This window comes from Siccirubricoccus deserti, from assembly GCF_014283215.1.
GTDB classification, from domain to species: domain Bacteria; phylum Pseudomonadota; class Alphaproteobacteria; order Acetobacterales; family Acetobacteraceae; genus Siccirubricoccus; species Siccirubricoccus deserti.
Map to the genome: position 1 here is coordinate 1 of NZ_JACOMF010000009.1, position 56,886 is coordinate 56,886.

Sequence of the window (56,886 nt, forward strand, 5' to 3'; positions counted from 1 at the left end):
ATCGGTTGGATCAGCCGCAACCGCCGCCTCGCCCGCGACTTCGAGCGACACTGCCGCATCGCCGCCGCCTTCGTCCGCATGGCAATGATCCGCATCATGCTCCGCCGGCTGGCCAGAAAGCCCTCAGCGTGAATCGAAACTTCCCGGATGGGCTCTCAGACTCGGGGTCTGGTGCCTTTCATACTCCGGCACTTTCAGGAGCATTGGGACACCTCAGACGGTGTCTCATTGAGGCCAGGTGCCGTCCCCTTTCGCTCGAGGAATTCTGCCAGGACCTTCTCCGCCCAGCCGGACGCAGTCCTATCCGGCACGATGGCGAGGAATTTAGCGCCCCGGATGAGACCGGCGCCGGCGCAAACAAGGGACTGGCGTTTGTCGGGCCGCTCCTCGACTGTCTTGTGACCAGGTGGCACTTCAAGCCCCGTCATTATCACAATCCAGTGTACGCGGCATCTTTAGGGCGTGCCAGCAGAAAATAGTGGTGACAATGACAGGCACAGGCATTGTGCGCAAACTTTTGCAATCGTATCCATTTATATACGGATATTATAGAGCGAACAAAACTTTAGGCTCTTGGCAGGGCCAGCTTCCACCGAGTGCTCGGGTCGAAGTTTTCTCGAAACATCGCCCTGGCGCTTGGAGCGGTCCCTTCCGGGCTTGATCCGCTTGGCTCGGGTATACCGGCATACCAGCAGCATCTCGGGCGCTCATGGCCTGTATTTCGGCGCTGAGCCCAGCCTCCTGTGAGCTTCCTGCGAAACGGGCCTGATCGTGGCGCTTGGCATGCAGGAAGCGTTGATCCTGCCGGACGCTCACGTATTTCCTGATTGTCCCGGCGTCAGCGCCGGGCCCCGCCCCGTCCTGGCGCCCGCTTCCTGCTGTTGCGGATGTAGAGGGCCTTCGACGGCCCGTCACCGTGGCGCCGTTCCTCCATTTCGAACAACGGCAGCGTCGCCACCAGCTCGCTCAGCTTGCCGTAGCCGTAGGAGCGGGAGTCGAACTCGGGCGCCTGGTTGGCGATATTGCGGCCGACCGCACCGAGCGGCGCCCAGCCCGTATCGTCCGAAGCCGCCTCGACCGCGCCGCGGATCAGGTTGACAAGCCGCGTGTCCGCCGTCAGCGCCTTCGCGCCCTCCCGTCCAGCCGCCTCGCGGGCCGGCGCTTCCGGTCCGAGAAGCTCGATATAGACGAAACGGTCGCAGGCAGCGACAAAGGGCCGCGGCGTTTTCCGTTCGCCGAACCCGATGACCAGCAACCCGTCCTCCCGGATTCGCCGCGCCAGCCCCGTGAAGTCGCTATCGCTCGAGACGATGCAGAAGCCATCGAGCCGGCGGGAGTGCAGCAGGTCCATCGCGTCGATGATCATGGCGCTGTCGGTCGCGTTCTTGCCGACCGTGTAGCGGAACTGCTGCACCGGCTGGATGGAGTGGTCCAGCAGCACCGCCTTCCACCCCGCGAGGTTTGGCGTCGTCCAGTCGCCATAGGCTCGCCTGACCCCGGCCGCGCCATACTTCGCAACCTCGGCGAGCAGCCCTTCGGTCACCGAGGGCCGTGCATTGTCGGCATCGATCAGCACGGCAAGCCGGGAAGATCCGGAGGTATCATTGGCCATGCTGCGGTTCCTTCCATTGCCGGCGCGCCCAGGCACCCGTTCCTGATTCGGAACCACGGACCTAGCCTGTCCAGGCGCAGTGTGTACCTCGTACCCCAGCAAGAGCCATTCTAGGGGTGCAGCGCCGACACTGTTATGCCAACCGCCGCCCGGGCACCGAGCCACGGCGCAGCGACAGCAGCTTCTGCGACCGCGTTGAGGAGGCATAACGAGCCTGTGCCCACCCACTCGGCGTCCTGCCTTTCGGGGCCGAAAGGCGCTGCGGAGCCCTGAACTGGACGGAGGGCCGCGCGCTGTCAGGATGGTAGGGCGGCGACATGCTACCGGCTGCCGATCTCTGGCGGCTGAGAGGGCGAAGAAGTGCCATGGTTGCACGGATTTCGATCACCCTGTCGAGGCGCAACCAGGATGCCGCCTTCTTCGACATGGATGGCGTGCTGACCGACACCGCGCGCCTGCACAACCGCGCCTGGAAGCGCCTGTTCGACGCCTTCCTGCAGCGGCGCGCGGTAGCGAGGGGCGAGCCCTTCATTCCCTTCGACGCGCATGCCGACTACCTCACCCATGTGGACGGCCGGCGCAGGGAGGATGGCGTGCGGCAATTCCTCGCCTCGCGCGGCATCCACCTGCCGGAAGGCGCGGCGAATGACCCGGAGGAGGTGGAGACCATCGCCGCCCTCTCCCGCCGCAAGAACGGCTACTTCGCGGAGGAACTGCGGGCCGGGGTGGAGCCCGCCCCCGGGGCCGAGGCGCTGCTGCGGGCGCTGCTGCGCCAGGGTATCCGGACCGCCGTCGTCTCCTCGAGCCGGAACTGCGCGGCGATTATCGAGGCGGCTGGCCTCGCCGGCTTGCTGGAGGTGCGGGTGGACGGGGTGGATGCGGCGGCGCTGGACCTGCCGGGCAAGCCCGCTCCTGACCTGTTCCTGGAAGCCGCGCGGCGCCTCGGCGTGGCGCCATCCCGCGGAGCGCTGTTCGAGGACGCCCTCGCCGGCGTCGAGGCCGGGCGGCGCGGCGGATTTGGCCTCGTGGTCGGTGTGGATCGCGGCGGCCAGGCGGAGGCGCTGCTTCGCCATGGCGCGAAGCTGGTGGTCCACGACCTGTCGGAGGTCACGGTGGCGCCGGGCTGCGGCTGATGGCGCTCAGGTCTGAACGCCGATCCGCCGTAGCCTGTTGTCTGCTGGGCCGGCGCACGCCCCTCCACGACCTGCGCTAGCTTCGCGCCGGCGGCGCGGCAGGCGCGAAATCCGGTATCGGCTCCGGCACGGGGGGCGGAGTCGGGCGGCTGGCGGTGGGTGCGGTGGTGGTGAGCCGAACCTCCACCACCCCATCATGGAGCACGGTCAGCTCGTCGCCCTCGACCAGGTGATAGGTGGTGACGTCGTGGCCGACCTCGACGCGCAGCCGCCGGCCGCGAATCGCCAGCGGGAAGCGCAATGCGCTCCATTCCTCCGGCAGGCGCGGCCGGAAGGAGAGGCGGCCGCCATGGTCGCGCATCCCCGCGAAGCCGCAGACCAGTGCCAGCCAGGTGCCGCCGATCGAGGCGATATGCGCGCCATGCCGCATGTTGCCGCCGATGTCGGAGAGATCCATCGTCGCAGCGAATTGGAAATACTCGCGCGCCTTGCGGGCATAGCCGATCTCGTTTGCCACGATGCTCTGGATGCAGACGGAGAGCGAGCTGTCATGCGTCGTGATCGGATCGTAGTAGTCGAAGTTGCGCTTCCTCTCCTCGGGAGAGAACTGGTCGCCGAGCAGGAACATCGCCAGCACCGTATCCGCCTGCTTGATCACCTGCCGCCGGTAGAGGTTCAGCGGGTGGTAGTGCAGCAGCAGGGGGTATCTGTCCTCAGGCGTATTGGCGAAATCCCATGCCTCCTTGTCGAGGAAGCTGTCGTCCTGCGGATGGATGCGCAGCCGCTCGTCCCAAGGCAGGTACATGCGCGCCGCCGCCGCGCGCCATTCCGCCGTCTCCTCCACGCCAAGTCCCGTGCGATCGGCGAGAGCGGTGAAGGCATCCGGATGGTCGCACCGCATGGCGTCCAGCGTGTCGGCGGCGTAGTACAGGTTCTCGCGCGCCATCAGGTTGGTGAAGTAGTTGTTGTCCACCACGGCCGTGTACTCGTCCGGTCCGGTCACGCCGTTGATGCAGAAGCGCCCCTCATGGCGCGGCGAGAAGAAGCCGAGGTCCCACCAGAATCGCGCCGTCTCGACCAGGATCTCCGCGCCGAAGCGGTGCAGGAAGTCCTCGTCGCCCGTGGCCTCCACATACTTCCGCAGCGCATGGGCGATGTCGGCGTTGATGTGGTACTGCGCGGTGCCGGCCGCGTAATAGGCCGAGGCCTCGTCGCCGTTTATGGTCCGCCACGGGAAGGTGGCGCCACGGTGACCGAGTTCCTTGGCCCGCGCCCGGGCGCGGTCCAGCATGTCATAGCGGAATTTCAGGAGATTCCTGGCGATCCGCGGCTGGGTGTAGATCAGGAAGGGCAGGACATAGATCTCGGTGTCCCAGAAATAGTGCCCTTCATAGCTCTTGCCGGTGAGGCCGCGCGCGCCGACGCCATGCCCTTCGGCGCGCTCGGTCGCCTGCAGAAGCTGGAACAGGTTCCAGCGGATCACCTGCTGCAGCCGCGGCTCGGCGCCTTCCACCTCGACATCGGCATGCGCCCAGAAGCGGCCGACGCGGGCCTCCTGCTGCTTCAGGATTGAAGGGAAGCCGCTCTGCACGGCGCGGTCGAGTGTCCAGGCGACCTGCGATCGCACCTCGGCCGGGTCGCTGCGATCGGCATAATGGTAGGCGAGGTACTTCCAGAGGCGGATCGGCATGCCGCGCCTGCCCTGAACCTTGAACGCCACGGCGGCGAAGTCGTCGGTGCAGGTGCCCTCCTGGGTGAAAGGGCAGGTGGTCTCCAGGACATGATCCATGCCGCAGCCCAGCACCAGCGCCGACCTGGCGGTGGAGTAGCTGAGGATCGCACGCAACGCCTTATGGCGTGTTCCGACCGGCTGCAGCACCCGGTCGCCGAAGCCGGCCGCGAGCCGGGGGTCGAAGCCGTCGCCGGGCAGCGGTGCGCGGTGCAGCATCTCCGAGGAGATGACGATCTCGGCATCGGCATCCTCCGGCACCAGCTCGTACTGGATCGCCGCGAGGTGACGGTGCTCGAAGGAGACCAGGCGGAGCGTGCGCAGCCGCATGCGCCGACCGGTGGGCGTCGCCCAGGCGATGTCGCGGACCAGGGCACCTATCCTGAAATCCACCGCCCGGCGGAAGGAGAGCACCTCGGCCTCTGCCGGGATGAAGGGTTCGCCGTCGATGAAGAGCTTGATTACAGTGCCATCCGGACAATTCAGGATGCTCTGGCCGACGCGCGGAAAGCCGTAGGCGTGCTCGCCATAATTGAGCGGACGCAGCTCGTAGAAGCCATTGAGGAAGACGCCCGGCTCCTGCAGCGGCCGCCCCTCATCCGGCGTGCCACGGATGCCCAGATAGCCATTGGACAGCGCGAACATCGTCTCGGCCTGACCGGCGAAGTCACGGCTGAGCGCCGGGTCGAAGTGGACGCCGCCAAGCGCCCATGGCTCTGGCGGAAAGATGTCCGGTGGTGGCAGTCGGCGCTCACGCAGCATGGTCTCTCCATTCATCCCCGCCCGGAGTCCACAGATGTGGGATCCCTTGGGTACAGGAGAGGGGGCGGAGCGCCGATTCGCCTCCATGCCTCGCTGGCAGCGTGCAACAGCAGGCTGGGCGGCTACCCAGGAGCGGCGGCAAGGTCAATCACCCTGTCCCGTGCCGATTCGCCCTACGAGCGAGCAGATCAGCCTGACGATGCACCAGCCGGTCCCTCCACAGCGATGGATTTCGGTGCGGCGCTGTGGTCTGCCCTGCTCCGGCGAGCAACCGAATTCGGCCTACTGCAATTCGAGAATCACCGGCGCCACCATATCGGGGATGATACCATCTCCACTCACAGGGATGCGCGCGCCGATTCCCGACCATCGATCGCATCAACGGGCCGGCTGCGGTTCTCCCCACGCCAAATGGAAGAACATCGAAGCGCATCCACGCTCCAAAGGCGATTGAATTCGGAATGTGACCTGCAGTGCGCACGAAACCGCTTGAGGCCGGGTTCCATCACCGCCTGCTACGCTTTAGCAGCGGTAGGAATGAGACGACGCATCCTGCTTCTCGGCGCCACCGCCCCGGCTTTGCTCACGGCAACCATGCGTTCGGCCGACGCGGCCCCTGGCAGGCGGACCGGGCGCCGCCAGATCGGCCCGGCGCCCAGGCGCCTGCAACTGCGGCACGCTGCGACGGGTGCGCGGTTCTCAGGCCCCTACCATGACGGGACGCTGGCCGACCCGGCTGCCATGGCCGAGCTCTCGATTGTCCTGGCCGATACCCGGACCGGCGCAGTGCACCCATTCGATCCGCGAGCGATCGACATACTCTGGGAGGTGGCCCGTCAGGCCAGGATCGGTGGCGGCGATCTGGTCGTGCTGTCCGGCTACCGCACACCCGAGACCAATGCGGCCGTCGACGGCGCAGGCGACAGCCAGCATCTGCGCGCGGGTGCGCTCGATGTGCAGGTCGCGTCGGCACAGCTGACCGGCTTCGCGGAAGCTGCCCTGGCGCTTGGGCGCGGTGGCGTGGGCGTGTACCAGCGCCGCGGCTTCGTCCATGTCGACAGCGGCCCGGTACGGCGATGGGGCGATGTGGCGCCAGGCCCAGCCGGGCCTGGCAGAGCGCCAGCGGACGACCGGATCGCCCGAATGGCCGAAGCCTGGGCCGCCCTGCGCGGGCGCTGAGCGTCCGATTACCGTCATCAGCATCACGGCCCGATCACGTCCGAGGGTAATGCTTGCGGTCAAGCAGGCGGCTTGAGCGTTCATGAGACTGCCCGCCGCAGTCCGGTAGCGGAACCGGCGGTGATCCCGGGCATTCTGGAGGGCCGTCGCCACATCCACCGCGATGGACAGCGTGACCGCGAGTTCAGTTGGCGGTCACTCTGCAACTCGATCATTGCCGGGGTAGAGCGGATCGCAAGGGACGTGAACACCTCGACGCCTGGATCCGCTCTGCAAACAGCAGACGACAGCGGAGGTCGCGCGGACCATGGCGCATTCCGCAGCCCCGCCAAGTGGATCCAGCGGTCGAGGTTTCGAGCCAACGCCGCCCCCCTGGTGCGGCAGCTGGGCGCCGCGCACTCCCCGTCCCCTCCACAACCCTCTCTGGAGCGAGACCTGCAAGCTGTCGCGCTGCCCTGCCTTCGTCGACAAGGCTCGTGACCTGGTCGGGCTTTACCTCAAGCCTTCGGGCGTCATCAGAACAGTGGCCTGCCGGTGACGCACGGCCCTGGCGCCATGTCCCCCTCAGGCCGCTTCATACTCTTCAGGACTTCGCCATGGCGCACATGCCGTCGGCGATGGGGCGAAAGGAGCGGTCCGCCGGAGTCACAGCCAGTATCTTATACACATCGCCCGGGCCGCGGCTTTCGGCCGGCGACTTCACCTCAAACAGGTAGGTGGGATGCAGCTTGCGCCCGTCCCGGCGGATCGTGCCCTGGCCGAAGCAGTCGTCGTCCGTCGGCATCTCCACCATGGCCGCGACCGCATCTTTACCCGAGGCCTTTGCGCGCGCCGGACCCATCGCCTTGGCCACCTTGAGGTAATGGACCAACGCCGAGTAGTCGCCAGCATGATTATGGCAGGGAAAGGTGTTGGCAGGCAGCTGCGGACGCAGGCGGTCCATGAAGGCACGCGTACGGTCGTTCAGGTCCCAGTAGAAGGTTTCCGTCTGCGTCATGCCCTGCGCTGTCTGGAGACCGAGCGACATGACGCTGTTGATGTAGCCGGTAAGCCCGACAAAGCGAATGCCGGACCGCATGAGCCCGAACTCCTGCGCCTGCTTCACGGCGTTCACGAAGTCGGTGCCGGCGCCAAGGAAGGCAACGACTTTCGCACGGCTTGCCTGAGCCTGCAGCAGGAAGGCGGAGAAGTCCGTTGTCTCCGGGAAGGGATAGGTGACCGCGCCGAGAACCCGGCCGCCGCCGGCTTCCACCGAGTGGGTCGTGTCGGCCTGCAGCGTGTGCCCGAAAGCATAGTTCGGCGTGATGAAGAACCAGGTGTTGTAGCCCTGTTTAACAAGCGGCTCGCCGGTGGCGTGAGACAAGCAATAGGTGTCATAGGCCCAATGGATCGCATTCGAGCTGCAATGCTCGGAGGTCAGGGCCGAAGTCGCGGCCGAGGTGTTCAGGTGCACCTTGTCCTTCTGCTCGACCACGGTTTTCATGGCGATCGCCAGTGCAGAGTTGCTGACGCCGAGCACCACGTCCACGCCGTCGCGGTCGAACCATTGGCGCGCGACGGCGAGACCGACATCGGATTTGTTCTGGTGGTCCGCCACAAGCAGGTCAACGCCGATCCCGGGATTGGCGTCCTGGAATTCCCGCACCGCCTGCCGGGCGCAGGCAACGCTGGTCGGGCCCGAGATGTCGCGGTAGGCGCCGGACATGTCGTGCAGGATGCCGATGCGAATGGTCTCCTCGGTCCGCCTTTGCTGCGCGAGAGCCGGGGCCCCGATTGCGGCTGCGGCGAGCATTCCGGTGCCGAGCACGGCACGGCGATGCATGATCATCTGTTTCCTCCACTTTCCGCCGGCAGCCTTGTACCGGTGCTGACGCCGGAAGCATCGCTCGAACTTTCGCTTCGGGGCAAGGGGCTCACCATCCACCCTGGGTCCTGCCGCTTGGCCCGGCGATGCTGCGGCATGTGCTGCCGGATCTACGATGCTGGACCGCCAGCCAGGATCCGGCGTGCCCGCTTCGCCCCATCATTGCACTGGCAGCCGAACATCGATCGATCGGTCAGTCGTGCAGCCGGGCAATCAGCCGCAGCGGATGCACTTCGCGTCGGTGTCATCATTTAGCGGACGGGCCAGCGGCACGCCGTGCAGGAAGCCCACGCCGCATCCGCGGTCGGCCCGGCTCAGAAGGCGGCGTAGCTGCCCACCAGGTCGAGAGCCGATGCCGCCGGCCCGAAGGCCGCTACGTCGACCCTTTCCGGCAAAGGGGCTGCGGCTTCCACGAAGCCCAGCACATCCAGCCCCGCTGCTCCGGCATCATGCACGAGGGCACGCACCTGCCGCACCTCGGGCAGGCCCTCATAGGCGGCACATATGCCGGCGACCACCGCATCCACCCCTCCTCGTGCCAGGCCACGAAATCGCAACACCAGGACCCGGCCCGAGCGGGTGGTGACGGCATCGCCGGGATAAACCTGCTCCCCGGTGAAGCGCTGGACACGGGCCCGCGCCGTGACGCGCTTGGTCCAGGGGCTGGAGTTGTCATGCGCCACGCGGAGATAGGCGGGCGAGTCCATCACCGAAGCATGTTCCAGGTCGTACATCGCGAGGTAACGGGGTGTTCCACCGCTCGCGTGCATGAAACGCAGCCCGGTGAGGATGCCCGGCACCGCCAGACGCTCCGGGATATGCTCGGTGTCGTACCAGGCGTTGAACTCCTCCTCGAAGGCCGGCGGCGGGTGCATGAAGACGAGGAGGAAGCCCTTTCTGGCCATGGATGGAATGCTCCTTGCTCAGCGGGGACAAAGGTCTGAGCGTGCGCGCCTGGGCGCTGCATGGTGCCGCCGCCGGTGGTACGGCGGGTGCGGCGCGCCTGGCATGCTCCTCCCGGTCAATTGGCGCGCAGGTTGACCGCCTGGATCACGCCAAGCCAGAGCGCGCGATCGGCGGCAAGACGTTGCGTGATGGCCGCACGATCCTCGAAGCGGGGGGTAAGCCCGCCTTCGGACATACGACGGACGACGGCAGGGTCCGCCATGGCGCGGCGCACGGCCGCCTCCAGGCGGTTCACCAACTCAGGTGCCATGGCCTTCTGGCCGCAGAGCGCGAACCAGCCGACCACATTGAAGCCCGGAATCAGCCGCGACAGCGGCGGCACATCCGGGAACAGCGGAAAAGGCTCCTCGTCCGAGATCGCCAGCAGCCGCAGCGCTCCTTCCTGCACATGGCGCGCCACGTCGGCCATATTGGTGATCATGAAGTCGGTGCGCCCGCCCAGGATGTCGACAATGGCCGGGCTCGCACCGCGATAGGGGACGTGAACCATGTCCACGCCTGTCTTCTGCTTCAGCAATTCCCCCTGCAGGTGCTGGGCGGAGCCCACGCCGGCCGAGGCGAAGCTTACTTGCCCAGGCTTCGCGCGTGCGGCGGCCAGCACGTCCTGCACGCTGCGGTAGGGCCCGTTCGCGGCAACGACAAAGCCGTAGGAGGAGAGCGCGACATTGGCGATCGGCAGCAATTCCACGCCGGGATCGATGGGCAGGTTCGCGCCGACGAGTTGCGGTGTGATGGACATCGTGCTCATCGGACAGATGAAGGTCGTGGATCCGTCCGGCGTGCTCCGCGCCGTCTCCTGCGCGGCAACGATGCCGTTCACGCCGGTGCGGTTCTCCACGACGGCGCGCACGCCGAGAATGGGCCCCAAGGCATCCGCCAGCAGGCGCGTCGCCATATCCGAGGATCCGCCGGCGGAGGCGCCACTCAGGATCCGCACCGTGCGTTCCTGTGCCATGGCGGGAAGCGCTACAGCCGCGGCGAGCAGCGCGGCGGCGATGGTCAGGCGGCGTCGTTTCATGGATGGTTTCCCTGTTTCACCCGGATGTTGCCGGCGCGGACGGTCTAGCGCCAGATAAGGCAGTCGGCCTGCATGGTGCGGCCGAAGGTGACGGCATCCTCAAAGCGGGGGCGCAGCCCATTGCCAAGCGCGCGCTTCCGCACGACGGAGTCGCGCAGCGCCTGGCCGATCGCGCCAAGCATGCACGGCAAAGCCCGGTCGGCGGCGATGTCGGTCCCGGTGGCGATGTTGAGTACCTGCATCCCCGGCGCGAACCGGGCCGCGCGCAGCATGGGGCGGAAGGAATTGCCGGATCAGCTTGCCGACCCGGTCGTATCCGGCCGCGACGGACCCGCAGAACTGGAGTTCGGCCATGGGACATGCCCCTCCCAAGCACAGCACGGCGACCGAGGCAGACCCTCGGCGGTCCGACGCCCTTTCGAAACTAGACGGATGGCCGCGGGCCAGGCCACGTCTTTTCGAGAGTAGCGTCTGGACCGCACCGGACGGCACCTTCCAGATTCCGGCCAAGGTTCGTTCGGGAACCACCCAGGAGAGGCGAGCGAGCGGCGTTCACTTCGCCGGGGAAGTGGCGCTGAGATGGTAAGGAGTTCGGCCCCCGGCAGCTTGGTCCGGATCAGTCTTGGTGTGGTTTGCGAATGGTTTCCGATGCCCTCGCATCGGTGAACACTCGCCTGTCGCTGCGCTCTGCAGGCAAGGCGTGTCAGCCGGCTGAGCCATGGAAGCCTGTCGTTTCCGGCCGTTACGGCAGGCAGGGATAACCGCTTGGCGCATTTGGCGAACAGCGGGACGGCTACCCGGAACGTGCCTCACCCAGACCTCGGCGCCGGCGCGGGCGGCGAGCAGCCGCCAGGCATATCGCGGAATGCCGGTCAGACCCCGTGCTCCAGCGCCGCAGCGGCTTCCGGTGCGGGCAGGTCGAACATTGGGGCGGCGTCCTTCCGGTGGGGGGAATAGCAATGGGCGGAACGGGGATGGCGGCAGGGCGTTGGCGGGCCAAGGATAGCGGAGTGACGCATCATGGCCATCGAAGCCAACAGCGCCAGCTGGACCGGCCAGTCGGACCATGCCCCCAAGGCACCCCAGGTCTGCGGCGAATTCCACGACCGGGAGAAGCTGGACGAGGCGCTGTCCCGACTGGAAGGCAGTCTGTTCCAGCGGGCCGACCTCTCGGTGCGGGTGCCGGGGCGGGAGGATGAGCGCAGCGATTCCGACCGGGAAACCCCGGTGCGGGAGGATGATGCGCGAAACCTGCGCCAGCTTGGCGTCGGCACCGCCTCGGCGGCTACCGCCATGGCGGCGGCCGGTGTCGTCATCGCCACCGGCGGCGCCGCGCTGCCGGCGGTGGCGGCGGCGGCGGCCGCCGGGGGCGCCACCGCGGCAGCGGGCGAGGCAGCCGGTGCTGCCGCGGCGCCGGGCGGCAAGGCGCCGCAGCACCAGGCAGCGGATGTCACCGGCACCGTGCTGATGGTGCATGCCGATACGTCGGAGAAACAGGCCAAGGCCGAGGAGTTGCTGCAGGCCTGTGGCGCTACCAGGATCTGGCGGCAGGACAGCGCCTGAAGCCGCGGTGCCGCGCCGGCCTCCGGGCACGACCTGCCCGCCGGCCGGTGCTGGCCTGCACCTATGCCATTTCAGAGGTCATTGCGAAGGGGCTTGCCCTTGGCTGAGCCGCTATCTCCTTCGACCGGCAGTGCGGCGCCGGTCGCAACCGTGCCCCGCAGCGCGTGCGGACCTTGGTTGCACCTTTATGCTTCCAGTCGTTTGGGGTGTGGATTACAAGCGCCGCTCGCGTTGCCTGTTACGCCCGGGGGGGTGTTCGCGCACCGCCGGATTACCACATGGGTACCGCGTCGCCAGGACTGCGCGCCGTCTTTCCACGGACACCCCCGGCTCCCCAGGCCCGCTCTGGCGGGAGTGGCGGCGTGTGAACGTGGCGAGACGCCGCCCTGGCGGCATCGATGTATGGAGGGCGTGGCCCCGTGGCGATGAACCGCGGCAATACCACGCGCAGGAGTGGATCGACGATGGACGGGTTTGTGACGGATACCATGCTGGACGAGGCCGAGCCCGAGCTGCGGAGCTCCCGCCCGCTCGGCGCGCCGAACCTCGATGCGCTGGTCGCCGACGCCCCGATCGAGGACCTGCCGTCCTGGGCGGAGGCCGACATCATGGACGAGCCACCGCCGGAGGCCGAGGCCGAAGGCGAGGAGGCCGAGGCCACCGCCGAGGAGGATGAGCAGGCCGCGCCGGCCGCCGCGGTTGCCGTCGCCGGCAACGTCAACGAGGCGAATCTCGGCCGCACCGACGACCCGGTGCGGATGTTCCTGCGTGAGATGTCGCGCACCGAGTTGCTGACGCGCGAGGCCGAGGTCGCCCTCGCCCAGCGGATCGAGGCCGGGCGCGAGGCGATGCTGAACGCCCTTGGCGAGAGCCCGACCACGCGGGCGGCGCTGGCCGAATGGCGCGACGCCATCGCCGACAGCCGGCTGCCGCTGCGCGAGGTGGTGGAGCTGGAGGCCCTGGCCGCCGCGGCCGAGGCGCCGGAGCACCCGGAGGACGAGCCGGCCGACCAGACCCAGGAGCAGCGGCTGCGGCCGGAAATGCTGGCCGCCTTCGACGCGGTGCTGGCGCTTCCCCAGAAGGAGGCGGCGGCGGCGCTGCTCGGCACGCTGCGGCTGCGCGCCGACCGGATCGAGGAGCTGATCGGCCGTATCCGCGACGCCAATCGCCGGCTGACCGTGCTGGATGGCCGCGCCCTGCGCGCCGCCCAGGGCGGCAAGATGGACCGCGAGGCCTTCCTCAAGGTCTGGAACGGCGGGGCCGCCGGGGCGAAGAAAGTCGCGGCCAAGCTGCCGAAGGCGGCTGCAGAACTGCGCGCCATCCGCGGCGAGATCGCGGCGCTGGAGACGGAGGTCGGCCTCGAAGCCCCGACCCTGCGCCGCGTCTTCCAGGAGATGGCGCGCGGCGAGCGCGAGATGCGCCGGGCGAAGGAGGAGCTGACGCGGGCCAACCTGCGGCTGGTCGTCCACATTGCCCGCAAGTACCGCAACCGCGGCCTGCTGTTCGGCGACCTGATTCAGGAAGGCAACATCGGGCTGATGCGGGCGGTCGAGAAATTCGACTGGCGCAAGGGCTTCAAATTCTCCACCTACGCCACTTGGTGGGTGCGGCAGTCGGTGACCCGCGCCATCGCTGACCAGGCGCGCACCATCCGCGTGCCGGTGCACATGGCCGAGACCGCGTCCAAGGTGGCGCGCATCGGCCGCAGCCTGGCCCAGCGCATCGGCCGCGAGCCGACGCCGGAGGAACTGGCGACCCGGCTCGGCATGCCGGTGGAGAAGGTGAAGTCGGTGCAGGCCATCGCCCGCGAGCCGGTCAGCCTGGACACGCCGATCGGCGAGGACGAGGACGGCCGCCTCGGCGACCTGATCGAGGACCGCCATGCGGTGCTGCCCTTCGATGCGGTCGCCCGCTCCGGCCTGCGCGCCGCGGCGGCGAAGGTGCTGGCCGACCTGACCCCGCGCGAGGAGCGCATCCTGCGGATGCGCTTCGGCATCGGCATGGAGCGCGACCACACGCTGGAGGAGGTCGGCAAGACCTTCAACGTGACCCGCGAGCGCATCCGCCAGATCGAAGCGAAGGCGCTGCGCAAGCTGCAGACCGGCTCCGGCGGCCGGGCACTGCGCAGCTTCCTGGAAGGCGACGCCGGCGGCTGAACCGGCGGCGCGGCCAGGGCGCTGCGTTCCACAACCTTGCGTTGACGTCCCGGCGCAGAAGCATACAGTCTCCGGCGAGAACCGCTTCGGGCTGACCCCTCCGGTCGGCCCGAAGTCGTTCTGGTGGAGGCAGCACCGGACATGGCTTCAGGGTCCAAGGAGGAGCAGCGGGCCTGGATCGCCCGGGTGCTCGGCATCGCAGCACCGCCTGACCCGGCCGCCCCTAGCCTGACCGCACGGCTACAGGCGACGGGCGCCCGGTTGCAGGCGATGAAGGCTGCGGCCGACCCGCGCCTCGCCAACCTCCTCCCCGGCTTCGCCGCAGCGACCGCGGCGGTGAAGGCGGGCACGCCGGATGCCGCGGCGCTGATCGAGGCGCTGGAGGGGGCGCTCGCCGGCCCGGCCGCTGCCCAGGCCACGTCCCAGGCATCATCCCCCGGGGTCAGGCCGCCGGTCGACTTCCGCGCCCTGGCGGAGCGCTGGCGGGCGGCGGAAGGGGGCGCGACACAGGCGCTGGCCGAGATCGGCGCGGCCATCCTCGCGCTCGACGAGGTGAAAGCCGACCCCCGCTACAAGCATGTGGTTCCGGCGATGCGGGCGCTGCCTGGGCTGCTGCCGCCTGCCGGCGCGGCCCTGGCCGCCGCCCTGGCTGGCGCCGATGGCCCGGCCGCGGCGCGCGATGCGCTGCGCGGCTACCGGCAGGCGCTGGCGGCGGCGAGCGCGCTGGCGCGGCTGGAGGCGGTGGCGGCACGGCATGTCGGCGCCCGGCCGGTGCGGGCGCCGCTGGAAGCGGCGATGCAGGACATCGAACAGGCGCTGGCCGAGGTGGCCTAGGGCAGCTTCAGGCTGAACCTGTCTAGAAAGACCTGATTTTGTAGTGGTTTTTCCATGCGGGCTGTTTCCGGTCCGCAGGACGCTGCTCCAGCCAGGCGACGGCCCGCGTGGGCTGCCGACTGGAGACCAGAGCGGATCGCGGAGGGACGTGAAGCCGCTGCAGGCTTCCGTTCCGGCGGGTCGCCGGAACCTGCTGCGCCGGTTCCGCCGGCCCGCTTCGACCGATGGCGTGGGAGAGTCCTGGATGTCCGAGACCAACACCTCCACCCGCTCCGCCCTGGTGGATGAGCTGGCGGCGATCCTGCCCGGCATCGCCGAGGCCGTTGCCGCCGAGGCGGAGGCGATCGAGGCCGAGGCGCTGCGCCGGGACCGGGCGGAGTACGAAGCCGCCTTCGCCGCCGCCGAGAAGGCGCTGGAGGCGGTGGCGGCCCTGCCGCAGGGTGGCTTCGTTGCCGAGGATCTGGCGGCGATCCGTACCCGCCACCTGACCGAGGCGGATCGGCTGGCAAGCGGCTCACCCCCTGCCTTCCCCCGGGCGCTGGAGGCGCTGGCCGGCGTCGCCGCCGCCTGCGCCGCGCCCCGCGCGCTGGCCGAGCGCCACGCCGCCTGCCTGCTGCTGCACGAGGCAGCCCTGGCGGAGGTGGCCGCGCTGACCGACCCGCTGGTGAAGCCGGACCGCGCCAGTATCGAACAGGAGCTGATCGGCGAAGCGGCGACCGCCGCCGCCGTGCGCGACCACGGCACGGCGGAGGCGCTGCTGAGCCAGGTCGGACCGCGGGTTGCGGCGGCGCAGCGCGTGGTGGCGCGGCAGGCCAGTTTCGCCAAGGCGCTGGAGGCGGCGAAGCAGGCCGTGGCGGCGCTGGTCGCCGAAGTCATCCGCGCCGACCGGGAAAACATCGAGACGGCGCTGATCGGCAAGGCGGAAGACGCGGCCGCGCGGCGCGACTTCAATGCTGCCGAGGCGCTGTTGCGGCAGGTTGCGCCCGCCTGCCTGCTGGCGCAGGGCGTCGCCACGCGGCACGGCCTGCATGCGGCGGCGCTGGCCACGGCGCGGCAGGCGCTCGCCACCCTGATCGAGCCGGTGATCCAGACCGACAAGGCGGCCATCGAGACCACGCTGCTGGACGCGGCGGTGAAGGAAGCCGCGGCGCGGCGCTACGACGCGGCGGACGGGCTGCTGGCGCAGGTGGCGGACCGGGTGGCCGCGGCCAAGGCGCTGGCGGCGCAGGCCGCCGAGTTCGATGCGAAGCTGAAGGCCCTGAAGGCCCGCCTCGCCCTGATCACCGACCCGGTAGCGGCGCCGGAGGTGACCAAGGTGCGGGAGAGCTGCATCGTCCCGGCCGAGGCGGCGGCGGCGCTGCCGGGGCGCGACTATGCCGGGGCGATCGCGGCGCTCGGGCCGGCGGCGGCGCTCTGCGATCTGGCGGAATTGCATGTGCGGCGCTACGCCGCCGGGCTGCTGGTCGCGGAGCAGGCTTTCGCCGCCTGCGAGACCCGCTTCACCGATTGGAGCAATGGCCGTGGCTGGCCCGGCATGAGCGGCGGCGCCGATGCCATCGGCATCACCGATGTGATGGCGACGGTGAAGCAGGAGACGATCACGGCGGCCAAGGCGCATGCCGTCGGCGGCCGCTATGCCGAGGCGATGCGCCTGCTGGAGGCGGTGGCGGCGCGGCTGAAGCCGGTGCGGGCGCAGGTGGAGGCGTTCATCGCCTTCCTGATCGAGAAGGACGACCAGATCACCGAGCACAACGCGGCGTTCAACGCTGCGCCGATCCCGGAGATCGGGACCGCCTTCGGCAATCTCATCGCCTCCCACTACACCGTCGCCGTCGATGCGGCGAAGCTCGGCGAATACGCCGGGGCGACAAAGCTGGTCGCTGGCTGGCGCAAGCCGCGCCAGGCGATCGAGGCGGTGGCGGCGAAGTGGAACATCGCGGAGGCCGCGCGCGGGACGCTGACCCTGGCCTGCATCGCCGACGAATCCGACCGGGTGTGGGACGAGCTGATGGTGCCGGCGGCGCAGGATATCGCGGCGGATGCGCTGGCGGCGGCGACGAAGAAGCTCGACGACGCCATCGCCCAATGCCCGCGCATCCTGGCCTATGGCACCGCACTGGATGCCGCGGAGGCGGCGATGAACGGCGGCGCCGGGATGTACGACGACGCGGAGACGGATCTGCGTGACCGGCTGATCACCCCCGCCGAGGCCCTGGCGCAGGGCTGGGACTACCCGGGCGGCACGGCGATGCTGCGCAAGGTGCCGGCCGCGGCGGCCGACGCCCGCACCTTCTTCACCGAGGTCGACGCGACCCACCAGGCCAATCAGGCAGCGCAGACCGCGGTTTCGCAGATCACCGCCGATCCCGATGCCGCGGTCGCCGCGATCGAGGCCCTGCTGCCGCCGCTCGAAAGCCATACCGAGGCGACGCGGCTCACCGACGCGATCGAGCAGATGCGGGAGCTGATCGACGAGGCCAAGGAGATCATCGCCAAGGTGGACCTGAACGACGTGGTCGCCCAGGTGGAGCTGGCGCCGGCCCAGGCGAAGCTCGGCGAGGCCGGCGACCTGGCCGTGGCGATCCGCGCCGCGCTCAACAACTGGTCCGCGTTCATCAAGCGCCACCAGGAGTTGACGCAGCGGCGCAACGCAATCGACGCGGTGGCGGCGCCGGAGAAGGCGGCGCTGAAGACGAACTTCCTCGATGCCGCGATGAGCGGCTTCGACCAGGACGATCCGGCGCCGAGCCTCGACCTGCTGGCGCGCGGCGAGGCCGAATGCACCAAGGTCGAGGAGCTGGCCCGGCTCGCCTTGGCCTATCAGGCGGCGCTCGGCACCGCGAACACCGACCTCGCCACGCTGGGCGACCCCTTCCTCGTGCCCGACAAGGCTCAGATCAAGGTGGATACCATCGATGTGGCGGCGGCCGAGGCCATTGCGCGGCGGTTCCAGCCGGCGATCGATGCGCTGCAGCCGCTGGCTGCCGCCTGCGCCCTGGCGCGCGACATCCTGGCGCAGCAGGCGCTGTACGAGCCGCAGCGGGTCGAGCTGCAGCGGCTCTACGACATGGCCGCGAACAACCTGGCCTATGCCACCACCACCGGCGGGCTGCCGGCGCGCGCCGACCTGAACGCCGCCCAGGCCGAGATCCTGACGCAGCATCTGCAGGCCGCCGCCGCGGCGGTGGCCGGACGCGGCCTCGGTGCCCCCGCCCTGGCGGCGATGCAGCGGGCGGTCGGGCTGGTCAAGGCCGGCCAAGTGAAGGCCAATGCGGCGGTGGAGGAGTCCTACCGCTACGCCGTCGCGGCGCAGAACCGCGCCACCGCCCAGCTCGCCCTGGACGCGCTGAAGGGGCACAAGGGCAAGGCCGAGGTGGCGGTGGAAATCGCCGGCTTCGATCAGGCGATGGCGCATGCCACCCAACTGGAAGCTGCCGGCCAGAACACCGCGGCGGCACGGATCTACATGGAGGTGGGCTGGGATTGCGCCGGCGCGACGCGCATCGCCGACAGCGCCGGCGCCTATGCCGATGCCAGGGATGCGGCCGTAGCCCGCATCGCCACCTGCCAGGGCAAGGTGGATGGGCTTGCGCCACCCTCCGCCCTCATCGCCGCCCGCCTCGCCACGCTGCAGGCGGAGACCGTCACCCAGGCCGCCGCCCAGGCCAAGGCGCGCGACTACGCCCCCGCCATGGCGCTGCTGGCGACGGTGGAGGCGCGCTGCGTGGCGGTGGAGGCGCTGGTCACCGCCGAGGAGCAGTACCACCCGGCGCTGGTCGCGGCGGAGCAGGAGCTGGCGAAGCTGACCGGGCCGGCGACCCTGCCCGAGGCGACGCGGATCACCGAGCAATTCATCGCCCCCGCCAAGGCTGCCGTGGCGCGGCTGGAGCATGCGCCGGCCATGGCGCTGCTCGGCAAGGTGGCGGCGGCGGTGGCGGCGGCCTCGGCAATCGCCGCGGGGGCCGGCGAGGCCCAGGCGGCGCGCGACACCGCGGCCGGCGACCTCGCCGGCCCACTGCCCGGCGCGATCTCTGCGGTGGAGGCGCTGCTGGCGCCGTTGCTGGCGCATGACCAGGCCGCGGCGATCAAGGACCTCACCGACCCGATCGCCGACGCCATCGCCGCCGCCAGGGTGGAGCCGCCGCCGGCGGATGCGGCGCCGCGGCTCACCGAGGCGGCCGATGCCTGCGTCGCCGCGCGGCTGGCGGCCGAGCGCCATGCCGCCTTCGCCAAGGCGCTGGCCGGCGCCGAGGCCGCCGCCAAGGCGCTGACGGACCCGCTGGTGGCAGCGGATGGCGCCGCCATCGCCACCAGGCACACCGAACCCGCAAAGGCGCTGGCGGCGGCGCCGGGGCGTGATTTCGCCGGCGCCATGGCGCAGCTTGACCTCGCGCTTGCCGCTGCCGCGGCGGCCAAGGCGATACTGGCGCGCGATGCCGATTTCCAGATTGCGCTGGCGAAGGCGCAGGCACTGCTCGACGGGCTGAATGCCTTGAAGCCGGCCAAGGATCCGGTCATCGGCGATGCGGCGGAGGCGATCCAGACGCAGAAGCTCGACGCCGCCAAGGCGCTGGCCGGCCTGCCGCAGCGCGACCACGCCGGGGCGGAGGCGCTGCTCGCCGGCATCGCTGCCGCCTGCAAGACCCTGGCGCTGCAGAAGAAGGCAGCCGGCGGCGGGGTGCCGGACGAGTTGGAGATCAAGGCGCTGATCGACGAGCCGGGTGGGGCGAAGCAGCTGGATGCCATGGTGGCGACGCTGCCCGACACCACGCCGCGCGGCGTGGTGGAGGCGCTGATCAGGCTGCGCTTCGACCTGGACTCCTTCCAGAACCTCGACGCCGGCGGCGGCGCCAAGGACGCCGCCCTCGGCAAGTCGAAATCGCTGAAGAAGATCTACGCCCTGCTGGCGATGGTCCCGGACAGCCACACCCGCGACAACCCGAGCCTCGACAGGATCGAGCGCTATGGCGGCGAGGCCTCGCTGCCGGAGAACGTCAAGCGCGGGTCGTATTTCGCCGGCGGCGACAAGAAGGTGGTGCTGTCCTGCGGCCGCGCCACGGATGCGGACCCGCATCCGCTCGACGGCGTGGCGCTGGCGCTGCCGGAGGTGGAGCCGGAGTGCGAGATGGTGCCGGACAGCGAGGTGCCGGCCCCGAAATACTTCGACTGGACCACGCTGCACGAGGTCGGCCACGCAATCGACGACAAGAAGCGCTTCATGCAGGGCAAGGCCGGCGACGGCGCCTTCGGCGGCTGGCAGGTGCATGGCCGCGACGTGATGCCGGTGGCCAAGGCGGTGGCGAAGGCCTGCAGCTTCGAGGGCCCGGCGGCGGAAGCCTATCTCGCGGCCTATCTGCTCGGCGGCAAGCCGGCGGTGCCGACGGCGCCGATGGGCCGGGACGCCGGGGATTGGGCCTCCAGCGCGGCGAAGGCCGCCGCCTGGTGCGACGCGATCCGCGTGGACCAGGAGTTGTGGGAGAATGGCGGCGCCACCGCCGCCCATGCGGTGGACGGAAGGGTCTATCACGAAGCCTATGCCGGCAGCTGGGTGAGCTACGATCTGGCGGCCCGGACCAAGGGCATCACCGGCTACCAATTCCGCGCGCCGGGCGAATGGCTGTCCGAGCTCTACGCCGCCTTCCACAGCGGCAAGCTGAAGAAGAGCCACCCCGCCGCGGGCTGGCTTGAGACGCTCTAGCAGGCTGCCGAGAAGGGGAATGCGACCATTTCCGTCAGGCGCGGGATTGAGCCGCGCATCGGGACATCCGGTGAAGCCAGCCGGTTGGTTTGCCGGGTCAAGCCCGGCCATGACGGAGAAGGTCCACCATTGCCGGGCGGGATGACCATGCCCGGTCAGCCTGAACCTGCCCAAACCGCCATCGCACAGGAGTCGGCCGATGTCGCTGTTCCATGCCCAGACCATCGCCTGCCCGGCTTGCGGCGCGGCGAAGACCGCGGATGTCTTCTACAGTGTCAACGCCGACCGCCGGCCGGACCTGCGGGAGGCGGTGATCGACCGCAGCTTCCAGGCGCAGGTCTGCGACAGCTGCGGGGCGGCGTTCCGCATCGACCCGGAGTTCAACTACCTGGATCTGGCGCGCGGCCAGTGGATCGCCGTCCACCCGGTTGGCGGCCTCGGACAATGGGAGGAGGTCCAGGCCGCCGACCGTGCCACCTTCGACAAATCCTACGGGTCCGGTGCCTCGGCCGGGGCGCGGGAGATCGGCGCCGGGCTGCGGGTGCGGATCACCTTCGGCTGGGCGGCATTCCGCGAGAAGCTGGTCGCCGCCGAAGCCGGCCTCGATGATGTCGAGTTGGAACTGCTGAAGGTCGCCATCCTGCGGACCCAGCCCCGCGCGCCGCTGTCGCAGGCGGTGGAGCTGCGGCTGGTGGATGTGGTGGACGGGCAGCTGGTGCTGTGCTGGCTGGACACCGCCGCCGACAGCGTGGTGGAGACGATGCTGGTGCCGGCCGCCGCCTATGATGCGGTCGCCGCCGATGCCGAGGGCTGGGCGGCGCTGCGCCAGGAGATGGCGCAGGGGCCCTTCGTCGACATGCAGCGGCTGATGGTGTGATGCCCTGACCGGTCCGCCCAGGCCCCGTTGTTCCCGGCGGTGTCGCGGTTGTAGGTCAGCGGCCCGCAGGCGGCGAGACCCGGCAGCAAGGCGAGGTGCAGCAGGGTTCGGCGCATGGTACCGGGTGCAGCGTGCCGCGCCGCCGGTGGTGACGCGGCGCCCGGTTCAGGCCTGGGGCGGTCTTTCAGGCTGGCTGGAAGCAGCCAGCGCAAAAATAGGCCCAAATTTAAATAGTTTCGAAGAAAAATCTTCAGGCTGGCCGTGTACGGTCAGCCTGGAGGTGCTCCAGCCTTTCGTCGCGCCGCCGCAGCCAATGCACCAGCGGCAGGGCCAGGACCACCATCCACAGCTTCCCCACCACCTGGCCCGGCAGGAAGTCGAGGCTGCCGAAGGCCAGCCAGAGGAAGGCGATGCTGTCCACCACCAGCCCGACTACGCCGCTGGCCGCCACCGCCAGCACCAGCCCGCGTCGCTGCAACGGCGTGTAGACCGCCAGATCCGCCGCCTCGCTCAGCAGGAAGGCGATGGCCGAGGCCAGCACCAGCGCCGGCGGCGCCAGCAGGCCCGAGAGCACCGTGCCGCCGAGCACCGCCGCCGCCGCCCAGCCCAGCCCGAGCCGCCGCTGCACCAGGTCCCGCAGCACCAGCGCCAGCCCGACCATCAGCACGCCGGAAGGGGCCATCAGCGCCGGCGCGACCGGGATCAGGCAGGGGCCCTCCGGCACACAGACGGTCCCGACATGCAGGATCAGCCAATTCGCCGCCGGGATGCAGAGGCCGAAGCCGAGCAGGAAGAGCAGGCCCTCGGCCTGGCGGCGCTTCGCCGGGTCAATCATGCGCGGTATCCTCTTGTCGGTCGGCCTGCCAGGCCTCCCAGCCGCGGCGGCGGAGGTCGCAGGCGGGGCAATGGCCGCAGCCGAAGCCCCAGGGGTGCAGCCGGCTGCGGTCGCCCAGGTAGCAGCTATGGGTCTCACTGCGAATGGCCTCGACCAGCGCGGCGCCGCCCAGGCGCTGCGCCAGCGCCCAGGTCGCCCGCTTGTCCCGCCACATCAACGGGGTGTGCAGCACGAAGCGGCGCGCCATGCCAAGGTTGATCGCCACCTGCAGCGCCTTCAGCGTGTCGTCGCGGCAATCCGGGTAGCCGGAATAATCCGTCTCGCACATGCCGGCGACCAGATGGCGCAGGCCGCGGCGATAGGCGAGCGCCGCGGCGAAGGTCAGGAAGATCAGGTTGCGGCCAGGGACAAAGGTGTTGGGCAGGCCATCGGCGCGCAGCGCGATCTCGCTCTCCCGCGTCAGCGCGGTGTCGGAGAGCTCGCGCAGCGCATCCAGGGCGAGCATGTGGTCGGCCCCGAGGCGCGGCGCCCAGGCCGGGTTCTCCCGGATGAGACGTGTGCGGAAGGCGGCGCGGCATTCCAGCTCCACCCGGTGGCGCTGGCCGTAGTCGAAGCCGAGGGTCTCGACATGGGCGAAGCGGTCCAGCGCCCAGGCGAGGCAGGTGGCGCTGTCCTGGCCGCCGCTGAACAGCACCAGCGCATGGGTATCGCCGACCGGCGGCGAGGCTTCGACGCCGGTCATGCGGCGAGCCTTGCGCTGGCCCAGCGCGCCGCCTCGGCCACCACCGGGTCGGGGTCGTGGGTCAGCGCCTCCGCCGTCTCCCGCAGCGCCGGCGTGGCGCTGTTGCCGATGGCGATCAGCACGTTGCGGATGAAGCGGTCGCGGCCGATGCGCTTGATCGGGCTGCCGCTGAACAGGGCGCGGAAGCCGGCATCATCCAGCCGGGCGAACTCTTCCAGCTTCGGCGCGGTCAGCGCGGCGCGCGGGGCGAAGGCCGGTTCGCTGTGCGCCCGGGCGAAGCGGTTCCAGGGGCAGACCGCCAGGCAATCGTCGCAGCCATAGATGCGATTGCCCATCGGGGCGCGGAATTCCTCGGGGATCGGCCCCCGGTGCTCGATGGTCAGGTAGCTGATGCAGCGCCTTGCATCCAGCCGGTAGGGCGCCGGGAAGGCATCGGTTGGGCAGGCCGAAAGGCAGGCGCGGCAGGAGCCGCAATGGTCGGTCCCCGGCGGGTCGGGCGGCAGGGCGAGGGTGGTGTAGATCTCGCCGAGGAACAGCCAGGACCCATGCCGGCGCGAGACCAGGTTGGTGTGCTTGCCCTGCCAGCCGAGCCCCGCCTGCTGCGCCAGCGGCTTCTCCATCACCGGCGCGGTGTCGACGAACACCTTGATGAGTTGCTCCGGCCAGCGCTGCACCATCCAGCGGCCGAGCGCCTTCAGCCGGGATTTCAGCACATCATGGTAGTCGCGGTTGCGGGCGTAGACGCTGATGCTGGCGCGGTCGCGCTGCCTGAGCGTCGCCAGCGGGTCTTCCTCCGGTGCATAATTCAGCCCAAGGGCGATGACGCTGACCGCCTCCGGCCACAGCGCCCGGGGGTGGGCGCGCTGCGCGGCGCGATCCGCCATCCACCCCATGCCGCCATGCATCTCCTCCGCCAGGAAGCGGTCGAGCCGCGCGCGCGCCTCCGCCGGCAGGGTGGCGGCGGTGAAGCCTATGGCGGTGAAGCCAAGGCGTTCGGCCTCGGTGCGGATCGCATCGCGCATCAGCTCACTCCGCGGCGAGCGCCCGCTCCACCGCCGCGGGCTCGCGCGCGATGACGCGGAACAGCGACCGCGCCGCGGTATCCGGCCTTGTGCGGCCCTGCTCCCGGTTGCGCAGCGCGGCGACGACGGCCGGGGCGCCATGCATCAGGCATGCGGTGGCGCGCCTGGCGTCGATCATGCGCATGTGGCGGCGGGCGAGGGCGTGGGTCGCCGAGATGGTCCGGGTCAGCGGCGCGGTCGCCTCAAGCCGGTAGCTTTCGGGTAGACAGGAGGGGACGCGGTCGATGTCCCGGACCGGCCCCGGTCGTCCGAAGTTCTGCCACAACGACGCGTTCGCGGACATGCGCCTACTCCATCACCGGCCTTGCCAGATGCCGCAGCCCGGCGAGCCCGAGGCTGTTCGGTCCAAGCCCCGCGTCGGCCTGGACATGCGCCCGCCGCAGCAGCACCCGGTCGCCGGTCCACTCCGGCATCGCCATCAGGCGCAACCGGCCGGCCGGGGTGTCGATGGCGATCGTCACCATGGGGTGGTCGTCACCTCCCGAACGAGGCCGAAGCGGATATCCTCGACGGTCCAGCGGAGCGGCATGGGGTAACTACGCTTTCAGCGCAGGAGCTTCAACCTCGCCCCCGATACGGTGGCACCCCCTGATCCGGCACCCAGACCCCCTCCGGCACCGGCCCGGTGGCGTAGAACACGTCGATCGGCATGCCGCCGCGCGGATACCAGTATCCCCCGATCCGTAGCCAAACCGGGGCAATCTCCGCCACCAACCGGCGGGCGATCGCCACGGTGCAGGCCTCGTGGAAGGCCCCGTGGTTGCGGAAGGCGCTGAGGTAGAGCTTCAGCGACTTGCTCTCCACCAGCCAGTCGCCGGGGATGTAGTCGATCACCAGATGGGCGAAATCCGGCTGGCCGGTCAGCGGGCAGAGCGAGGTGAACTCCGGCGCCGCGAAGCGCACCAGGTAGCGCTCCCCCGGATGCGGGTTCGGCACGCGTTCCAGCCGTGCCGCCTCGGGGCTTTCCGGCAGGCCGGCGAGGCGGCCGAGCAGGGTCAGGCCGCTGGTGTCGGTGGTGGCATCGGTCATCGCAGCGCCTCCCGATCCTCGGCCAGCTCGGCGACGGCGGCCTCCTCCGGCGGGGCTTCCTGGGGCGCGCCGTCACCCGCGGCCCAGCCGGCTTCCACCGCCGCCGCATGCGCCTCCAGCCGGCCTTCGAGGATGGCGCCGCGCAGCCCGCGCATCAGATCCTGGAAATAGGCGATGTTGTGCCAGGTCAGCAGCATCGGCCCGAGCATCTCCTCGGCCTTGATCAGATGGTGCAGATAGGCGCGGGAATGCCGGGTGCAGGCCGGGCAGCCGCAGCCCGGGTCGAGCGGCCTTGCATCATCGGCGTGGCGGGCGTTGCGCAGGTTGAGCACGCCGCGGCTGGTATAGGCCCGGCCGGTGCGGCCGCTGCGGGTCGGGATGACGCAGTCGAACATGTCGATGCCGCGCCTGACCGCGCCGACCAGATCGGCCGGCGTCCCCACCCCCATCAGGTAGCGCGGCGCCGCCTGCGTCAGCAGCGGCACGGTCACGTCCAGCACGTCGAACATCGCCGCCTGGCCCTCGCCCACCGCCAGGCCGCCGACCGCATAGCCCTCGAAGCCGATGCCGGTCAGCGCCGCCACGCTCTCCGCCCGCAGCGCCGGGTAGGTGCTGCCCTGGACGATGCCGAACAACCCATGCCCGGGCCGGGCGACGAAGGCCTCCCGGCAGCGCTTCGCCCAGCGCATGGACAGCCGCATGGATTGCGCGGCCTGCTCCTCCGTTGCCGGAAAGGGGGTGCATTCATCGAGGCACATGGTGACGTCGGCACCCAGCAGCCGCTGGATCTCGACGCTCCGTTCCGGCGTCAGCCGGTGCCTGGAGCCATCGAGATGGCTGCGAAAGGTGACGCCATCCTCGTCCATGCTGCGCAGTTCCGACAGGCTCATCACCTGGAAGCCGCCGCTGTCGGTCAGGATCGGCCCGTGCCAGTCCATCATCCGGTGCAGCCCGCCGAGCCGCGCCACCCGTTCCGCCCCCGGCCGGAGCATGAGATGATAGGTGTTGCCGAGCACCATGCGGGCGCCGGTGGCGCGCACCGCGTCGGCGGTCATCGCCTTCACCGTGCCGGCGGTCCCGACCGGCATGAACACCGGCGTCTCCACCGTACCATGGGCGGTGTGCAGCACCCCGGCGCGGGCGGCGCCGTCCTGGGCCGTGCGGGTCCAGTGCAGAGTCACGGCTGCGCCTCCCGGAACAGCAGGCTGGCATCGCCGTAGCTGTAGAAGCGGTAGCCCTGCTCGACCGCATGGGCATAGGCGGCGCGCATCCGCGCCACCCCGGCGAAGGCCGAGACCAGCATGAACAGGGTGCTCCGCGGCAGGTGGAAATTGGTGAGCAGCATGTCGGCGGTACGGAAGCGGTGGCCCGGCAGCAGGAAGAGGTCGGTCAGCCCCCGGAAGGGGGCGATGCCGCCATCCGGCGCCGCCGCCGTCTCCAGCAGCCGCAGCGCGGTGGTGCCGATGGCGATGATCCTGCCGCCGGCGGCGCGGGCGGCGTTGATGCTGGCCGCCGCCTCCGGCGTCACCTCGCCCCATTCGGCGTGCAGGCGATGGGCGCGGGGGTCTTCGGCGCGCAGGGGCAGGAAGGTGCCGGCGCCGACATGCAAGGTCACCGTCGCCTGGCGCACCCCGCGGGCCTCCAGCGCCGCGGCCAGGGCCGGGGTGAAGTGCAGGCTGGCGGTGGGGGCGGCGACGGCGCCGGGACGGCGGGCGAACAGGGTCTGGTAGTCGCTGCGGTCCTCCGGCCGGGGACCATCGGGGCGGGCGATATAGGGCGGCAGCGGCACCTCCCCCGCCTGTTCCAGGGCACGGGCCAGCATCGCCGGATCGGCCCCGAAATCGAGCCGCACCGTGCCGCCCTCGCCGCGTTCGATCACCTTGGCGGCGCAGTCCGGGGCGCCTTCGATGGTGACGATATCGCCGGGGCGGAGGCGGCGGGCGTTGCGCACCAGCGCCTCCCACACCCCGCCATCCTCGGCGCGATTGAGCAGGATCTCCACCATGGCGTCGCCGCGCCGGCCGCGGAGCCGGGCGGGGATCACCTTCGTGTCGTTCACCACCATGACGTCGCCAGGGCCGAGCAGCGCCGGCAGATCGCGCACGCCGAGATCCTCCAGTCTGCCCTGGTGGACCGCCAGCAGCCGGGCGGCATCACGCGGGCGGGCGGGGGATTGGGCGATCAGCCGCTCGGGCAGGGCGAAGTCGAAATCCGCCGTGCGCAGCGGCGCCGGGGGGCGCGCAGGGGCGATGGCATCGGGCACGGCGGGGCGGTAGCGCGGCGGCCAGGGGATGGCAACCGGATTGGGTCGTGAGTCCTTGATTTTCCGGGCCGTTTCGCCATGGGGCCGGGTGCCTGACAGGTGGCGCTCCCTGGTGGATTGGCGTTCAGGCAGGAACGCACTCCGCCGTAGCATCGCCTCCGCCGGACCAAGCCGGAGTTCGGCCGATGACGGAGTTCATCATTGTTGTTACCGTCATTTCCATCATGACCGGGGCATGGGCTCCGGCCTCGCGGCAGCCCTACCTGGGCCGAAGCTTTGGCAGCGCCGCAGCCTGCGAGGCTGCCGCAGGCGCGCTGCGGCCGCTGCCCGGGACGCAGCTGGTGTGCCTGCCGAGGGATGCACCAAAGCTGTTCGAGCCGCCGCAGGCCCAGCACTGATCAGGTGGATTCCGCTTTGAGCAAGCCGCTACCACCTATGCCAGCGCCTGCGCCATCGCCAGCACCATCCGCGCCACCCGCGCCCGCAGCAACGCGCCATAGCTGGTGCTGCCGCTGATCCTCCGCCCCATCCGCAGCAGGGAGCCGGTGCCGCTGCCGTTCAGCGTGGCCGCATCGCTGGCGAGAGGCAGGTAGCCGCCGGTCTTCGCATGGGCCAACAGGGCGGCGCAGGGCACCACCATCCCGCTCGCCTGGAACAGCCGGTCCCAGTCCAAGGTGCTGCTGGCGGTGCAGGCGGCGTCCGGGGACAGCCCGGCCCAGCGGGCGCGGTACTCCGCTACCACCGGCTGCGTCCCGGCATAGGTCTGGATGAACTCGACCAGCGGCCGGTAGCCGGCTCGCCAGGTGGTCTGGATCAGCCCGCGGCCACGGAATTTGAAGAAGTCCGCCTCCAGCACATAGCCGGTCACCGCCGGATCGGCCGTAGTGGGAAATCGGTCCTGTGGGTAGGCCACGCTGTCCCAGACCGGATCCGTGGTCCCGGCCAGCTTCGCCCCGAGCGGCTTCCCGCCATGCGCCCGGTTGAACGCCGGGTCACGGAACAAACGACCAGCCGAAAGCCCGAGCGGGCCAGTGTTGTAGGATGCCTTGTCGAAGCCGTGGCCGGAGGCGTCGGTGATGCGGAAGGCATCGAAGAGATAGGCGATCCCCGGATGCTCCCTATGGCCGAAGCGCTCCGAGCCCGGTTGGAAGCTGCCGCCGGTCTCGTTGATGAAGATCGCGGTGTAGCCCAGCACCTCCAGCAGGCTGGCGGGGCGGAGCGCGAGGAAGGCGTCCCAGGCCAGGGCGAAGCCGGCGGCGCCCTTCGGCGGGATCCGCTTCGCCTTCCACTCCTCCCGCCCGGCGACCCTGGCGTTGAACCAGCTGGGGAAATCCTGGCCAAGCCGCTGCCGAAAGAAGTCCTGCAAGGCGGCGCCCCGGCTGAAGCGGAGATCCTTGGCTGCGTCGATGAATCCGGCCGGGATGTCCATGCGCTGGTCCTCCTGCACACGGAACGTAACGAAAACGATTTGGCTTGGTCAAGGAAATAATTCCTGATCCGCGCAGCTTGCGCACCGCCGGCAAAACCCGCCTTCTGCGCCGGTCATCCGGGATTCCGCCGCATGCGCCTCCTGCCCCTGTTGCTGCTGCTCGCCCTTCACCTCCCTGCCGCGGCCGAGCCGCTGCACTTCGTCGCCTTCGGCGACATGCCCTATTGCCGCGACGCCACGCCGGACGGCTGCGCCACGGCGGTCGCCCGGGTGGAACGGCTGATGGCGACCATCAACGCCCGGCGCCCGGCCTTCTCCATCTTCCTCGGCGACACCAAGGGCGGCGGCGAGGCCTGCACCGATGCCATCCTGCTGCGGGCGCTCGACTGGATGGCGCTGGCCGCCCACCCGCTGGTCTACACCCCGGGTGACAATGAATGGACCGATTGCTGGCAGCGCCGCGCCGGCGGCTTCGACCCGCAGGGCCGCCTGGCCCTACTGCGGCAGCGCTTCTTCGCCAACCGCCCCCATCTCGGCGCCGGACGCATGGCGGTGGAGCGCCAGGACAGCCTGCCGGAGAATGCCCGCTGGGTGGCGGATGGCGTGGTGCTGCTGACCCTGCACATCCCCGGCAGCAACAACAACCGCCCGACCCTGCCGGGCGAGCGCCCGGCGATCACCCCGCCGGAGGGCGCCGAGGCCGAATGGCAGGTCCGCGACGCCGCCAACCAGGCATGGCTGGCCGAGGGCTTCGCCAAGGCCGCGCGCATCGGCGCCCGCGGCGTGGTGGTGGCGATCCAGGCGGATATCTTCTTCGCCCAGGTCTGCGGCGGCGGCTACGACAGCGGCTATGCCGCCATCCGCGCCGCGCTTGCGACCGCCGCCGCCGGCTTCGGCCGGCCGGTGCTGTTGCTGACCGGCGACAGCCATGTCTTCGTCCGCCACCGGCCGATCGCCACGGCGCCCAACCTCACCCGGGTGATGGTCCCCGGCGACCGCGACAGCCAGGCCCTGGTCATCGGCTTCGACCCCGGCGGACCGCAGCCGCTACGGCTGGAGGTGATCGGCGAGGCGGGCAACCCCGGCGAGCGTCCGCCCTGTGCCGGCTACGCCCCGCTGATGGACTCCACCCGGTCGGGGTAGAAGGCGAGATAGCCCTTGATCTCTTCCATCGCCGGGAAGGGCGTCTCATAGCTCCAGACTGCGTTCTCGGCCTGCTTCCCGCCGGCGGCGATGCTGTAGTAGCTGGCGTCGCCCTTGTAGGGGCAGTGGGTGCCATGCGTGGTGCGGGTGAGCAGATCCATCCGCGCATCCTCGCGCGGGACGTAGAACACCGGCCTGTAGCTGGCTTCCTGCAGCCGCAGCGCCCGGGTGGTGTCGGCGATGATCTCGCCGCCGAGGGTCACCTGCACGCGGCCGGCGTGGGGGGCGATGGTGATGGGGTGGTCGGGGCCTGGCAGCTTCATGCGGCGTCTCCGGGTTCCGGGCTCTCGGTGGCACTGGCCTCGCGGGATGGCCGAACAGCGCCAGCCTTCTTCAGGTGGCGGCGGTGCCGGTCGAGGGCAACCGCCCCGGCTCAATCCGCCGAGATGTTGGCCTCACGCACCAGCGCCTGCATCTGCCCGCGCTCCCGCCCCAGCCAGGCGGTGAAATCCGCCGGCGGGGTGCCGAGGCCGATGGCGCCGAGCGTCGCCAGCCGCTGCTGTACCCCAGGCTCCGCCAGCGCCGCGACGCAGGCGGCATGCACCCGCTCCACCGCCGCCGCCGGCAGCCCGGCCGGGCCGTAGAAGGCGTTCCACTCGGTCTGGTCGTAGCCGGGATAGCCGAGCTCGGCGATGGTCGGCACCTCCGGCAGCGCCGGGATACGGGCGGCGGAGGAAGCGGCGAGCGCCCGCACGCTGCCCTGCTGGGCCAGCCCGGCCGCCGAGGCGACGGTGGCGAAGCCGAAATCGACATCCCCGGCCAGCACCGCCTGCAGGGCCGGCCCGCCGCCGCGATAGGGCACATGCGTCAGCTCGATGCCCGCGCGCTTCGCCAGCACCGCCGCGGCGATGTGGTTGGAGACCGCATTGCCCGAGGAGGAATAGGTCAGCCGCCCCGGCTGCGCCTTCGCCCGCTCAATCAGCCCGGCGAAGCTCTGCAGCGGGCTGTCCGGCTTCACCACCACGATCATCGGATAGACGGTCACGCGGGAGATCGGGGTGAAGGCCGTGATGTAGTCGAAGCCGAGGTTGCGGAAGATGAAGGGGGCGACCGCCTGGTTGGCGGCGTCGCACAGCAGCGTCGTGCCATCCGGCGCCGCCCGCGCCACCTCCGCCGCGCCGATGGTGCCGCCGGCGCCGCCACGGTTCTCCACCACCACCGGCTGGCCGAGGATGCTGCTCATCACCGGGGCGAAGAGCCGCGCCGTGGTGTCGGCGCCGCCGCCGGGGGTGAAGGGCACCACCAGGCGCACCTGGCGCGGCGGCGCCCATTGCGCCCGGGCCAGGGAGGGCAGCGCCAGCCCCGCCATGATCAGCCCCCGACGCCGCAGGCCCGCGGTCTTGAGTGTGGTCACGATCAAGGTTCCTCCCGACGCCGGGCGGGACGCCCGGATTGGCCGGCGCCGCCCCGTCGGCGGCCGCCCTGGCCAGGACGCTGCTACGGTCAGCGACGCAGCCGTTGCAAGCCCGTTCCGCGCCGCGCCATCAGGCGCGCCTGACGGCGCGGCGACCGAGGGGCGGTTGATCGATCACGATCAGCCGCCGCCAGCACTACGCGCCGATGCGCCGCGCCAGCATATCCAGCAGCATGGCGTTGAACGCCGCCGCCGCCTCATAGGCCACCCAATGGCCGGCGCCGGGGATGATGCCGGTCCAGGCTTCCGGCTGCACCTCGCGCAGGGCGACGAAGCGCAGCTCCACCTCCGGCCAGGCGATGGCATCGCGCTCGCCGTACAGCAGCGCCACCGGCGCCCGCGCCTTGGCCACCGCATCCTTCAGGCTGGTGGTGCTGGCGAAGCCGCGGCTGCGGAAGCGGGCATGCTGGGTGTTCCACTCCTGGATCACCAGCGCCAGCGGGTCGATCCCCGCCGGGTCGGCGAACATCAGGCTGGCGAGGTTGTGGCGATGCGCGGCGATGCGCGCCTCGCCTTCCACCGTGCGCACCTTCACCAGCTCCGTCACCTGCCGCGGCAGGCCGAGCGCGCCGGCGCCGACGAGGGTCAGGCTGCGCAGCTCCTCCCCCGCCTGGGCGGCGATATGGCCGGACAGCAGCGCGCCGAAGGAGAAGCCGCAGAGGTCGTAGCGTGTACCCTCGCCCAGCACCTGGCCAATGCCGGCGCGTACCTCTGCCGCGACCGGGCCGGGGTTTTCCGCCGGATGCGGCATGGCGCTCTCGCCGAGGCCGGGCAGGTCGGGGCAGACCACCAGCCGCTGCGCCGCCAGCGCCTCCACATTGCGCACCCAGTGGCGCCAGGAGCCGGAGCCGCCGTGCAGCAGCACCAGCGGCTCGCCCTCGCCCCACATCCGCCAGACCATGGTGCCGTCGCCGCAGGGCGTCTCGATCCGCCGGGCCGCGGCATCCAGCCGGGCAAGCAGCGCCTCGGGCGCCTCAGGGGTTCTGGCCAAGAGGTCGTGCATCGTTCAGCCGCTCCGCGTTCCGCCGGCGGCCTGTTTTCGGCCGGGCGGCGCGATGTGGCAAGTTCAGGCCCGCTGATGAATGGGCGGCATCAACCCTCCCGGTTGGTGAAGCGCGCGTTGCCGAGGCCGGTGCCGATGGTCAGCACGCCCCAATGCGCCACATCCTGCATCCAGGGCACCTCGCTCAGCCCCTGCACCACCGCGTCATTGTGCATCACCACGACCACCGGCTGGCCGTCGATCTCCGGCACCGCCTCGCGCAGCCGGTCGGGCAGGTTGAAGCGGCTGCTTTCCCAATTGCCGGGCAGATTCTGCGCCCCCTTGGCGATGCCGCCGTCGGCCTCGATCCGGCCGGGGCAGCCAACGCCGATGAAGGGCGCCAGCGTCAGCCCGCGCTTCTCCGCCTTGCGCACCAGTTCCACCAGCATCCCGCCCAGCCGGTCGATCGCCGCCTCGCGCGCCGGCCTCTCCTCCCGGTGCGGCCAGATCTCGCTGTCCCAGAGGCAGGCGGCGGAGAGGTCCGGCGCCTTCTTCAGATGCGGCCGCACCAGCCCGGCGCGGATGTTCGATCCGCCGATATCGACCGCCAGCAGCGCGTCATGTCCCTTGAAGATCCAGGGCGGGGCGAGCTGCACCGCGCCGATCATCCCGGCCTCGTCCGGATCGTGGCGGATCGGCTGCAGGTCGATGGCGATCTCCTCGCCCTTCAGCAGCATGGCGGTGCGGCCGATCGCCAGCTCGCCGACCCGGCTGCCGCGCATCCCGCCGCCGACGACGATGCGTTCCGTCCCCTCCCAGTCCTTCAGCTTCAGCAGCCGCTTGACCACGATGGCGAGGGATTGGGCGAATTCCTCGACCACGCCATGCACCAGCCCGGCCACATCCGGGTTGCCATCGGCCAGCAGGCGGTCGAGCTGGCGGCGGCCGATCTCGTCGGTCGGCGCCTTGCCCAGCGGATCCTCGTCATCCACCGCGCGCAGCTTCTTGCGCCACTCCTCGAGCAAGGCCCTGAAGGCGCGGCTGCTGGCGCGGTCGCCGAGGAAGCCGTCCGGGGTCTTCAGCTCGGCATTGTAGGCATCCACGGTGACCGCGGGCAGGGCGGCGGCGCCGTGTTCGGAGAAGGCGGGCGGGGCGGGCCGGTCGGCCTGGTCCGGCATGGGGCGGTGACATCCGTTGCGAGCCCGCCCAACGCCGCGCCGCCGCCAATGTTTCCCACCGGCGCTCGGACGGCGACACAGGGGGTGTGCCGCCGATCGGGCAGCGGGGTTCATACCAACGCGCCGGTCGCCTGACCGGCCCAGCACGCTTCTGCGCGCTGCCCGGTGTTTGGGGGGCCCTGAACCTGCCAAGGTCAGGGCCGCCAGTATCAGACCAGCCGCCGCAAGCGCAGCATGCCGAGCGCCGCGACCGTCGCCGCATCCCGGATCGTCCCATCCAGGATCATCGCCTCCACCTCGGCGAGGGGAAAGGCCCGGGTCACCAGATCCTGCTCCTCGGGGTCGGGGCTCCGCTCGCCCCGGACCAGGCCGGTGGCAAGGAATATCCGGTAGGCCTGGGTGGAGGTGCCGTAGAGCGGGAAGAGATGCCCGACCTCGGTGATCTCGCTTGCGATCAGGCCGGTTTCCTCCCGCAGCTCGCCGCGGGCGACATCCTCCGGCCGCGCCTCCGGCCTTCCCTCCCAGGCGCCTTGCGGCAGCTCCCATTGGCGCTGGCGGATCGGGTAGCGGTATTGCTGGACGAGATGCAGCATGCCGTCCTGCACCGCCGCAACGACCACGAAATCCGTCTTCTCGATGAAGCCGTAGAGGCCCTCGGTCCCGTCGCGGCGGCGGATCCTGTCCTCCCGCACCCGCATCCAGCGGTTCTCGTAGACGACGCGGCTGCTGGTCGTCGTCAGGTCGGGATCGTCGGGATTCGCCATTCAGGGCTCCTTCGGCAGGGAAGAAAACCGCGCCGCGCTCACGGTTCCGGATAGGCGATCGCCAGCACCTCGATCTCCTCGGCGCCCTGCGGCATGCGCAGCCGGCGCAAATCGCCGACCCGGGCGCCCAGCAGCGCCCGCGCCACCGGCGAGACCCAGGAGATGCGATGGCGCGCGCTGTCGGCCTCGTCGACGCCGACGATCGTCACCGTCACCTCAGTGTCATCGGCGCGGGCATAGGTGACGGTGGCGCCGAAGAACACCTGGTCGCGCTTCGGCGTCCGCGCCGGATCGACCACCTGCACCCGCTCCAGGCGCTTGCGCAGGAAGCGGACCCGGCGGTCGATCTCGCGCAGCCGGCGCTTGCCGTACTGGTAGTCGGCGTTCTCCGAACGGTCGCCGAGGCCGGCGGCCCAGCTCACCACCTCGACCACCTTCGGCCGCTCCTCCGACCACAGCCGGCGCAGCTCCGCCACCAACTCCGCCTGGCCGGCAGGGGTCATGTAGAAGGGCGTGCCGGCAGGCAGGCCGGGCGGCCCCTCGTCATCATCCTCGTCGTCGCTCATGGGATCCCTCAGGGGCCGAGGGCGCGGATGCGGCCGTCCGGCCTGATGTCCAGCGTGCCGGCGCGGCGCACCGCATCGGCGACCACCGCCACCAGCAGCATGGCGCCGCTGGCATCGACCACCACCGGCACCTGCGCCAGCAGCTCGTAGCCATCCTTGCCCTGACGCAGGTAGTCGGTGGTCGCCAGCCGGTAGTGCCGCGCCGGGTCGAGCGGCACGCCGCCCACCGTCACCTCCCGCACCCGGTCGTCGCGCGGCGCCCGCGGGTCGTAGCTGAAGCGGAGGCCGGAGACCTGCGGGAAGCGGCCGTCCAGATCCTCCACCCGGCTCACCCCATTGCGCAGCACCTGCAGCAGCTCGGCCCCGGTCAGCTCCAGCGCCATCACCACATTGCCGAAGGGCGCCTCGGACACCAGGTCGCGCCGGGTCAGGGCGTGGCCGACCGGGTATTCGCGGTTGCCGCGCAGCCCGCCGCCGTTGATCAGCGCCACATCGGCAGAGAGGTGCGCCCGCAGCGCATCGGCGAAGAGGTTGCCGATCGCCGCCTCCCGCCCGCGCACCGTCGCGGCGCGGCTGTCGAGCGGCGCGGCCAGCCGCGCCAGCGGCTCGCCCAGCGCGCCATCCAGCAGCCGCTCGACATCCGCGACCATCGGGGCGATGGCCGGGTCGGGCGGGGTGCCGACATTGGGCAGCATGCGCCAGCCGACCTGCGTCACCCTGGCCGGCCTTCCCTCCCCATGCTCCACCGCCAGCTCGACCACGCCGAGCCAATGCGCGTCGGACCCCGCCTTCAGCATCAGCACGTCGCGTTCCAGCAGCCCCGCTGGGTCGTGGTCATGGCCGCCGAGCACCAGGTCGATCCCCGGCAGCCGCTGGGCTTCTCGATCCTGCTCGAGGTCGAGGTGGGTCAGCGCCACCACCAGGTCGGCGCCCTCGGCTCGCAGTGCCGCCGCCGCGGCCTGCAGCGCCGGCAGCTCCGGCGTGAAGTCGATGCCGGGGGCGCGGGAGACGCGCGGTGTCGCCGCCGTCAGCACGCCGGCGAAGCCGATGCGCAGCGGGCCGGCCTGGCGGAGCACCGTGGCGACCGCGCCGCCGAAGGGCCTGCCATCCGCCCCCAGCACATTGGCGCCGAGCCAGGGGAAGCGCGATTCGCCGATGCGCTGCGCCGTCACCACCGGCCCGAAGTCGAATTCGTGGTTGCCGAGCACCGCCACATCGGTGCCGAGCGCATTGAAGATGCCGATCATATGCGCCCCCTCGGTGATCGAGGAGGCGAGGGAGGGCGAGATCAGGTCGCCGCCGAAGGTCAGGAACACCGGCCCTGGCGCCGCCGCGCGCTCCCGCGCGATCAGCGTGGCGATCTCCGCCAGCCCGCCGCGGCCGTCGCGCGGCAGGTGCTCGTAGATGTCGTTGAGGTGGAGGAAGGTGAGGCGGGTGGTCTCGGCCGCGGCCGGGGCGACGGCCAGCAGCAGCAGGAAGGCGGCACGCAGCAGGCGTCGCCGCATCGGCAGGAACATCGGGCGGCCCTTCACGGAACCGCCGCACACTCGCGGCGGGCCGGCCGGGGGTCAAGCGGCGGCGTGGCCGATCACTGCGAGGCCAGCACCGCCGCCGGGCCGAAGCGGGTCCAGCCCGGCACCTGCGCCGCCAGATTCACCTCGCGCCACTTCGGGTGCCGTGGCGGCTGCAGGAAGCTCGGGAATTTGGCGAAGAAGGCCTCGACGAAGCGGGCCACCTTGCGGTGCCGCTCGGTGCCCGGCTGCCAGGCATAGACCGCCATGACGGCGCCCACCGCCAGCGTGTCCACCGGCTCCTCCACCACCAGCCCCGGGTAGTCGGCAGGGACGAAGCGGGCGGGCAGGTAGGTTTCCAGCAGTGCCGGGGTCGCCGGCACCGGCAGCAGCCGGAGGCCGGCATCGGCCGGCAGCCCGGTGAACAGCCGGGCCGGCTTGCCGGCGACATAGACCAGCGCGGCGATCTCGCCCCGCTTCAGCCGCTCCAGCGCCTCGCCCTGGGTCTCGTGCCGCGGCTCGATGGGGATGCCGAGGTCCTCGAACAGCAGCGCCGCGGTCATCGCCGTGCCGCTGCCGCGCAGGTCGATGTTGACCGGCTTGCCGGCCAGTTGCTCCAGCCGCTGGACGCCGGGGCCGGCCAGCACGTGCAGCTCCTCGTCGTAGAGCTTGGCGATGTATTGGACGAGCGTCTCGACCGAGGGCAGCAGCCGCTGCCGCCTTGCATAGGCGAGCACATCCGACTGCACGATGCCGATGTCGATGCCGCGCAGCACGAGGATGTCCGAGATGTTCTGGAGCGAACCCTTGCCGAGGGTCGGCAGCACCCGGAGCTGGTCGCCATCGTCCAGCACCGCGGCGAGGTCGGCGGCGATGCGGACATAGGTCCCATCGACCCCGCCGGCGATGACGCCGACGGTTCCGGCATTGGCGCGGACCGAGAGGGCGGCGAGCGAGGGCGTCTGCGTCCGGGCGATCCCGCCGAGGCCGAGGGAGAGGCCGGCGGCGAGGCCGGTGGTCAGCAGGGTGCGGCGCGCGGTCATTCAGCTTTCTCCGAAGCGGCCAACGCCTCGGCGCGGCGGTACCAGGCGGCGGCGGCCTGCGGATCCGGGCGGATGCCGCGGGCGCCGAGGGCGGCCAGCGCCGCGGGATCATGGGTGCGGCCGGCGGCGCGGGCGGCTTCGGCGCTACCGGCCTCGGCGGCGCGTTCGTAGAAGCGGCGGGCGCCGGAGACGTCACCGGTGGCGAGCAGCGCATCGCCCCGTCGCATCAGCGCCGCGAGCATCGCCGGATCGGCGGTGCGGCGGACAGTGGGCCGCGGCGTGACGGCCAGCGGCGCGGCGGCCACGGGCGACGGCCGGGGTGCCGGCGGCGGCTCCACCGGCGCCGCGACGGGCGGCGGCACGGTGGTGGCCAGGGGCGGATCGGCCGGCACGGCCGTCGTCGGGGGCCCGGCTGGCATCGGCGCGGGGCGGGCGGCCGTGCGCCCGGCCTCGGCAGGCTGCGCCAGGGCGGCGGCTTCGCCCCGCGGCAGGGGGATGGGGCCGGCGTCGGGCGCCGGATCGGGTGTCGCCACCGGCCAGGCCGCGGCGCCCGGATCCGGGATTGCAGGGCCTGAGCCCTCACTGTCCGGCATCGCCACCGGGCTGCCGGAGGCCGCATCCATGGCGTCGGTCGGCCGGCGCGGCGCCATCGCCTCGGCCGGCGCGGCCTCGGGCGCCATCGGCAGGCTGGTCGTGCCGGCGGCATCGCGCGGCAGCGCGGTGCCGGTCGTCCGATCCGGGATCTCGTCCGGCAGGCCCGCCGGCGTGGTTTCGGCCGCCGGAGCGCCGGACGGCACGGCCTCGGCGGAGAGAGTGCCGTCGGCCGCGGCGGCTGGGAGGATGGAGGCGGCCGGCGCGGTCTCGGTGGCTGGCACCGGTGCTGTCGCCGCGGTTGCCGGGCCGGCGGCGTCATGCTCTGGCGTGGCGGCGGCCGTTGTCTCGGCCGGCGTGTCATCGGTGGTCGGTGTCGGCATTGCCGCGACGGCCGCCGGGCCGGTGGCCTCGCCCTCCGCTGTGGCGGCTGCTGCCTCGGTTGGCCGGCCAGCCGGCGCGGCCTCGGTGGCTGGTTCCACTGCTGCCGCCGAGGTCAGCGGGCCAGTGGCGTCGCCCTCCCGCATGGAGGCGGCTGCCGCTTCGGCCGGCTGGTCCGACGGCGTGGATTCGGCGGCGGGCTCCAGAGTTGCCGCCGCAGTTGCCGGGCCGGAGCCTTCGGCCTCCGCCATCATGGCGGCCGTTGCTTCGGCCGGCTGGTCCGGCGGCGCGCCTTCGGCGGCGGGTTCAGGCACTGTCGCCGTGGGCACCGGACCAGAGGCCTCGGCTTCCGGTCCCATGGCAGCCGGGGCCTCCACCGGCGGGTCAGGCAATGCGGCTTCGGCGGCAGGTTCCGGCGTCGTCGCGGCCACTGGGCCGGAGGCTTCTGCCTCCGGCATCCTGGCGCTGATTGCTTCGGCCGGCTGGTCCAGCGGCGCTGCTTCGGTGGTGGGTTCCGGCATTGCCACCGCGGTCACCGGGCCAGAGGCTTCGCCGTCCGGCATCGTGGCCGTTGCTTCGACCGGCCAGTCCGGCGGCACGGTTGCGGTGGCGGGTTCCGGTAACCTCGCCGCGGCCACCGGGCCGGAGGCTTCGGCCTCCGGCATCGTGGCAGCCGTTGTCTCGGCCAGCTGATCCGGCGGCTCGGCTTCGGCGGTGGGTTCCGGCGTGGCGGTGGCCGGGCCGGCAGTGGCATGCCGAGGCAGGGCTGGCGCGGCGTCGGGTGCCGCATCCGCCGTCCAGGCCGGAAGGCCGGGCGGCATGGCCGTGGCGCCGATGGCTGCCGCCGGTGACCCGGGTGGCAACGGCGCGACGGCCATGGTCGTGTCGCCGGCGGGGCCGCTTTCCGGGGGGCGATCCCCTTCTGCTGCGGTCGGGCCGGCGGCCGGCACCGAATCTCCGGACGACTCCGGCGCCTCAGCCTCGGTCTCCATCCCGGCAATGGCGGCCAGCGCGGCAAGTTCGAGGGTCAGGCTGCCCGGCTCCCCGGCAGCCCGGTCGGCGGCGCCGGCCATGGCATCCGGTGCCGGCATCGTGGCTTCGGCCCACGCCTCCGGCTTCGCCACCGCGGCTGCCGGCGCGGCGTGCGGCCGGTCGGCCGTCGCCACCGTGCCACCGCCCGGCGGCACCGTCCTGGCCCGTTCCATCGCCAGGTCAGCCAGCGGCTCGCTGCGCAGCAGCAGCAGCGCCAGCCCGCCGAGGCCGACCACTGCCGCCATCCCTGCCACCGCGCGACCGAAGCGCGAGCCCCAGCGCAGCTCCACCGGCTCCGGCATCCGGGCCGGCTCGGGCAGACGCGGTGGCATGGTCAGCGCCCGGTGGACCGCGCCGATCCAGGCGGTGCCGCCCGGCAGCGACAGCGGCGGCTGAACGCCGAAGCTCTGCGCCAGCAGCCGCGGCAGCCGGTCGAGGTTGGTGCGGTGCAGCTGGCAATGCGCGACCGGAAGCTGGCCAGGGAAGATCGCCGGGAAGCGCGCCTGCGCCAGCCGCCGGTGCAACCGCGCCGGCGCATCCGCGGTCCAGCGCGGCGCGCGCTCCAGCAGGGCGATGCCCATGCCGGGGTGGAGCAGCACGATATCGATCTGCGCCGGCGCCTCCCCCGGACCGCCGATCGCCACATCGGTCAACAGCACCCAGTCCGCGCCGAGCCGGTCGAGCAGGTTCGGCACCGGCCGGGCTGCGGGGGAACGCTCGGGCGGGGCGGCATGCAGCGACAGCGCGGCGGTCTCCGCTACCTTGAGGGGAATCGAGTATACGATCCCTCCGTCAAATCAGACCGATTCATCGAATCACGGCTGGGCGAGCGGCGCCTCCAGAACAGTTCCACGCGGACTGTTCTCAGTCCGCGTGGAACGGCTCCAGCAGCCCGGCCAGGATCAGCCCGAGCGGCACCATCCCGGGGATCACCTGCCGGGTGAAGGTGCCGAGCGCGGCCAGCACCGCCGGCGCCTGCCCGCCCGGTACCGCACCGCGGATGTCGAGCGCCGGGCGCAGCGCATCGGCTTCCGCCTCGGCCAGACGCACCGCCGCTGCCCGCCCCGCCGCCAAGGCCTCCGGCGCCAGCCGGGGGCCGAGCCAGAGGGGCAGCGCCGCCAGCAACTCTGGCCAATGGGCAAGGTGGAGGTAGAGGCTCGGCACCACCCCCGCTTCGCCATGCCGCGCCGCCAGCCCGCGGACCAGCGCCGCGACCGGCGGCGCCAGTGCCTCCAGCCGCGGCAGTGGCAGCGGGGCGGGCAGCATCGGTGGCGGGGCGATGGCGGCGGGTGGCGCCACCGCCGCCAAGGGCTCGCCTTCCAGCGTCCGGCGCAGCGCGGTCAGCAGGATGAGGTTGGTCAGGTTGCCGCGGTCGTAGACCTCGACCAGCGCGCGGATGGTGGCGCGCTGCTCCGGCGCCAGCCCGGCCGCCGCCCAATCCGCCGCCGGCAGCGGCGCCGGTGGCGCAGGTAGGGCGGCGGCCAGCCGGAGCCGGGCCGCCGCCAGCGTTCCGGTCTCGAGCGGCGGGCGGATCGCCTGCCAGACCCAGGGCAGCACGCCAGGCAGGGTCGCCAGGTGCCGGTGGATCAGGTTCACCAGCGGCACGCCGCTCGCCTGCCGCAGCGCAGCGTAGAGTGCGGCAATTTCCGGCGGCGCTTCCGCCTCGCGCAATTCGGCCAACGCCACCCGTGTTCTCTCCTACAGGGTCGAAAGGTTCATCGGCGTGGGATACCAGCCATAGCCGCTGCCCTCCCGCGCCACATGGCCGAGGCCCGGCCAGGGGAAGTGGTAGGACAGCACGGCGATGCGGTCCCTGGCCAGCCGGTCCAGCATGCGGCTGCGCGACTGGGCCGACTGCTTCGGGTCGGTGTCGTAGGAGAATTCCCACAGCGGCTGGCGCATCAGCAGGATATGGTGGTGCGCCAGGTCCCCGGTGTTCATCACCGTGGTGTTGCCGGAGGTGATGGCGTAGCAGCTGTGGCCGACGGTATGGCCAGGGGTGAAGATTCCGACGACGCCGGGCACCACCGGCTGCTCGTCCCGCACCATCACCATGCGGTCCTTGTAAGCCGAGAGGTTCTTCTTCGCGCCGTCGATGAAGGCGGTCATGAATTCCGGGCCGCGCTTGTTGCCGTCGTCGGTCCAGAATTTCAGGTCGGCCTCGGTGACCGCCACCTGGGCGTTCGGGAAGTTGCGGTTGCCATTGGCATCGACCAGCGCCCAGCAATGGTCGCAATGCGCATGGGTCAGCACCACCATGTCGATCTGCTCCGGCTGGATGCCGGCGGCGCGCATGTTCTCGAGCAGCTTGCCGGTGGTCGGGCCGAACATCCGGCTGGCCGCGCCCATGCTCTCGCCCATGCCGGTGTCGAACAGGATGAGTTGCCGGCCGGTGTTGAGGATGAGGGCGTTCTGCTCCAGCGTTGCCGCGTTCGGCACCAGGAAATTGGAGGTCAGCAGCGCCTCGATCTCCGCCTTGGGCGAGGCGGGGAAGGCAGGGACCGGATCGCCGAGCGGCAGCGCGCCATCAGAGACGATGGTCGCCTCGTACTCGCCGATCTTGAAGCGGTGCCAACCGGCCGGCAGGGTGTTGCGGAAGGGGGCGGCGGCCTGGGCGAGGCCGGGCGGCAGCAGCGGCAGCGTGGCCGCGGCGGCAGTCGTGCCGAGCAGCGGCCGGCGGGACATCGAGGACATTCGTTCTTCCTCCCGAACTTGTTTGGCGTCGGCCGCATCCCGGTGCGGACCGCGAGCATGGCACAACCATTGCGGGTGGTGCCGGCGTTTGCGATGACATTCGGCTTATCTTGACGGCCCGTTGATCGTGGCCGATCAACCGCGCTCCGATTGCCGGCGCCTCGCATCCGCGGGCCCTGGCTTCGCGCCACTGGGCAGGGCGCCCGGCATGACTGGAAACCTCATGCCGCTGCCATCGCCTGTGCGGGCCAGCGCGGCGGCATTTCCACCTCCCGCGGGCGCACCGGCGCCGTGCGCCGATTGACGCCATGCCTCTGCCGCCGCCACCCTGGCGGCAACAGGAGGCAACGCATGCCGCAATTGGCGTATTGGGCGGAACGACAGCCGGAGAAACCCGCCGCGCATTTCCCCGACAGCGGCCGGAGCCTGACCTACGCCGAGTTGCACCAACGGGCCCGCCGCGCCGCGCATTGGCTGATCGGCCTCGGCCTGCAGCCCGGCGACGGCATCGCCCTGCTGCTGGAGAACCGGCCGGAGTTTCTGGAAATCGCCGAGGCGACGCGGCTCGCCGGGCTCTACTACACCCCGCTGTCGATCCATCTGCGCCCGCATGAGGTGCGCTACGTGCTGGCCGACAGCGGCGCCCGGCTGCTGATCGCCAGCCCCGGCCTGGCGGCGCTGGCTGGCCAGCTGGTGGCGGAAGGCGCGGCCGGCAGCCGGCCGCGCTATGCGGTCGGCGAGGGGCTGCCCGGCTATGCCAGCTATGAGGCGGCGCTGGCGGCGCAGATCCCCGGGGTGCCGCTGCCGGAGCGGCCGGTCGGGCGGGAGTTCCTCTACTCCTCCGGCACCACCGGCCTGCCGAAGGGCATCCGCCGGCCGCTGATTCCCTTCGCGGACCGCGACAAGCCGGAATGGGACATGACGTGGAAGTCGCTCTATGGCTTCGACGCGCGCACCGTCTATCTCTCGCCCGCGCCGCTCTACCATGCCGCGCCCAACCGCTACGTCTACCGCACCCTGACCGAGGGCGGCACCGCGGTGGTGCTGGGGAAGTTCGACCCGGCGCAGTGCCTGGCGGCGATCGAGCGATTCCGCGTCACCCACAGCCAATGGGTGCCGACGATGTTCCACCGCCTGCTGGCGCTGCCGGAGGATGTGCGGCGCGGCCACGACCTCTCCTCCCACCGTGCCGCCATCCATGCGGCGGCGCCCTGCCCGGTCTCGGTCAAGCGGGCGATGATCAAGTGGTGGGGGCCGATCCTCTGGGAATATTACGCCGGCTCCGAAGGGGTCGGCACCACGGTGGTCTCCAGCGCCGACTGGTTGCGGAAGCCCGGCAGCGTCGGCCGGCCGGTGAATGGCGTCACGGTCCATATCACCGGCGAGGACGGCGCCGAGCTGCCGCCGGGCGAGACCGGCACCATCCGCTTCGCGGGCGGCCCGCGCTTCGCCTACCACAACGCCCCGGAGAAGACCGCCGCCTGCTACGACGAACGCGGCTGGGCAACGCTCGGCGACCTCGGCTGGCTGGATGAGGACGGATGGCTGTTCCTCTCCGACCGCCGCGCCGACCTGATCCTCTCGGGCGGCGTCAACCTCTACCCGGCGGAGATCGAGGCGGTGCTGGTGCAGCATGAGAGTGTCGCCGAGGTGGCGGTGGTCGGCGTGCCGCATCCGGAGATGGGCGAGCAGGTGCATGCGGTGGTGGTGCCGCGCGCCACGGCGGATGCGGCGGCGCTGCCGGCGGCGCTCGATGCCTGGTGCCGGGAACGGCTGGCCGGGCCGAAGCGGCCGCGCAGCTACGAGATCACCGAGGAACTGCCGCGCAGCGAGGCGGGAAAGTTGCTGCGGCGCATCCTGAAGGAGCGGTATCTGCCGGCGGGGTGATGGAAACGAAGATGCCCTGCGCCCCGGAGGCTTCGCCATGACCGCCAGCGCCGCGCCCCGCTTCACCATCACCGCCATCGAGCGGCGCGAATGGCCCTTCGCCCTGCGCCTGCCCTTCCGCTTCGGCATCGTCACCGTGACCGAGGGGCGCCAGGCGGTGGTGCGGCTGCGCATCCGTGACGAGGCCGGCCGCGAGGGCTGGGGCGTCGCCGCCGAATCTCTGGCGGCGAAGTGGTTCGACAAGGACCCCGCTCTGTCCGATGCCGACAACGAGCACCAGCTCCGGCGATCGCTGGAGCTTGCCGGGGAGGCCGCGCTGGCGGCCGGCGCCAACACCGCCTTCGGCCATTTCGCCGACAGCTACGCCAGCCACCTCGCCGCCTGCGGGCGGGAGGCGCTCAATCCTCTCGTCGCCAGCTACGGCCGCGCCCTCATCGACCGCGCCGCGCTGGATGCGCTGCTGAAGCTGCACGGCGTCTCCTTCTTCGCCGGCATGCGGGCGAACATCGGCGGCATGGCGCCGCATCCGGTGGCGCCGGATCTCGCCGGCTTCGATTGCGCCGGTCTGCTTGCCGCACTCCGCCCCGCCCGCCGCATCCAGGCGCGCCACACCGTCGGCCTGGTCGATCCCATCACCGCCGCCGACCAGACGGCGCGCGTCAAGGACGGGCTGCCGGAGACGCTGGAGGAGGTCGCCGCCACCTACCACCACCGCTTCTGGAAGCTGAAGGTAATGGGCGAGGTGCGGCAGGATGTGGACCGGCTGTGCCGCATCGCCTCGGTGGTCGACCGCCTGCCGGATTATGCGGTCACCCTCGACGGCAATGAGCAATACGCGGAAGCCGAGGGCGCCGCCGAGTTCTGGCGTGCCATGCGGGCGGAGCCGCGGCTGGCCCGGCTCTGCGCCGCCACCCTTTACATCGAGCAGCCGGTGAAGCGGGCGCGGGCGCTGGAGACGAGCATCGCGGCGCTGGCGCGCCAGCGCCCGGTGATCATCGACGAAAGCGACGGAATGCTGGATGCCTTCGTTACCGCCCGGGTGCTTGGCTACACCGGCGTCTCCTCGAAGTCCTGCAAGGGGATCTGGCGCTCCCTGATCAACCGCGCCCGCTGCGAGGCCTGGAATGCCGCCGACAGTGACGCCGCGTATTTCATGTCCGGCGAGGATCTGACGACCCTGGCCGGGGTCTGCGTGCAGCAGGATCTGGCGCTGGTGACGCTGCTTGGCCTCGGCCATGTCGAGCGCAATGGCCACCACTTCATCGACGGCTTCGCCGGCCGGCCGAAGGCGGAGGCGGTGCGTTTCCTGGAAGCCCACCCCGACCTCTATGCCGACACCCCGCGCGGGCCGCGGCTGGCGATCCGCGACGGCGCGCTGGAACTCGGCTCGCTTTGGGTCCCGGGGCTGGGGGCGACCGAGGAACCCGACTACAGGGCAATGCAGGCGATGCCGCGGGCGGCCTGGCCGCGGGGGTAAAGATCGTCAGGATCTTTCGGCCATGCGCGGGACCTGCGCTCAGCCGGAAGGCCCACACCGTGATTGGCAGGCCGCAGCGGTGGCTTTCGGTCCGTTCCTGGAGGCGGGAGGTGCCAAACCGGGAGAGTGCAAATCCGTCCCGCAGTGCCGCCAACTATGCCCTACTCCACAGAATTCGCATCGAGGAACAGCGCCTGCGAGAGGGCCTCGAAGAAGCGCTGGAACGGCGCCGGGTCTGAGAGTTCATGCTGGTTCAACTGGCCCGAGGCACGAACGATCGTCCGGCTTCCCGATCCCGGCCGGACCGATACGGTCAGCCGCACCAGCTGAGCGCCGAAGCGTGTGGCGCTGACCGACCCGAGCACGTTGTCGGCGCGGTCGACGACAAAGCCGAGGTCCTGCAGGCTGGCGATCACTGCCTGGAACACCTTTGCCTGGTCCGAGGTCTCGAAGGCACGGGTCGAGATGGCACGCTGCGCGACCTGGGAGTTCGTGCTGGCGAGGATCTGCTGCCGGCTGTCCATCTGGCATCCGCTGAGCAGCAGCGGTGCCAGGATCAGGCATGGGATGCGCGCCATGGGTCAGATCTCATTCGCCGTCAGGTAGAGCGATTGGGCCAATCGCTCGAAGAAGTCGCGGTAGAGCAGCGGGTCGTCCATCACCTCGCCGCCGGCCAGCATCGCGCCGGGCCGCGGAATGACGCGCTGGAAGGTGGCGCGGACAAGGATGGCCTCGCGGTTCGGGAGGCGCCGCAGCACCACCTGCACGCGGATGCGCACGCCGGCAATCTTGGAGGCCGTGACGACGCCAAACTGCGCCTGAGTTTCCTCAATGGTGAAGCCGGAGTCCTGCAGCGCACCCAGCGTCGCCCGCAGCACGGCGGGAAGGTCGCTGGTATCGAAGCGGCGGCTTTCCCGAGCCCTGGCATTCGGCACGCCATCCGGCCGGCTAAGGGCCTCAGCTTGTTGCTGCGCGGTCGGCGCACAACCCGCGGCGATGGCGGCCATGCCGAGCACGACCAGCAACGATCGCCTGCCCTGCGTGATCGCCACGCCCTAGAAGCTGCTGGAGCGGTAACTGAAATCCCGCACCCTGCTGGCTTCGTCGAATTTGATGACAACCGTCAGCGTGCGCTGGCTGGTTTGCGATGCGCCCGCACTGCCGCCGGCGCCCACGATCAGCAGCGTGCCATAGCCGCCGGAGCGCGATTCCACCCGTTCCGTGGCAATCCGGTCATAGACCCAGGTTTCGCGACGGCGCTCATCGGTGGTGACGATGTTCGGCGCACCCAGCACCGAGGCCACCTCGGCACCGCTCATCCCGACTCGCACTTCCCGCTGCACGATGCCGAGGGTCAGACGGTCCTGGCCTTCGCGTGCTGCGGAGACGCTGCTGGCATTCTGGGCTGCGGTGCAGCCGGCAAGGAGGAGCAACGCACCAGCGAGAAGCGGGAGGGATTTCATTGGGCGGGAGTCCCCTGGGACGGTTGGGCAGGCGATTCGGCGGCCGCGGCACGTTCGCGTAAGGCTAGCCGCTCGGCGACCGGGCGCACCGCTTCCGGGGCCTCCTCGCGGGACGCGAGGGTGACGAGGTCCCGCTGCATGAAGGCGCTGAGCTGGTTAAAGAAATTCGCCGAATAGAATTCCGCGGCATCGACCTGGGCTTCCTGCCGCAGCGCAACGATGGTCGCATTGGCGCGCACTGCGACTTGGCCGGGCGGGCGCGGACGCACCACTACGGCGATGCGTAGCGCCGTGGCGCGGGTTGCCGAGATGGTCCCAGTCTCGGCATCCGCGCGGGTGATGCGGTAGCCGAGGTCGTGCAGCGTGCCGATCACCGCTCGGGCGACCTCGTCGGGCTCGCCGGCAACCACGCGGGTCTGCATCGCCCGCAACTCCTCGGCGCCTTTCCGGCTCGGCAGGAATTCGACGGTTTGCTGCTGGGCGCAGGCAGCAACGCCGATCAGCAGAAGCAGTGGCAGCGCGCGCATCGGGCTCATGCCCGGTGGCCGTTGAGGCCGCTGCGCACCCGATCGAAGAAGCCGGAAGCGAACTCTTCCTGGGTGAGTTCCTCGGCGCGGGAGGTGCCCTGGTTGGTGGTCACGATGCGCTCGAACGATACCCGCAGGCCGACCTCGTCGCGACCAAGCGGGCGAGTCGTGATGGTGGCGCGGATCACTTGGTCGGTATCCCAGGTCGGGTTGTAATGTGCGCCGAGCAGCGCAAAGACGACCACCAACGCCACTTGGCCGACCACTTGGCCGGTCTCGGTGGCGTCGCGGTCCTTGCTGCCGGCGAGCACGCCGTACGGCGCCGCGCTCTCCTCGATCGTGAAGCCGAGATCCTGGAGGACCTGGGTCACCTCGACCAGCAGGCGCTCCTCGCCCACCCCGCTGAACCGCGCCGATTGGCGGGCGCGAATGGCCACGGCCTCCGGGCGGGGAGCGCCGATCTGGAGGGCAGCCTTGTTAGCCCAGTCTGGATCCTGGCAGGCGACCACCAAGGGTAACAGGAGAGCAACCGCGAGGAGTGGGGAAACGGAGCGGGCATGCCGCCCGCAGGGCTTGAAACACATTTGTATCGGACTACGGAATGTTGCGAAGTCAGTCAATAAATAACCCAAAAGTGAATTTAAGGAAGGTTCATCGTGACATCGCTGGATGTTCGCGGACCCGCTCCATCATCACGGACTCAGCAACTCGTCGGCGACCGTAGCGCGCGTTGGCCATTCCGAGCCGGGCATCGCTTCAGCAGAGGATTGCGCCCACCTTGGCTGCTGCCAGCTCCTCCGGCGTCGCCGCCACCCGCCGTGCCCGCAGCCAGGCCGACACCCCAGGCGAGGCGGTGAGTGCGCAGAACGGCACCGCCAGCACCAGCCCTCCCGCCCAGGGCAGCGCCCAGAGTGCCGCGCCCGGCGCCGTCGCCAGCAGCAGGCCGAACACCGTGAGGCCGAACACCGTATGCGGCCACAGCAGCCGCGCCGCATCGCGCCAGCGGACACCGCGGTCCACCCGGTTCTGCGGCGCCCAGCCGGCGCCGCCGCCGAAGGGCAGCCGAGCCAGGAAGATCGCCTTGCTGACGATGCTGATCGGGTCCAGCAGCAGGGTGAAGCCCAGCTCCGCCAGCGCCCCGCGCAGGAAGGCGCGGCGCCCACCGTAGCGCACGGCGATCGCCGGCCGCAGCAGCACCTCGGCATAGCCCGCCAGCTTCGGCGCATGCAGCATGCCGAAGCCGGCCAGCAGCAGCGCCGCCAGCCCACCCGCCGGCGTCGCCGCGCCGCCGCCGGTCGCCGCGTTCAGCGCGCCGAACACCAGCACCCCAACCCAGAGCGGCGCGCCGAGGAACAGCAGGATTGCCTGCACCAACTGCCAGCGGCCCATCCAGGTCTGGCCCGGCAGCCGCAGCAGCGCCCAGTACTGCATGTTGCCCGCCGCCCAACGCAGGTCGCGCGCCATGAACTCCGGCAGGGCGGGGGGATTGCCCTCCATGCTGCCATCCTCGGTGGGCAGGCAGCAGACCTTCCAGCCGGCGGCGTGCAGCCGTACCGCCTCCACCTGGTCGTGGCTGAGGATGGGGCTGCCGTCCGGCAGCGGCTCCAGCCGGCAATGGCGGCGGAAGGGGGCGATGCGGATGATTGCGTTGTGGCCCCAATAGGGGCCCTCCGGCCCCTGCCACCAGGCTTGGCCAGTGGCCCAGCTCCGCATTCCGGCGCGCATGCCGAATTGGAACAGCCGCGGGAAGCCCGCCGTCGCCGGCCGGCCGACGATGAGCTGCTGCACTATGGCCAGTTGCGGATCGGCCTCCATGCAGGCCACCAGCCGCAGCACCGCCGCCGCCGACATCTCGCTGTCGGCGTCGAGGCAGAGCATCAGCTCGGCATCTCCGGCGTGGTGGTCGAGGAAATCCATGACATTGCCGGCCTTGAAGCCGGTGTTGGCGGCGCGGCGGCGGTAGCGCACCCTGGAGTGGCGCCGGCGGAATCCCGCGATCGCCACCTCCTCCGCCGCCACCAGCACCGGGTCTTCCGTGTCGGAGAGGAACCACAGGGTGAAATGCTCCGCCGCCCCCGCCGCCGCCAGCCCGTCCAGCAGCCGGCCGAGCGGCGGCAGCACCTGCGCCATGGGCTCGTTGCGGATGCAGACGGCGATGGCGGTATGCCGCCGCGGCACCCCCGGCCGGGCCAGCCGCAGCGCCGGCAGCACCGCCGCCGGCGGATCCGGGGCGCGCAGCAGGATCACCAGCCCAACCAGGGCATTGGCGGCGCAAAGCGCGGTCCAGGGCGCGGTGCCGGCGAGGCAGAGCAGCGTCAGCACCTCCCACACCGTCCAGCCGCCCGGCGCCATGACCCGCACGCCGAGCCAGAGCAGCAGGCCAGTGCAGCCAAGGCCGAGCAGGGCGAAACCCAGGCGGCGGAGCGGAAGGGGCAGGTCGGTCACGCCGTGAGGCTAGCGGCCCGCCGTGGCGGAATTGCGTTGCCGATTCGAGGCGCGCCTGCGGCGGATTGCGGCCATGTCCGAGTGCCAATCCGCTGTAGCCTGTTGTCCGAAGCGCGGATTTCCGCCCCGGCAGGGTGCCGGGGAATGGCGGATCGCCCCTCTTCCGTCATGCCGGGCTTGACCCTCCCGTCCGATTTTGACGCAGAAACAGCAGGTTGAATGGTCGGATCGAGCCGGCATGACGGGTTCCGGCAGTGTCCGCGCCCGGAAGCACGCTTATCAGCAGCCTGCCGGTCTTGCGGTGCGTCCCCCGCGCATGCCCAGATGCCATTGGGGCGAAACGGGACAGCAAGGCATGCGGGAAGCGGATTACGTCATCCTCGGCGGCGGCTCGGCCGGCTGCGTACTGGCGGCGCGGCTTTCGGAAGACCCTGGCACGAAGGTGGCGCTGCTGGAGGCCGGCCCCTGGGACCGCAACCCCTGGATCCACATCCCGATGGGCTTCGCCCGGCTCTACGTCACCCGCAAATTCGACTGGAAATACCAGACCGAGGGCGAGAAGGAGCTTGGCGGCCGCAGCGTCTACTGGCCGCGCGGCCGGGTGGTCGGCGGCTCGGGCAGCGTCAACGGGCTGGTCTTCCTGCGCGGCAGCCCGCGCGACTACGACCGCTGGGCGCAATCCGGCGCCCGCGGCTGGTCCTATGAGGACTGCCTGCCGGCCTTCCGCAAGCTGGAGACCTTCCATGGCCCGGAAAGCGAGTACCGCGGCAAGTCCGGCCCGATGCAGATCGCCGAGGTCCCTGCGCCGACCCCGGGCTGCCGCGCCTTCCTCGACACCTGCCAAGCCCTCGGCTTCGCCCGCAACCCGGACAACAACGGCGAGTGGTTCGAGGGGGTGGCGCCGAACCAGCTCAACGTCCACCGGGGCCGCCGCTGGTCGCCTGCGGTCGGCTACCTGCGGCCGGCGCTGAAGCGCCCCAACCTCCATGTGGCGACCGAGCGCCTCGGCCTCCGGCTGCTGTTCGAGGGGCGTCGCGCCACCGGCGCGGTGGTGCGCGGCCCGGACGGGCAGGAGGAGACCTACAAGGCACGGCGCGAGGTGATCCTTTCGGCCGGCGCCATCGAGAGCCCGAAGCTGCTGATGCTCTCCGGCATCGGCGACGGCGACGCGCTGCAGGAACTCGGGATCGATACGCGGGTGCATGCGCCGGAGGTGGGGAAGAACCTGCAGGATCATTTCATGGTCCGCTTCGCCTTCCGAACCAAGCCGGTGGACAGCCTGAACGAGGCGCTGGCCAACCCCCTGAAGACGGCGAAGATGGGCCTCGACTGGGCGGTCCGGCGGCGCGGCCATATGACCATCGGCGCCTCGGAGGCCAGCCTCTTCGCCCGCGTGCTGCCGGGTTCGGAGGAGCCGGAGGTGCAGTTCCAGTTCGTCAATTTCAGCCTGGATACCAGCAACCAGGCGCTCTCGGCCTCGCAGCTGGCGAAGCACCCGGGCTTCTCCTTCAACTTCTGCCAGTGCCGCCCGGACAGCCGCGGCACGCTGGCCCTGCGCTCCCCGGATGTGACGGACAAGCCGAGCATCCGGGCCAATTACCTGACCCACCCGAATGATGTGCGGGTGATGCTGGAAGCGGCGAAGCTGGCACGGCGGATCACCGCAACGCAGCCCTTCGCCGGGCTGATCGAGGAGGAGATGGCGCCCGGCCCGGCAGCGCAGACCGAAGAGGATTTCCTCGACTATCTCCGCAGCTCCGGCACCACCGTCTATCACCCCTGCGGCACCAACCGCATGGGCACCGACGATCGTGCCGTGGTGGACACCGCGTTGCGGGTGCGCGGCGTGGAGGGGCTGCGGGTGGTCGATGCCTCGGTGTTTCCGCTGGTGCCCTCCTCCAACATCCACCCGGCGGTGCTGATGACGGCGGAGCGGGCGGCGGAGATGATCCGGCGGGCGGATTAGCGGAGCCATTCGCACGACCAAGCAAGAGACCGCGACAGTTTCCGTGAGCTGGGGCGAGCAGGTATTTGTTCATAAATATTAATAATATCGCAGCGCCATCAACCACGTGGTGGTGATGGCACCGCAACTCGCGCCCCCCATCTTCATTGGGTCACAAGCGGTAGGAGGCTTGGTCATGACCCGAATTCTCGTCGGACTTTTCGATAACAGGGGCGATGCGGAGCGGGCCATCGAGCATCTGGTCCAGGGCCTCCACATCAACCCCACCGCCGTGGAGGCGTGTGGCGCCGAGGCGGATGCCGCCCCGGATACCCGCGCGGGCAAGCAGCACGGGCTGCGCTGGCTGAGCAACCTGGCCATGCCGCGCAACGATTACGCTGCCTTCGAGGAAGGCATCCGCCGCAAGGGCGTGGTGGTGATGGTGCAGGTCCATGAGGTGATGGCCGACCGGGTGATGGATGTGTTCGAGGAATACGGCGCCGTCGACCTCGATGCCCGCATGGCCGATTGGCGTGGCGCCGGCTGGGCGCCGAGCCAGAGCGGCAGCACCGGCCATGACGAGGACATCGGCTATTCCACCTATGGCGGCGACGCTGTCATCGGCCACATCCCACGGCACCATCATGACAACAGCCCGGCCGGATTGCTGGGACGCTTCGAGATGGCAGCGATGCGGCAGGAACCGGAACGTTCCCGTGCCCGGGTGCGCCGCTACGTGGCGGAGCCGAAGGGAGAACCTTCGACCTGATGATCATGGCTGCCGGCGCCCGGGGGAACCAGGCGCCGGCACCGTTCGGACGCGGCGGCGTTACCGCGTCGGCGTCGGCGGCGTCGTCGAATAGTCGTAGAAGCCCTTGCCGGACTTCCGCCCAAGCCAGCCGGCCTCGACATATTTCGCCAGCAGCGGACAGGGGCGGTACTTCGGGTCGCCCAGCCCCTCATGCAGCACCTTCAGCACGCTGTAGAGCGTGTCCAGCCCGACGAAGTCGCAGAGCTCCAGCGGCCCCATCGGGTGGTTGGCGCCGAGCTTCATGCCGGCATCGATCGAGCGCACATCGCCGACGCCCTCCATCAGCGCGAAGATCGCCTCGTTCAGCATCGGGCAGAGGATGCGGTTGACGACGAAGGCCGGGTAGTCGGCCGCCTCCACCACCGTCTTGCCCATCCGCTCCGCCAGCGCCTTCACCGCGGCGACGGTGGGTTCCTCCGTCGCCAGGCCGCGGATCACCTCGACCAGCGCCATCATCGGCACCGGGTTGAAGAAATGCATGCCGACGAAGCGCCCCGGCCGGTCGGTCGCGGCGCCGAGCCGGGTGATCGGGATGGAGGAGGTGTTGGAGGCGATCAGCGTCTCCGGCTTCAACAGCGGGCAGAGGCTCGCGAAGATCTTCTTCTTGATCTCCTCGTTCTCGGTCGCCGCTTCGATGACGAGGTCGCAATCGGCGAACAGCGCGTAGTCGGTGCCGGTGGTGATCAGCGCCTGCGCGGCTTCCTTGGCGCCCTCGGGGATCACCTTGCGGGTGGTCTGGCGTTCCATGTTCTTGTCGATGGTCGCCAGCGCCTTCTGCAGCGCCGCCGGATTCACATCCACCAGCGCCACCGGCACGCCGGCCAGCGCCGCGACATGGGCGATGCCGTTGCCCATCAGCCCGGCCCCGATCACCCCCAGCTTCCTCACCTCAACCATCGCCGCCATCCCCAGATATGAAAAAGGCCGCCGGACGCGCGCGAACGCGTCCGGCGGCCCCCGTTGTTTCCGTCGAACGCCCTACTTCTTGGCCAGCTCGGCCTCGAACTCCGGCATTACCTTGAACAGGTCGCCGACCAGGCCGTAGTCGGCCACCGAGAAGATCGGCGCCTCCTCGTCCTTGTTGATGGCGACGATCACCTTGCTGTCCTTCATCCCGGCCAGGTGCTGGATGGCGCCCGAGATGCCGACGGCGATGTAGAGCTCCGGCGCCACGATCTTGCCGGTCTGCCCCACCTGGTGGTCGTTCGGCGCATAGCCGGCATCGACCGCGGCGCGGCTGGCGCCGACGGCGGCACCCAGCTTGTCGGCGACGCTCTCGATAATGTGGAAATTCTCCGCCGAACCCATGGCGCGGCCGCCGGAGACGACGATCTTCGCCGCCGTCAGCTCCGGCCGCTCGCTCTTGGCGATCTCGGCACCGAGGAAGGAGGAGAGGCCGGGATCCTCGGCGGTCGGCGCGGCTTCCACCGCGGCGCTGCCGCCGGTGGCCGGGGCCGGGTCGAAGCTGGCGGCGCGGACGGTGATCACCTTCTTCGCGTCGCTGCTTTTTACCGTCGCCAGCGCGTTGCCGGCGTAGATCGGGCGGACGAAGGTGTCGGCGTCGACGACGCCGGCGATGTCCGAGATCACCTGCACGTCAAGCAGCGCGGCGAGCCGCGGCATGACGTTCTTGCCGGCGGCCGAGGCCGGCGCCAGGAGGTGGGAGTAGTTCGACGCCATCGAGACCAGCAGCGCCGCCACCGGCTCCGCCAGCCCATGCGCATAGAGCGCGGCATCCGAGTGCAGCACCTTCGCCACGCCGCCGACCGCCGCCGCCGACTGCGCCGCCGCGGCGGGGCCGAGCACCAGCACCGTCACCTCGCCCAGCTTGCCCGCCGCCGCCACCGCGCTGCGGGTCGGCTGCGTCACCGCCGACCCGTCATGGTCGGCAAGAACCAGAACGGCCATGCTCAGATCACCTTCGCTTCGTTGCGCAGCTTGTCGACCAGCTCGGCCACCGAGGCGACCTTCTTGCCGGCCTGGCGCTTCGGCGGCTCCTCCACCTTCAGCACCGTCAGCCGCGGCGTGACATCGACGCCGAGATCGGCCGGCTTCACCGTCTCGATCGGCTTCTTGCGCGCCTTCATGATGTTGGGCAGCGAGGCGTAGCGCGGCTCGTTCAGCCGGAGGTCAGTGGTGACGATCGCCGGCAGCTTGAGCTGCACGCGCTCGAGGCCGCCGTCGATCTCGCGGGTCACCGTCAGCCCGCCATCGGCCGGCTCGACCTTGCTGGCATAGGTGCCCTGCGGCCAGCCCAGCAGCGCCGCCAGCATCTGGCCGGTGGCGTTCATGTCGTCGTCGATCGCCTGCTTGCCGAGGATGACAAGCTGCGGGCTCTCCTTGGCGATGATCGCCTTGAGCAGCTTGGCGACCGCCAGCGGCTCCAGCACGCCGTCATGCTCGACCAGGATGCCGCGGTCGGCGCCCATGGCGAGCGCGGTGCGGATCTGCTCAGCGCAGGCGGCAGGGCCGCAGGAGACCGCGATGACCTCGGTCGCCGTGCCCTTTTCCTTCAGGCGCACCGCTTCCTCGACCGCGATCTCGTCGAAGGGGTTCATGGACATCTTGACGTTCGCCGTCTCGACGCCCGTGCCATCCGCCTTCACGCGGACCTTCACGTTGTAGTCGACCACCCGCTTGACGGGGACGAGGAGCTTCATCGCCGCTGCCGTTTCCTGCTTCGCTGTTGCTGAGTCCGCCCGGCGCCCGGTGGGATGTCCCAGGGCACCTGCGGGGCCGGGGCCCCACGAAAACCGGCGGCAAAATAGGGCGGCGCCGCCAGCGCTGTCAAAACACCCGCCAGCGCTGCCGGCCGGAGCCTCACCGGGAGACCACCAGCAGCAGGACAAACAGGGCCACCGTCACCCCCTGCAGGATCACCCGCCAACGCATCAACTGGTTCGACCGCACCGGGTCGTCCTGGCGCACCAGGCCGAGCATGCCGGCGAAGAGCGTGCCGAGGGTCGCCAGCATGGCGATTCCGGTCAGGATGGTGAGCAGCGTGATCATGGGGCCCCCTATACCACTGGCCCCCGGCGCTGACAGGCTCGGCGGCGCCCGGGCCGGTCAGGCAGCCGGCCCGCCGCTCCTGGAGCTGGTGGGAGAAACCGCGATCCCGGCCCGGGTTCCGTCCTGCCGCCCCAGTCGTGTCCCGCGCCGCAGCACCACCACCGCCAGCGCCGCCAGCCCACCGCAGAGGCCGAAGCCCGCCGCATAGCCGCCGGTCAGCCAGACCAGCGCCGAGAGCAGGCCGGGCGAGACGATCAGCGTCAGCGCCATGGCGAAGCCCATGGCGGAGGTCGCCGCGCCAACCCGGCCGGGCGGCGCCAGCCGGGCGACCTCGGCCAGCAGCACGCCGGTCCAGCCCACCGCGAAGCAACCCATGGCGGCGGCCAGCGCCACCACCCCGGCGGAGGGCAGGCTGGCATCGGCCAGCGCCAGCCCGAGCGATGCGGCGGCCGCGCCGAGGCCGATCACACCCAGCACCGGCGGCGCGCCGAAGCGGTCCGCCAGCACCGCCCAGAGCACCCGGCCGATCACGCCCGCGGCCTGGCCGATCGCCATGGTCACCCCGGCCTCGACCAGCGGGGTGCCGAGCACCTCCACCTGCCAGGCGACGAAGAGGGAGAAGAAGCCGAATTGCCCGATCACCAGCCCGCAGCCGTAAAGCGTGGTGGCCCGGAGCTGCGGCGCGTCGCGCAGCAGCAGCAGGCTGCCGATGGCGTCGCGCCAGGCGGCGCCACGCGGCGCGGCGGGGTCGCGGTCGGCGTCCAGCACCGCGCGCAGCGGTTGCAGCGCCAGCGCCAGCAGCAGGGCGATGAGGGCGATGGCCAGCACGCCTGCGCGCCAGCCCCAGGCGGCGCCGACCACCGGGGCGATGACCGAGACCAGCATGGCGCCGGCCGGCACCCCGGTCTGCTTCAGGCCGAAGACCAGGCTGCGGATCTGCGACGGGGTGCGCGCCGCCAGCACATGGCTGCCGGCCGGGGTCAGCGGACCATGCCCGAAGCCGGCGACCAGCGCCGAGGCCAGCAGCGCCAGCGGATGGCCGAGCGCGGCCAGGGCGATGCCGAGGCCGATGACGACCAGCGCGCCCTGGCAGACCCGGATGCCGCCATGCCGCCGCAGCAACCCCTGGGTGAGCGGACCGGAGAGCATGGCGCCGGAATAGGCGATGGCGGTGTGGACGCCGGCGAGGCTC

49 protein-coding genes and 2 pseudogenes (1 of these 51 only partly in view) are annotated in these 56,886 nt (G+C 70.9%); 14 read left to right on the forward strand and 37 right to left on the reverse strand.

From position 1 onward, the window contains the following. Window positions 1–132, forward strand: a pseudogene (locus tag H7965_RS32260) (IS5 family transposase); the annotation flags it as partial. A gap of 706 nt (window positions 133–838) precedes the next feature. Here H7965_RS32260 and H7965_RS09860 read toward each other — a convergent pair. Beyond that, entirely contained in the window at window positions 839–1,576 is a 738-nt protein-coding gene (locus tag H7965_RS09860) for an NYN domain-containing protein (RefSeq protein ID WP_229682565.1), read from the reverse strand. 401 nt (window positions 1,577–1,977) lie between these two features. Between H7965_RS09860 and H7965_RS09865 the strand changes: the two genes are divergently transcribed. Beyond that, on the forward strand, window positions 1,978–2,745 hold the full coding sequence (locus H7965_RS09865) for an HAD family hydrolase (RefSeq protein ID WP_186770413.1): 768 nt from the start codon (window positions 1,978–1,980) through the stop codon (window positions 2,743–2,745). 76 nt (window positions 2,746–2,821) lie between these two features. On the opposite strand, the gene H7965_RS09870 is transcribed toward H7965_RS09865, so the two are convergent. Then, entirely contained in the window at window positions 2,822–5,236 is a 2,415-nt protein-coding gene (locus H7965_RS09870) for a glycoside hydrolase family 65 protein (RefSeq protein ID WP_186770414.1), read from the reverse strand. Window positions 5,237–5,773: 537 nt separating this feature from the next. On the opposite strand from H7965_RS09870, the gene H7965_RS09875 reads away from it, so the two are divergent. Continuing rightward, window positions 5,774–6,415 (forward strand): YcbK family protein, encoded by a 642-nt coding sequence (locus tag H7965_RS09875; RefSeq protein WP_186770415.1) that lies wholly within the window; start codon window positions 5,774–5,776, stop codon window positions 6,413–6,415. 583 nt (window positions 6,416–6,998) lie between these two features. Here H7965_RS09875 and H7965_RS09880 read toward each other — a convergent pair. From H7965_RS09880 to H7965_RS09895, 4 genes are all read right to left on the reverse strand, one after another. Next, window positions 6,999–8,243, reverse strand: coding sequence for an ABC transporter substrate-binding protein (locus H7965_RS09880; protein ID WP_186770416.1), 1,245 nt, complete (start codon window positions 8,241–8,243; stop codon window positions 6,999–7,001). 350 nt (window positions 8,244–8,593) lie between these two features. Beyond that, a complete protein-coding gene (locus tag H7965_RS09885; RefSeq protein ID WP_186770417.1) occupies window positions 8,594–9,184 on the reverse strand; it encodes a DUF4286 family protein in 591 nt (196 codons plus the stop codon). Between the two features lie 116 nt (window positions 9,185–9,300). Beyond that, window positions 9,301–10,263 carry a Bug family tripartite tricarboxylate transporter substrate binding protein gene (locus H7965_RS09890; RefSeq protein ID WP_186770418.1) on the reverse strand — a complete coding sequence of 321 codons (963 nt, stop codon included), beginning with the start codon at window positions 10,261–10,263 and terminating at the stop codon, window positions 9,301–9,303. Between the two features lie 44 nt (window positions 10,264–10,307). Next, a complete protein-coding gene (locus H7965_RS09895) occupies window positions 10,308–10,535 on the reverse strand; it encodes a hypothetical protein (RefSeq protein ID WP_186770419.1) in 228 nt (75 codons plus the stop codon). Window positions 10,536–11,283: 748 nt separating this feature from the next. Here H7965_RS09895 and H7965_RS09900 point away from each other — a divergent pair. The 5 genes from H7965_RS09900 to H7965_RS09920 all read left to right on the forward strand — a co-directional run bounded on the left by H7965_RS09900 (window position 11,284) and on the right by H7965_RS09920 (window position 21,391). Further along, window positions 11,284–11,826 carry a hypothetical protein gene (locus H7965_RS09900; protein WP_186770420.1) on the forward strand — a complete coding sequence of 181 codons (543 nt, stop codon included), beginning with the start codon at window positions 11,284–11,286 and terminating at the stop codon, window positions 11,824–11,826. Between the two features lie 464 nt (window positions 11,827–12,290). Continuing rightward, entirely contained in the window at window positions 12,291–13,982 is a 1,692-nt protein-coding gene (gene rpoD / locus H7965_RS09905; RefSeq protein WP_186770421.1) for an RNA polymerase sigma factor RpoD, read from the forward strand. Between the two features lie 141 nt (window positions 13,983–14,123). Further along, entirely contained in the window at window positions 14,124–14,816 is a 693-nt protein-coding gene (locus H7965_RS09910) for a hypothetical protein (protein ID WP_186770422.1), read from the forward strand. A gap of 244 nt (window positions 14,817–15,060) precedes the next feature. Beyond that, window positions 15,061–20,514 carry a hypothetical protein gene (locus tag H7965_RS09915; protein ID WP_186770423.1) on the forward strand — a complete coding sequence of 1,818 codons (5,454 nt, stop codon included), beginning with the start codon at window positions 15,061–15,063 and terminating at the stop codon, window positions 20,512–20,514. A gap of 199 nt (window positions 20,515–20,713) precedes the next feature. Continuing rightward, window positions 20,714–21,391 carry a CpXC domain-containing protein gene (locus H7965_RS09920; protein ID WP_186770424.1) on the forward strand — a complete coding sequence of 226 codons (678 nt, stop codon included), beginning with the start codon at window positions 20,714–20,716 and terminating at the stop codon, window positions 21,389–21,391. A 250-nt stretch (window positions 21,392–21,641) separates the two neighbouring features. Here H7965_RS09920 and H7965_RS09925 read toward each other — a convergent pair whose 3' ends face one another. From H7965_RS09925 to queA, 8 genes and pseudogenes are all read right to left on the reverse strand, one after another. Further along, window positions 21,642–22,226, reverse strand: coding sequence for a VUT family protein (locus tag H7965_RS09925; RefSeq protein WP_186770425.1), 585 nt, complete (start codon window positions 22,224–22,226; stop codon window positions 21,642–21,644). Continuing rightward, entirely contained in the window at window positions 22,219–22,968 is a 750-nt protein-coding gene (gene queC / locus H7965_RS09930; protein WP_186770426.1) for a 7-cyano-7-deazaguanine synthase QueC, read from the reverse strand. Before queC ends, H7965_RS09925 begins: the two co-directional genes overlap by 8 nt. Beyond that, window positions 22,965–23,990 (reverse strand): tRNA epoxyqueuosine(34) reductase QueG, encoded by a 1,026-nt coding sequence (queG, locus tag H7965_RS09935; protein ID WP_186770427.1) that lies wholly within the window; start codon window positions 23,988–23,990, stop codon window positions 22,965–22,967. The genes queC and queG overlap by 4 nt, the downstream gene beginning before the upstream one ends. Window positions 23,991–23,994: 4 nt before the next feature. After that, entirely contained in the window at window positions 23,995–24,333 is a 339-nt protein-coding gene (locus H7965_RS09940) for a hypothetical protein (RefSeq protein ID WP_186770428.1), read from the reverse strand. A gap of 4 nt (window positions 24,334–24,337) precedes the next feature. Next, on the reverse strand, window positions 24,338–24,514 hold the full coding sequence (locus H7965_RS09945) for a hypothetical protein (RefSeq protein WP_186770429.1): 177 nt from the start codon (window positions 24,512–24,514) through the stop codon (window positions 24,338–24,340). Between the two features lie 94 nt (window positions 24,515–24,608). Continuing rightward, window positions 24,609–25,079: a preQ(1) synthase gene (gene queF, locus H7965_RS09950; RefSeq protein ID WP_186770430.1), complete on the reverse strand. Its 471-nt coding sequence runs from the start codon at window positions 25,077–25,079 to the stop codon at window positions 24,609–24,611. Between the two features lie 28 nt (window positions 25,080–25,107). Then, a pseudogene (gene tgt / locus H7965_RS09955) lies at window positions 25,108–26,260 on the reverse strand (tRNA guanosine(34) transglycosylase Tgt); the annotation flags it as partial. After that, complete coding sequence (gene queA, locus H7965_RS09960; RefSeq protein ID WP_186770554.1) at window positions 26,257–27,303, reverse strand: tRNA preQ1(34) S-adenosylmethionine ribosyltransferase-isomerase QueA; 1,047 nt, start codon at window positions 27,301–27,303, stop codon at window positions 26,257–26,259. The pseudogene tgt and the gene queA, both read right to left, overlap by 4 nt. Before the next feature lie 224 nt (window positions 27,304–27,527). Between queA and H7965_RS09965 the strand changes: the two genes are divergently transcribed. Further along, a complete protein-coding gene (locus tag H7965_RS09965) occupies window positions 27,528–27,740 on the forward strand; it encodes a hypothetical protein (RefSeq protein ID WP_186770432.1) in 213 nt (70 codons plus the stop codon). A gap of 35 nt (window positions 27,741–27,775) precedes the next feature. On the opposite strand, the gene H7965_RS09970 is transcribed toward H7965_RS09965, so the two are convergent. Next, the gene (locus tag H7965_RS09970) at window positions 27,776–28,771 is read right to left on the reverse strand and encodes a hypothetical protein (RefSeq protein ID WP_186770433.1); all 996 of its coding nucleotides are present in this window, start codon (window positions 28,769–28,771) and stop codon (window positions 27,776–27,778) included. A gap of 132 nt (window positions 28,772–28,903) precedes the next feature. On the opposite strand from H7965_RS09970, the gene H7965_RS09975 reads away from it, so the two are divergent. Beyond that, the gene (locus tag H7965_RS09975) at window positions 28,904–29,914 is read left to right on the forward strand and encodes a hypothetical protein (RefSeq protein ID WP_186770434.1); all 1,011 of its coding nucleotides are present in this window, start codon (window positions 28,904–28,906) and stop codon (window positions 29,912–29,914) included. Here the strand turns inward: H7965_RS09975 and H7965_RS09980 are convergent. The 11 genes from H7965_RS09980 to H7965_RS10030 form a co-directional block, all read right to left on the reverse strand. Beyond that, a complete protein-coding gene (locus H7965_RS09980) occupies window positions 29,878–30,237 on the reverse strand; it encodes a DUF427 domain-containing protein (protein WP_186770435.1) in 360 nt (119 codons plus the stop codon). The genes H7965_RS09975 and H7965_RS09980 overlap by 37 nt on opposite strands. A gap of 110 nt (window positions 30,238–30,347) precedes the next feature. Then, window positions 30,348–31,328, reverse strand: a complete 981-nt coding sequence (locus H7965_RS09985; RefSeq protein ID WP_229682566.1) for a Bug family tripartite tricarboxylate transporter substrate binding protein — start codon at window positions 31,326–31,328, stop codon at window positions 30,348–30,350. 196 nt (window positions 31,329–31,524) lie between these two features. Further along, window positions 31,525–32,391 (reverse strand): alpha/beta fold hydrolase, encoded by an 867-nt coding sequence (locus H7965_RS09990; RefSeq protein ID WP_186770436.1) that lies wholly within the window; start codon window positions 32,389–32,391, stop codon window positions 31,525–31,527. Between the two features lie 89 nt (window positions 32,392–32,480). Next, window positions 32,481–33,548: an ROK family protein gene (locus H7965_RS09995; protein WP_186770437.1), complete on the reverse strand. Its 1,068-nt coding sequence runs from the start codon at window positions 33,546–33,548 to the stop codon at window positions 32,481–32,483. Between the two features lie 209 nt (window positions 33,549–33,757). Beyond that, a complete protein-coding gene (locus H7965_RS10000) occupies window positions 33,758–34,312 on the reverse strand; it encodes an NUDIX domain-containing protein (protein WP_222440547.1) in 555 nt (184 codons plus the stop codon). A 38-nt stretch (window positions 34,313–34,350) separates the two neighbouring features. After that, window positions 34,351–34,878 (reverse strand): transcription elongation factor GreB, encoded by a 528-nt coding sequence (greB, locus tag H7965_RS10005; RefSeq protein WP_186770438.1) that lies wholly within the window; start codon window positions 34,876–34,878, stop codon window positions 34,351–34,353. An 8-nt stretch (window positions 34,879–34,886) separates the two neighbouring features. Continuing rightward, window positions 34,887–36,410 (reverse strand): bifunctional metallophosphatase/5'-nucleotidase, encoded by a 1,524-nt coding sequence (locus tag H7965_RS10010; RefSeq protein ID WP_229682567.1) that lies wholly within the window; start codon window positions 36,408–36,410, stop codon window positions 34,887–34,889. Between the two features lie 56 nt (window positions 36,411–36,466). Further along, window positions 36,467–37,432, reverse strand: a complete 966-nt coding sequence (locus H7965_RS10015) for a TAXI family TRAP transporter solute-binding subunit (protein ID WP_186770439.1) — start codon at window positions 37,430–37,432, stop codon at window positions 36,467–36,469. Continuing rightward, the gene (locus H7965_RS10020; RefSeq protein ID WP_186770440.1) at window positions 37,429–40,131 is read right to left on the reverse strand and encodes a hypothetical protein; all 2,703 of its coding nucleotides are present in this window, start codon (window positions 40,129–40,131) and stop codon (window positions 37,429–37,431) included. Before H7965_RS10020 ends, H7965_RS10015 begins: the two co-directional genes overlap by 4 nt. Window positions 40,132–40,300: 169 nt before the next feature. After that, the gene (locus H7965_RS10025; protein ID WP_186770441.1) at window positions 40,301–41,122 is read right to left on the reverse strand and encodes a halocarboxylic acid dehydrogenase DehI family protein; all 822 of its coding nucleotides are present in this window, start codon (window positions 41,120–41,122) and stop codon (window positions 40,301–40,303) included. A 12-nt stretch (window positions 41,123–41,134) separates the two neighbouring features. Next, entirely contained in the window at window positions 41,135–42,130 is a 996-nt protein-coding gene (locus tag H7965_RS10030) for an MBL fold metallo-hydrolase (protein ID WP_186770442.1), read from the reverse strand. Between the two features lie 351 nt (window positions 42,131–42,481). Between H7965_RS10030 and H7965_RS10035 the strand changes: the two genes are divergently transcribed. Beyond that, on the forward strand, window positions 42,482–44,017 hold the full coding sequence (locus H7965_RS10035) for an AMP-binding protein (RefSeq protein WP_186770443.1): 1,536 nt from the start codon (window positions 42,482–42,484) through the stop codon (window positions 44,015–44,017). A gap of 37 nt (window positions 44,018–44,054) precedes the next feature. Further along, window positions 44,055–45,494, forward strand: a complete 1,440-nt coding sequence (locus tag H7965_RS10040; protein ID WP_222440548.1) for an enolase-like domain-containing protein — start codon at window positions 44,055–44,057, stop codon at window positions 45,492–45,494. A 161-nt stretch (window positions 45,495–45,655) separates the two neighbouring features. Here H7965_RS10040 and H7965_RS10045 read toward each other — a convergent pair whose 3' ends face one another. The 6 genes from H7965_RS10045 to mdoH form a co-directional block, all read right to left on the reverse strand. Next, window positions 45,656–46,072 carry a hypothetical protein gene (locus H7965_RS10045; protein WP_186770444.1) on the reverse strand — a complete coding sequence of 139 codons (417 nt, stop codon included), beginning with the start codon at window positions 46,070–46,072 and terminating at the stop codon, window positions 45,656–45,658. A gap of 3 nt (window positions 46,073–46,075) precedes the next feature. Beyond that, window positions 46,076–46,546 (reverse strand): hypothetical protein, encoded by a 471-nt coding sequence (locus H7965_RS10050; protein ID WP_186770445.1) that lies wholly within the window; start codon window positions 46,544–46,546, stop codon window positions 46,076–46,078. Window positions 46,547–46,549: 3 nt separating this feature from the next. Further along, window positions 46,550–46,957, reverse strand: a complete 408-nt coding sequence (locus H7965_RS10055; RefSeq protein ID WP_186770446.1) for a hypothetical protein — start codon at window positions 46,955–46,957, stop codon at window positions 46,550–46,552. Then, complete coding sequence (locus H7965_RS10060) at window positions 46,954–47,484, reverse strand: hypothetical protein (protein WP_186770447.1); 531 nt, start codon at window positions 47,482–47,484, stop codon at window positions 46,954–46,956. Before H7965_RS10060 ends, H7965_RS10055 begins: the two co-directional genes overlap by 4 nt. A gap of 5 nt (window positions 47,485–47,489) precedes the next feature. Continuing rightward, window positions 47,490–47,921 carry a hypothetical protein gene (locus tag H7965_RS10065; protein WP_186770448.1) on the reverse strand — a complete coding sequence of 144 codons (432 nt, stop codon included), beginning with the start codon at window positions 47,919–47,921 and terminating at the stop codon, window positions 47,490–47,492. Window positions 47,922–48,240: 319 nt separating this feature from the next. Then, window positions 48,241–49,929, reverse strand: coding sequence for a glucans biosynthesis glucosyltransferase MdoH (gene mdoH, locus H7965_RS10070; protein WP_186770449.1), 1,689 nt, complete (start codon window positions 49,927–49,929; stop codon window positions 48,241–48,243). A gap of 355 nt (window positions 49,930–50,284) precedes the next feature. On the opposite strand from mdoH, the gene H7965_RS10075 reads away from it, so the two are divergent. Together H7965_RS10075 and H7965_RS10080 are read left to right on the forward strand one after the other, a co-directional pair. Next, entirely contained in the window at window positions 50,285–51,895 is a 1,611-nt protein-coding gene (locus H7965_RS10075; RefSeq protein ID WP_186770450.1) for a GMC family oxidoreductase, read from the forward strand. A 175-nt stretch (window positions 51,896–52,070) separates the two neighbouring features. Continuing rightward, window positions 52,071–52,643, forward strand: coding sequence for a hypothetical protein (locus H7965_RS10080; protein WP_186770451.1), 573 nt, complete (start codon window positions 52,071–52,073; stop codon window positions 52,641–52,643). A 60-nt stretch (window positions 52,644–52,703) separates the two neighbouring features. Here the strand turns inward: H7965_RS10080 and H7965_RS10085 are convergent, their stop codons facing one another. The 5 genes from H7965_RS10085 to H7965_RS10105 all read right to left on the reverse strand — a co-directional run. Continuing rightward, a complete protein-coding gene (locus tag H7965_RS10085) occupies window positions 52,704–53,582 on the reverse strand; it encodes a 3-hydroxybutyryl-CoA dehydrogenase (RefSeq protein WP_186770452.1) in 879 nt (292 codons plus the stop codon). 81 nt (window positions 53,583–53,663) lie between these two features. Continuing rightward, window positions 53,664–54,593 (reverse strand): electron transfer flavoprotein subunit alpha/FixB family protein, encoded by a 930-nt coding sequence (locus H7965_RS10090; RefSeq protein ID WP_186770453.1) that lies wholly within the window; start codon window positions 54,591–54,593, stop codon window positions 53,664–53,666. Window positions 54,594–54,595: 2 nt separating this feature from the next. Beyond that, window positions 54,596–55,345: an electron transfer flavoprotein subunit beta/FixA family protein gene (locus H7965_RS10095; RefSeq protein WP_186770454.1), complete on the reverse strand. Its 750-nt coding sequence runs from the start codon at window positions 55,343–55,345 to the stop codon at window positions 54,596–54,598. Between the two features lie 160 nt (window positions 55,346–55,505). Continuing rightward, window positions 55,506–55,694 carry a twin transmembrane helix small protein gene (locus H7965_RS10100; RefSeq protein ID WP_186770455.1) on the reverse strand — a complete coding sequence of 63 codons (189 nt, stop codon included), beginning with the start codon at window positions 55,692–55,694 and terminating at the stop codon, window positions 55,506–55,508. A 57-nt stretch (window positions 55,695–55,751) separates the two neighbouring features. Continuing rightward, a protein-coding gene (locus H7965_RS10105) for an MFS transporter (protein WP_186770456.1) crosses the window boundary here: on the reverse strand, window positions 55,752–56,886 show its 3' portion. It continues 152 nt past the right edge of the window; only the last 1,135 of its 1,287 coding nucleotides appear in the window; its start codon lies beyond the right edge, outside the window; it ends in the stop codon at window positions 55,752–55,754.

Bases quoted from the DNA above. Each gene is read 5' to 3' on its own strand.
- H7965_RS10040 (WP_222440548.1), top strand. From the start codon at position 44,055: ATGACCGCCAGCGCCGCGCCCCGCTTCACCATCACCGCCATCGAGCGG.
- H7965_RS09920 (WP_186770424.1), top strand. From the start codon at position 20,714: ATGTCGCTGTTCCATGCCCAGACCATCGCCTGCCCGGCTTGCGGCGCG.
- H7965_RS09910 (WP_186770422.1), top strand. From the start codon at position 14,124: ATGGCTTCAGGGTCCAAGGAGGAGCAGCGGGCCTGGATCGCCCGGGTG.
- H7965_RS09880 (WP_186770416.1), bottom strand. From the start codon at position 8,243: ATGATCATGCATCGCCGTGCCGTGCTCGGCACCGGAATGCTCGCCGCA.
- rpoD (WP_186770421.1), top strand. From the start codon at position 12,291: ATGGACGGGTTTGTGACGGATACCATGCTGGACGAGGCCGAGCCCGAG.
- H7965_RS10085 (WP_186770452.1), bottom strand. From the start codon at position 53,582: ATGGTTGAGGTGAGGAAGCTGGGGGTGATCGGGGCCGGGCTGATGGGC.
- H7965_RS09875 (WP_186770415.1), top strand. From the start codon at position 5,774: ATGAGACGACGCATCCTGCTTCTCGGCGCCACCGCCCCGGCTTTGCTC.
- H7965_RS09995 (WP_186770437.1), bottom strand. From the start codon at position 33,548: ATGCCGGACCAGGCCGACCGGCCCGCCCCGCCCGCCTTCTCCGAACAC.
- H7965_RS10090 (WP_186770453.1), bottom strand. From the start codon at position 54,593: ATGGCCGTTCTGGTTCTTGCCGACCATGACGGGTCGGCGGTGACGCAG.
- H7965_RS10100 (WP_186770455.1), bottom strand. From the start codon at position 55,694: ATGATCACGCTGCTCACCATCCTGACCGGAATCGCCATGCTGGCGACC.
- greB (WP_186770438.1), bottom strand. From the start codon at position 34,878: ATGAGCGACGACGAGGATGATGACGAGGGGCCGCCCGGCCTGCCTGCC.
- H7965_RS09885 (WP_186770417.1), bottom strand. From the start codon at position 9,184: ATGGCCAGAAAGGGCTTCCTCCTCGTCTTCATGCACCCGCCGCCGGCC.
- H7965_RS09925 (WP_186770425.1), bottom strand. From the start codon at position 22,226: ATGATTGACCCGGCGAAGCGCCGCCAGGCCGAGGGCCTGCTCTTCCTG.
- H7965_RS10095 (WP_186770454.1), bottom strand. From the start codon at position 55,345: ATGAAGCTCCTCGTCCCCGTCAAGCGGGTGGTCGACTACAACGTGAAG.
- H7965_RS09915 (WP_186770423.1), top strand. From the start codon at position 15,061: ATGTCCGAGACCAACACCTCCACCCGCTCCGCCCTGGTGGATGAGCTG.
- H7965_RS09900 (WP_186770420.1), top strand. From the start codon at position 11,284: ATGGCCATCGAAGCCAACAGCGCCAGCTGGACCGGCCAGTCGGACCAT.
- H7965_RS10035 (WP_186770443.1), top strand. From the start codon at position 42,482: ATGCCGCAATTGGCGTATTGGGCGGAACGACAGCCGGAGAAACCCGCC.
- H7965_RS09965 (WP_186770432.1), top strand. From the start codon at position 27,528: ATGACGGAGTTCATCATTGTTGTTACCGTCATTTCCATCATGACCGGG.
- queC (WP_186770426.1), bottom strand. From the start codon at position 22,968: ATGACCGGCGTCGAAGCCTCGCCGCCGGTCGGCGATACCCATGCGCTG.
- H7965_RS10045 (WP_186770444.1), bottom strand. From the start codon at position 46,072: ATGGCGCGCATCCCATGCCTGATCCTGGCACCGCTGCTGCTCAGCGGA.
- H7965_RS09980 (WP_186770435.1), bottom strand. From the start codon at position 30,237: ATGAAGCTGCCAGGCCCCGACCACCCCATCACCATCGCCCCCCACGCC.
- H7965_RS09895 (WP_186770419.1), bottom strand. From the start codon at position 10,535: ATGCTGCGCGCGGCCCGGTTCGCGCCGGGGATGCAGGTACTCAACATC.
- H7965_RS10080 (WP_186770451.1), top strand. From the start codon at position 52,071: ATGACCCGAATTCTCGTCGGACTTTTCGATAACAGGGGCGATGCGGAG.
- queF (WP_186770430.1), bottom strand. From the start codon at position 25,079: ATGACCGATGCCACCACCGACACCAGCGGCCTGACCCTGCTCGGCCGC.
- H7965_RS09945 (WP_186770429.1), bottom strand. From the start codon at position 24,514: ATGGTGACGATCGCCATCGACACCCCGGCCGGCCGGTTGCGCCTGATG.
- H7965_RS10015 (WP_186770439.1), bottom strand. From the start codon at position 37,432: ATGACCGCGCGCCGCACCCTGCTGACCACCGGCCTCGCCGCCGGCCTC.
- H7965_RS10075 (WP_186770450.1), top strand. From the start codon at position 50,285: ATGCGGGAAGCGGATTACGTCATCCTCGGCGGCGGCTCGGCCGGCTGC.
- H7965_RS10055 (WP_186770446.1), bottom strand. From the start codon at position 46,957: ATGAAATCCCTCCCGCTTCTCGCTGGTGCGTTGCTCCTCCTTGCCGGC.
- H7965_RS09990 (WP_186770436.1), bottom strand. From the start codon at position 32,391: ATGCACGACCTCTTGGCCAGAACCCCTGAGGCGCCCGAGGCGCTGCTT.
- H7965_RS09970 (WP_186770433.1), bottom strand. From the start codon at position 28,771: ATGGACATCCCGGCCGGATTCATCGACGCAGCCAAGGATCTCCGCTTC.
- H7965_RS09870 (WP_186770414.1), bottom strand. From the start codon at position 5,236: ATGCTGCGTGAGCGCCGACTGCCACCACCGGACATCTTTCCGCCAGAG.
- H7965_RS10060 (WP_186770447.1), bottom strand. From the start codon at position 47,484: ATGCGCGCGCTGCCACTGCTTCTGCTGATCGGCGTTGCTGCCTGCGCC.
- H7965_RS09890 (WP_186770418.1), bottom strand. From the start codon at position 10,263: ATGAAACGACGCCGCCTGACCATCGCCGCCGCGCTGCTCGCCGCGGCT.
- H7965_RS09940 (WP_186770428.1), bottom strand. From the start codon at position 24,333: ATGTCCGCGAACGCGTCGTTGTGGCAGAACTTCGGACGACCGGGGCCG.
- H7965_RS10000 (WP_222440547.1), bottom strand. From the start codon at position 34,312: ATGGCGAATCCCGACGATCCCGACCTGACGACGACCAGCAGCCGCGTC.
- queG (WP_186770427.1), bottom strand. From the start codon at position 23,990: ATGCGCGATGCGATCCGCACCGAGGCCGAACGCCTTGGCTTCACCGCC.
- H7965_RS10030 (WP_186770442.1), bottom strand. From the start codon at position 42,130: ATGTCCTCGATGTCCCGCCGGCCGCTGCTCGGCACGACTGCCGCCGCG.
- H7965_RS09865 (WP_186770413.1), top strand. From the start codon at position 1,978: ATGGTTGCACGGATTTCGATCACCCTGTCGAGGCGCAACCAGGATGCC.
- H7965_RS09975 (WP_186770434.1), top strand. From the start codon at position 28,904: ATGCGCCTCCTGCCCCTGTTGCTGCTGCTCGCCCTTCACCTCCCTGCC.